The 57,671-nt window shown below is 72.1% G+C and carries 45 protein-coding genes and 1 pseudogene (1 of these 46 cut by a window edge); 26 read left to right on the top strand and 20 right to left on the bottom strand.

Annotated features, from left to right (window positions below; all coding sequences use genetic code 11):
* On the bottom strand, positions 1-1,282 hold the 5' portion of the coding sequence (locus ABD841_RS23685; RefSeq protein ID WP_344975803.1) for a peptide ligase PGM1-related protein. It extends 236 nt beyond the left edge of the window; 1,282 of the gene's 1,518 nt are visible here — the first part of the coding sequence; its start codon is at positions 1,280-1,282; the stop codon falls past the left edge of the window.
* A gap of 493 nt (positions 1,283-1,775) precedes the next feature.
* On the opposite strand from ABD841_RS23685, the gene ABD841_RS23680 reads away from it, so the two are divergent.
* From ABD841_RS23680 to ABD841_RS23650, 7 genes are all read left to right on the top strand, one after another.
* Positions 1,776-3,017, top strand: a complete 1,242-nt coding sequence (locus ABD841_RS23680) for a M20 family metallopeptidase (RefSeq protein ID WP_344975800.1) — start codon at positions 1,776-1,778, stop codon at positions 3,015-3,017.
* Positions 3,018-3,239: 222 nt separating this feature from the next.
* Positions 3,240-4,313 (top strand): BMP family lipoprotein, encoded by a 1,074-nt coding sequence (locus tag ABD841_RS23675; protein ID WP_344975798.1) that lies wholly within the window; start codon positions 3,240-3,242, stop codon positions 4,311-4,313.
* 114 nt (positions 4,314-4,427) lie between these two features.
* Complete coding sequence (locus ABD841_RS23670) at positions 4,428-5,951, top strand: ABC transporter ATP-binding protein (protein ID WP_344975878.1); 1,524 nt, start codon at positions 4,428-4,430, stop codon at positions 5,949-5,951.
* 109 nt (positions 5,952-6,060) lie between these two features.
* Positions 6,061-7,212, top strand: coding sequence for an ABC transporter permease (locus ABD841_RS23665; protein ID WP_344975795.1), 1,152 nt, complete (start codon positions 6,061-6,063; stop codon positions 7,210-7,212).
* A complete protein-coding gene (locus ABD841_RS23660; protein WP_344975793.1) occupies positions 7,209-8,492 on the top strand; it encodes an ABC transporter permease in 1,284 nt (427 codons plus the stop codon). Before ABD841_RS23665 ends, ABD841_RS23660 begins: the two co-directional genes overlap by 4 nt.
* On the top strand, positions 8,489-8,887 hold the full coding sequence (locus tag ABD841_RS23655) for a cytidine deaminase (RefSeq protein WP_344975789.1): 399 nt from the start codon (positions 8,489-8,491) through the stop codon (positions 8,885-8,887). The genes ABD841_RS23660 and ABD841_RS23655 overlap by 4 nt, the downstream gene beginning before the upstream one ends.
* Positions 8,888-8,889: 2 nt before the next feature.
* Positions 8,890-10,170 (top strand): thymidine phosphorylase, encoded by a 1,281-nt coding sequence (locus ABD841_RS23650; RefSeq protein WP_344975786.1) that lies wholly within the window; start codon positions 8,890-8,892, stop codon positions 10,168-10,170.
* Positions 10,171-10,247: 77 nt separating this feature from the next.
* On the opposite strand, the gene ABD841_RS23645 is transcribed toward ABD841_RS23650, so the two are convergent.
* The 3 genes from ABD841_RS23645 to ABD841_RS23635 all read right to left on the bottom strand — a co-directional run bounded on the left by ABD841_RS23645 (position 10,248) and on the right by ABD841_RS23635 (position 13,535).
* Entirely contained in the window at positions 10,248-12,179 is a 1,932-nt protein-coding gene (locus tag ABD841_RS23645; protein ID WP_344975783.1) for a multicopper oxidase family protein, read from the bottom strand.
* The gene (locus ABD841_RS23640; protein WP_344975780.1) at positions 12,176-12,613 is read right to left on the bottom strand and encodes a DUF6220 domain-containing protein; all 438 of its coding nucleotides are present in this window, start codon (positions 12,611-12,613) and stop codon (positions 12,176-12,178) included. Before ABD841_RS23640 ends, ABD841_RS23645 begins: the two co-directional genes overlap by 4 nt.
* Positions 12,614-13,166: 553 nt before the next feature.
* Positions 13,167-13,535 carry a MarR family winged helix-turn-helix transcriptional regulator gene (locus tag ABD841_RS23635; RefSeq protein ID WP_344975777.1) on the bottom strand — a complete coding sequence of 123 codons (369 nt, stop codon included), beginning with the start codon at positions 13,533-13,535 and terminating at the stop codon, positions 13,167-13,169.
* 87 nt (positions 13,536-13,622) lie between these two features.
* On the opposite strand from ABD841_RS23635, the gene ABD841_RS23630 reads away from it, so the two are divergent.
* From ABD841_RS23630 to ABD841_RS23610, 5 genes are all read left to right on the top strand, one after another.
* Entirely contained in the window at positions 13,623-15,053 is a 1,431-nt protein-coding gene (locus ABD841_RS23630; RefSeq protein WP_344975774.1) for an MFS transporter, read from the top strand.
* A gap of 271 nt (positions 15,054-15,324) precedes the next feature.
* On the top strand, positions 15,325-15,933 hold the full coding sequence (locus ABD841_RS23625; protein WP_344975771.1) for an AMIN-like domain-containing (lipo)protein: 609 nt from the start codon (positions 15,325-15,327) through the stop codon (positions 15,931-15,933).
* Between the two features lie 29 nt (positions 15,934-15,962).
* The gene (locus ABD841_RS23620; protein ID WP_344975768.1) at positions 15,963-16,316 is read left to right on the top strand and encodes a cupin domain-containing protein; all 354 of its coding nucleotides are present in this window, start codon (positions 15,963-15,965) and stop codon (positions 16,314-16,316) included.
* A gap of 154 nt (positions 16,317-16,470) precedes the next feature.
* The gene (locus ABD841_RS23615; protein ID WP_344975765.1) at positions 16,471-17,550 is read left to right on the top strand and encodes an adenosine deaminase; all 1,080 of its coding nucleotides are present in this window, start codon (positions 16,471-16,473) and stop codon (positions 17,548-17,550) included.
* A 28-nt stretch (positions 17,551-17,578) separates the two neighbouring features.
* Positions 17,579-18,268 carry a PH domain-containing protein gene (locus ABD841_RS23610; protein ID WP_344975763.1) on the top strand — a complete coding sequence of 230 codons (690 nt, stop codon included), beginning with the start codon at positions 17,579-17,581 and terminating at the stop codon, positions 18,266-18,268.
* Positions 18,269-18,340: 72 nt separating this feature from the next.
* Here ABD841_RS23610 and ABD841_RS23605 read toward each other — a convergent pair whose 3' ends face one another.
* The 4 genes from ABD841_RS23605 to ABD841_RS23590 all read right to left on the bottom strand — a co-directional run bounded on the left by ABD841_RS23605 (position 18,341) and on the right by ABD841_RS23590 (position 23,067).
* Complete coding sequence (locus ABD841_RS23605; RefSeq protein ID WP_344975760.1) at positions 18,341-19,984, bottom strand: phospho-sugar mutase; 1,644 nt, start codon at positions 19,982-19,984, stop codon at positions 18,341-18,343.
* A 180-nt stretch (positions 19,985-20,164) separates the two neighbouring features.
* Positions 20,165-20,968: a purine-nucleoside phosphorylase gene (locus ABD841_RS23600; RefSeq protein ID WP_344975757.1), complete on the bottom strand. Its 804-nt coding sequence runs from the start codon at positions 20,966-20,968 to the stop codon at positions 20,165-20,167.
* A gap of 215 nt (positions 20,969-21,183) precedes the next feature.
* Complete coding sequence (locus ABD841_RS23595) at positions 21,184-22,458, bottom strand: chromate transporter (RefSeq protein WP_344975754.1); 1,275 nt, start codon at positions 22,456-22,458, stop codon at positions 21,184-21,186.
* 156 nt (positions 22,459-22,614) lie between these two features.
* Positions 22,615-23,067: a gamma-glutamylcyclotransferase family protein gene (locus ABD841_RS23590; protein WP_344975751.1), complete on the bottom strand. Its 453-nt coding sequence runs from the start codon at positions 23,065-23,067 to the stop codon at positions 22,615-22,617.
* Between the two features lie 153 nt (positions 23,068-23,220).
* Here ABD841_RS23590 and ABD841_RS23585 point away from each other — a divergent pair, with 153 nt between their 5' ends.
* The gene (locus tag ABD841_RS23585) at positions 23,221-24,615 is read left to right on the top strand and encodes an NAD(P)H-quinone dehydrogenase (RefSeq protein WP_344975749.1); all 1,395 of its coding nucleotides are present in this window, start codon (positions 23,221-23,223) and stop codon (positions 24,613-24,615) included.
* A gap of 205 nt (positions 24,616-24,820) precedes the next feature.
* Positions 24,821-26,416: a DUF7507 domain-containing protein gene (locus ABD841_RS23580; RefSeq protein ID WP_344975746.1), complete on the top strand. Its 1,596-nt coding sequence runs from the start codon at positions 24,821-24,823 to the stop codon at positions 26,414-26,416.
* Positions 26,417-26,662: 246 nt separating this feature from the next.
* On the opposite strand, the gene ABD841_RS23575 is transcribed toward ABD841_RS23580, so the two are convergent.
* On the bottom strand, positions 26,663-27,865 hold the full coding sequence (locus ABD841_RS23575; protein ID WP_344975743.1) for a pentapeptide repeat-containing protein: 1,203 nt from the start codon (positions 27,863-27,865) through the stop codon (positions 26,663-26,665).
* Positions 27,866-28,260: 395 nt separating this feature from the next.
* Here ABD841_RS23575 and ABD841_RS23570 point away from each other — a divergent pair, with 395 nt between their 5' ends.
* The 5 genes from ABD841_RS23570 to ABD841_RS23550 all read left to right on the top strand — a co-directional run bounded on the left by ABD841_RS23570 (position 28,261) and on the right by ABD841_RS23550 (position 36,704).
* Entirely contained in the window at positions 28,261-30,528 is a 2,268-nt protein-coding gene (locus ABD841_RS23570) for a TIM-barrel domain-containing protein (protein ID WP_344975876.1), read from the top strand.
* Between the two features lie 10 nt (positions 30,529-30,538).
* The gene (locus ABD841_RS23565) at positions 30,539-31,843 is read left to right on the top strand and encodes an ABC transporter substrate-binding protein (RefSeq protein WP_344975740.1); all 1,305 of its coding nucleotides are present in this window, start codon (positions 30,539-30,541) and stop codon (positions 31,841-31,843) included.
* 67 nt (positions 31,844-31,910) lie between these two features.
* On the top strand, positions 31,911-32,792 hold the full coding sequence (locus tag ABD841_RS23560) for a carbohydrate ABC transporter permease (RefSeq protein ID WP_344975737.1): 882 nt from the start codon (positions 31,911-31,913) through the stop codon (positions 32,790-32,792).
* Positions 32,789-33,604, top strand: a complete 816-nt coding sequence (locus ABD841_RS23555) for a carbohydrate ABC transporter permease (protein ID WP_344975734.1) — start codon at positions 32,789-32,791, stop codon at positions 33,602-33,604. Before ABD841_RS23560 ends, ABD841_RS23555 begins: the two co-directional genes overlap by 4 nt.
* A 175-nt stretch (positions 33,605-33,779) precedes the next feature.
* Positions 33,780-36,704: a glycoside hydrolase family 3 protein gene (locus tag ABD841_RS23550; protein WP_344975731.1), complete on the top strand. Its 2,925-nt coding sequence runs from the start codon at positions 33,780-33,782 to the stop codon at positions 36,702-36,704.
* Between the two features lie 196 nt (positions 36,705-36,900).
* On the opposite strand, the gene ABD841_RS23545 is transcribed toward ABD841_RS23550, so the two are convergent.
* Complete coding sequence (locus tag ABD841_RS23545) at positions 36,901-37,392, bottom strand: winged helix-turn-helix transcriptional regulator (protein WP_344975729.1); 492 nt, start codon at positions 37,390-37,392, stop codon at positions 36,901-36,903.
* Positions 37,393-37,485: 93 nt separating this feature from the next.
* Between ABD841_RS23545 and ABD841_RS23540 the strand changes: the two genes are divergently transcribed.
* On the top strand, positions 37,486-37,983 hold the full coding sequence (locus ABD841_RS23540) for a hypothetical protein (RefSeq protein ID WP_344975727.1): 498 nt from the start codon (positions 37,486-37,488) through the stop codon (positions 37,981-37,983).
* A gap of 150 nt (positions 37,984-38,133) precedes the next feature.
* Here ABD841_RS23540 and ABD841_RS23535 read toward each other — a convergent pair whose 3' ends face one another.
* The 5 genes from ABD841_RS23535 to ABD841_RS23515 all read right to left on the bottom strand — a co-directional run bounded on the left by ABD841_RS23535 (position 38,134) and on the right by ABD841_RS23515 (position 41,670).
* Entirely contained in the window at positions 38,134-38,592 is a 459-nt protein-coding gene (locus ABD841_RS23535; RefSeq protein ID WP_344975724.1) for a MauE/DoxX family redox-associated membrane protein, read from the bottom strand.
* A 9-nt stretch (positions 38,593-38,601) separates the two neighbouring features.
* Positions 38,602-39,045 carry a S26 family signal peptidase gene (locus tag ABD841_RS23530; RefSeq protein ID WP_344975721.1) on the bottom strand — a complete coding sequence of 148 codons (444 nt, stop codon included), beginning with the start codon at positions 39,043-39,045 and terminating at the stop codon, positions 38,602-38,604.
* Positions 39,042-40,892 (bottom strand): ABC transporter ATP-binding protein, encoded by a 1,851-nt coding sequence (locus tag ABD841_RS23525; RefSeq protein WP_344975718.1) that lies wholly within the window; start codon positions 40,890-40,892, stop codon positions 39,042-39,044. The genes ABD841_RS23530 and ABD841_RS23525 overlap by 4 nt, the downstream gene beginning before the upstream one ends.
* Positions 40,889-41,425, bottom strand: a complete 537-nt coding sequence (locus ABD841_RS23520; protein ID WP_344975715.1) for a TlpA disulfide reductase family protein — start codon at positions 41,423-41,425, stop codon at positions 40,889-40,891. Before ABD841_RS23520 ends, ABD841_RS23525 begins: the two co-directional genes overlap by 4 nt.
* 68 nt (positions 41,426-41,493) lie before the next feature.
* Positions 41,494-41,670 carry a hypothetical protein gene (locus ABD841_RS23515; protein ID WP_344975712.1) on the bottom strand — a complete coding sequence of 59 codons (177 nt, stop codon included), beginning with the start codon at positions 41,668-41,670 and terminating at the stop codon, positions 41,494-41,496.
* A gap of 135 nt (positions 41,671-41,805) precedes the next feature.
* Between ABD841_RS23515 and ABD841_RS23510 the strand changes: the two genes are divergently transcribed.
* The 3 genes from ABD841_RS23510 to ABD841_RS23500 all read left to right on the top strand — a co-directional run bounded on the left by ABD841_RS23510 (position 41,806) and on the right by ABD841_RS23500 (position 45,858).
* Entirely contained in the window at positions 41,806-44,811 is a 3,006-nt protein-coding gene (locus tag ABD841_RS23510) for an AfsR/SARP family transcriptional regulator (protein WP_344975873.1), read from the top strand.
* A 189-nt stretch (positions 44,812-45,000) separates the two neighbouring features.
* The gene (locus ABD841_RS23505) at positions 45,001-45,456 is read left to right on the top strand and encodes an Hsp20/alpha crystallin family protein (RefSeq protein ID WP_344975710.1); all 456 of its coding nucleotides are present in this window, start codon (positions 45,001-45,003) and stop codon (positions 45,454-45,456) included.
* 87 nt (positions 45,457-45,543) lie between these two features.
* Entirely contained in the window at positions 45,544-45,858 is a 315-nt protein-coding gene (locus ABD841_RS23500) for a MerR family transcriptional regulator (RefSeq protein WP_344975707.1), read from the top strand.
* Between the two features lie 106 nt (positions 45,859-45,964).
* Here the strand turns inward: ABD841_RS23500 and ABD841_RS23495 are convergent, their stop codons facing one another.
* Genes ABD841_RS23495 through ABD841_RS23485 form a run of 3 tightly spaced genes read right to left on the bottom strand, consistent with a single transcriptional unit; the run spans position 45,965 to position 49,570 of the window.
* On the bottom strand, positions 45,965-46,864 hold the full coding sequence (locus tag ABD841_RS23495; RefSeq protein ID WP_344975704.1) for a carbohydrate ABC transporter permease: 900 nt from the start codon (positions 46,862-46,864) through the stop codon (positions 45,965-45,967).
* Positions 46,861-47,883: an ABC transporter permease gene (locus ABD841_RS23490; protein WP_344975701.1), complete on the bottom strand. Its 1,023-nt coding sequence runs from the start codon at positions 47,881-47,883 to the stop codon at positions 46,861-46,863. The genes ABD841_RS23495 and ABD841_RS23490 overlap by 4 nt, the downstream gene beginning before the upstream one ends.
* Positions 47,876-49,570 (bottom strand): extracellular solute-binding protein, encoded by a 1,695-nt coding sequence (locus ABD841_RS23485; RefSeq protein WP_344975698.1) that lies wholly within the window; start codon positions 49,568-49,570, stop codon positions 47,876-47,878. Before ABD841_RS23485 ends, ABD841_RS23490 begins: the two co-directional genes overlap by 8 nt.
* Positions 49,571-49,836: 266 nt before the next feature.
* Here ABD841_RS23485 and ABD841_RS23480 point away from each other — a divergent pair, with 266 nt between their 5' ends.
* From ABD841_RS23480 to ABD841_RS23470, 3 genes are all read left to right on the top strand, one after another.
* Complete coding sequence (locus ABD841_RS23480; RefSeq protein WP_344975695.1) at positions 49,837-51,042, top strand: ROK family protein; 1,206 nt, start codon at positions 49,837-49,839, stop codon at positions 51,040-51,042.
* Positions 51,043-51,225: 183 nt separating this feature from the next.
* The gene (locus tag ABD841_RS23475; RefSeq protein ID WP_344975692.1) at positions 51,226-54,000 is read left to right on the top strand and encodes a glycoside hydrolase family 3 C-terminal domain-containing protein; all 2,775 of its coding nucleotides are present in this window, start codon (positions 51,226-51,228) and stop codon (positions 53,998-54,000) included.
* 256 nt (positions 54,001-54,256) lie between these two features.
* Positions 54,257-55,261: a LacI family DNA-binding transcriptional regulator gene (locus ABD841_RS23470; protein WP_344975690.1), complete on the top strand. Its 1,005-nt coding sequence runs from the start codon at positions 54,257-54,259 to the stop codon at positions 55,259-55,261.
* 340 nt (positions 55,262-55,601) lie between these two features.
* Here the strand turns inward: ABD841_RS23470 and ABD841_RS23465 are convergent, their stop codons facing one another.
* Complete coding sequence (locus ABD841_RS23465; protein ID WP_344975687.1) at positions 55,602-56,954, bottom strand: hypothetical protein; 1,353 nt, start codon at positions 56,952-56,954, stop codon at positions 55,602-55,604.
* A gap of 374 nt (positions 56,955-57,328) precedes the next feature.
* Positions 57,329-57,671, bottom strand: a pseudogene (locus ABD841_RS23460) (acyl-CoA carboxylase biotin carboxyl carrier protein subunit); the annotation flags it as partial.

Below are 57,671 nucleotides of genomic sequence, written 5' to 3'. Positions count from 1 at the left end.
CCACGTAGTACTTGGGCTGGTCGCCGCACATCAGGGTGCCGCTCCCCGGGTCGTAGGAGCCGCCGGTGGTCAGCAGCGCGGCGCCGAAGGGGTGGGTGGTGCCGCCGATGCGCAGGTTGATCTCGCACAGCAGCGTCCGGTACCCGCCGTCGGTCTTGACGGCGAAGAAGTCCACCCCGAACAGCCCGACCACCCCGCGTGCCGCCAGGGCGCGGGCGATGCGCTCGGCGCACGCGCTCAGCTGGGCGCGGTACTCCGGCCGGGCGGGGAAGGCGCAGCCCTGGTAGACGTCGCCGTTGGGCCCGCCGAGGACCTGTTCGTGCGTGGCGACCACGTCGTAGACCCCGCCGGGGGTGATCCTGGCCAGGGCGCTGGGGGAGCGCAGGGGCCGGTCCTCGAGGAACTCCTCGATCACCGCCCCGCGTTCGGCGATCTTCTCGGCGAACGTCGTCCAGTTCTCGTCGGCCGCGGAGAAACTCGTGGGGGACGCGGCCAGCGGCCGTCCGTCCGCGGTCACGATGGCGTTGCCGAGGCCCGAGTAGCTGTTGTTGAGCTTGACCATCAGCCTGCCCGCCGGGCTCAGCGCGCGGGCGGCGTGCTCCACCTCGGTCAGCGACCGCAGATCGGCGAAGCCTCTGACCACGGGCACGCCGGCCTCCTCGCCGATCACGCGTCCGCCGCTCTTGGAGCCCAGATGGGCCAGGGAGGTGGCCGGGCCGTAGATCGGCAGGGAGAGGATCTCGGCGAGGCGTTCCTCGTACTCGCTCACCACGAACGGCACCATCCAGGCGTCCTTGCCGACGCGCTCCCCGACGCGCTCCCCGCCGACGCCGCCACCGACGTCCACGTTCCCGGTCCCGGCACCGCTCCCGCCACCGGCACCGCTCCGGTTTCCGGTACGGCCGCCGAGCGCGGCGCGGATGCGCGCGATCACGTCCGGGCGGCGGAGCAGGGCCTCGCTCAGCGGGTGCGTGTGCGGATCATCCAAACTGATCATTTGCAGTCGCGTGCGCGCCTCGTCGGGATCGTCGAGGAAGCCCAGGTAGTAGTCCACGATCGCGCCGTCCACCGGCGTCGAGGTCAGGTAGATGACGTCGACGCCTGGGCTCCTCAGGGTGAGCAGGAGGAACAGCAGCCGTTCCTCGTAGCAGAGGGCCCCGGTGATCCTGCGCAGCTCATCCTGGGGGAGGGACAGCGAGGGGATGACCAGCAGGGTTCCCTCGTCCGGTTCGAATATGCTCAGTCGCGACTGCCTCTCCCCGAATGGGATTTTCGTGATCATATGCGGAGTGAACCATGCCTTCATCCGGTTTACATCACTCCGACTGGTTCGATGAACGGCACCTGAGGCCACGTAAGTTGCCAGGTCGGCGATGTTTGGCGGCGGCCCCGGACTGCCATTCCCGCACGGCTCGCCACCCGGTGTGGCTACCTTCCCGTAGTCAATCCGAGCCATCGGTTCTGGTGTTCTTGGGTCAGCGGATGCAGAAGAGGTGCATGAGGCGACAAAACATTTGGCGGAGATGACGGCGAGGTGCTGCGCGGGAGAGATAAAGTCGAAGTCATCGCCGACGTGACGGCGGCCCCGCACAAACGGCCTGCCGCTCCCGCGCCGGCGCTCATCAGTCCGCGCGGACACGGCTTGTGAGACCCACTCCGGCCCGTCGGCGCGGCGATCGCCTTTTTCAGCGACTGCCTCATGGACGTCGGGATCCTGGGCAGTGGCACGGTGCGTCGAGGATCGAGGTCGCCGGCGCGGATGGGACGGTGAAGCAATGCGGGGGCGTAATTTGCGGGGAGAGCTCGACACGTTCCTCGCCGGTCGCGAGCGGGAACTGATCGACTTCCGCAAAGACCTGCACATGCATCCCGAGCTCGCGTTCGCCGAATACCGCACGACGCAGCGTGTCGTGGAGCGCCTGACCGCCGCCGGCCTGTCGCCCTCGGTGCTGCCGCGCGGCACCGGGGTGATCTGCGACCTCGGCAGCGGTGACGGGCCCACCGTGGCGCTGCGCGCCGATCTCGACGCGCTTCCCGTTCCGGACGAGAAGGACGTGCCCTACAGCTCGACGGTCCCCGGCGTGTGCCACGCCTGCGGCCACGACGTGCACACCACGGTCGTGCTCGGCACCGGGCTCTTCCTCGCCCAGCAGGCCGCGGCCGGCCTGCTGCCCGGCCGGGTCCGGCTGATCTTCCAGCCCGCCGAGGAGCTGCCCGGCGGCGCGCTGGAGGTCATGGCCTCCGGCGGCATCAGCGGCGTCGACCGCGTCTTCGGCCTGCACTGCGACCCCCGGCTCGACGTCGGCAAGGTCGGTCTCAAGCCCGGCGCCATCACCTCCGCCTGCGACAAGGTCACCATCCGGGTCAGCGGTCCCGGCGGGCACACCGCCCGGCCGCACCTCACCGCCGACCTGGTGTTCGCGCTCGCCAAGATCCTCACCGAGCTGCCCGCCGCCCTGTCGCGCCGGGTCGACCCCCGCTCGTCGCTGAGCCTGGTCTGGGGCCGGGTTGAGGCGGGCTCGGTGGCCAACGCGATCCCGGACGACGGCATCGCCGAGGGCACCGTGCGCTGCCTGGACGAGGCGGCCTGGCACGCGGCCCCCGACATGATCAAGACGCTGCTGGAGTCGGTCGCGAGCGCCTACGGCGTCGAGGCCGAGATGGAGTACGCGCGCGGCGTGCCGCCCGTGGTCAACGACGAGGTCAGCGTGCAGATGCTGCGCGAGGCCGCCGAGGGCGTGCTCGGCGAGGGCGCCCCGATGCCGACCGAGCAGAGCCTGGGCGGCGAGGACTTCGGCTGGTACCTGGAGTCCGTCCCCGGCGCGTACGCCAGGCTCGGCACCCGCACGCCGGGCGCGGCGCAGCTGGCCGACATCCACCAGGGCACCTTCGACGTCGACGAGAGCGCCATCGGCGTCGGGGTGCGCTTCCTGGCCGCGACCGCGCTGACCGCGCTCTGGGACGGCCGACGGCCCCTGGCCGGCGAGCCCCTGGTGTCGCTGAACGCCGACCAGTAGAACGCCGGTCGGCGACGCGGCACCCGCGGGGCGGCGCGAACCGGACCCTACTCGCAGGTAGCCCCATAGGGGCCCGTGGGTCACAAGGTGGCCTGAGCTGGATAACGGACCTGTTTCGGACTCGTGCTCGGGTTTGGTCAACTCTGACGGACCAACTATCTTCCGTGCAGGGTTGCCGTGCGTCTCTTCGCGCGTGCACTGAGAACGCGAAGGGAGTCCATCTTGCTTCAGAACCGATTCGGCAAGCTGGCCGCGACCGCGCTGGCGGGCAGCATGCTCATGGGAGCTGCCGCGTGTGGTGGAAGCGAGGAATCGACGTCGGCCCAGCCGAGCGGGGCCGCGAGCAGCGCGCCGGCCGCGTCGGGTGCGAAGGTCGGACTGGCCTACGACATCGGCGGGCGAGGCGACCAGTCGTTCAACGACTCCGCCGCCGCCGGCCTGGACAAGGCCAAGACCGAGCTCGGCCTGGCCGAGACCAAGGAGCTGGAAGCCGGCAACGGCGAGACCGAGGCGGCCAAGGAGGAGCGGCTCCGCCTGCTCGCCTCCGGCGGCTACAACCCGATCATCGCGGTCGGCTTCGCGTACTCCGGTCCGGTGAAGAAGGTCGCCGCCGAGTTCCCCGACATCAAGTTCGCGATCGTCGACGACGCCGCGGCCACCGGCCCCAACGTCTCCAACCTCCTCTTCGCCGAGCACGAGGGCTCCTTCCTCGTCGGCGCCGCCGCGGCGCTGAAGAGCAAGAAGAACCACGTGGGCTTCGTCGGCGGCGTCCGGACGCCGCTGATCAACAAGTTCGAGGCCGGCTTCGCCGCCGGTGCCAAGGCGGTCAAGTCCGACATCAAGATCGAGACCGCCTACCTGAGCGAGCCGCCGGAGTTCAGCGGCTTCAACGACCCGGCCAAGGGCAAGACCGCGGCCCAGGGCATGTTCGACGCGGGCGCCGACGTGGTCTACCACGCCGCGGGGGGCTCCGGCAGCGGCGTGTTCGAGGCCGCCAAGGCGGCCAAGGGCCTGGCCATCGGCGTCGACTCCGACCAGGCCAAGACCGCGGCCGCCGACCTGCAGGGCGTCATCATGACCTCGATGCTCAAGAAGGTCGACGTGGCCGTCTACGACTTCCTCAAGAGCTTCGCCGGCAACTCGGTCAAGTCCGGCAGCACGGTCTACGACCTCAAGTCCGGCGGCGTCGACTACTCCACCACCGGCGGCCAGGTCGACGACATCAAGACCAAGCTCGACGAGTACAAGCAGAAGATCATCTCCGGCGAGGTCACCGTGCCGGACAAGACCTCCTGACCTGCTCTTTTACCTGGTACTAATGAAGGGCCCGGTGGATACCTCCCCGGGCCCTTCGTCCGCAGTCTCAGCTCTACGTTCCGTATCAGGGCCACCCGTACGGAGGAGGCCGTCATCAGCATCCCGACACCGGCCGTCGAACTCGAGGGGATCACGAAACGGTTCCCCGGCGTCGTCGCCAACCGCGACATCTCCCTTTTCGTGCAGCAGGGCCATGTGCACGCCGTCGTCGGAGAGAACGGCGCGGGCAAGTCCACCCTCATGAAGATCCTGTACGGCATGCAGCGCCCCGACGAGGGGCGGATCTGGGTCAACGGGAACGCTGTCTACTTCCGCTCCCCGACGGACGCGATCGCGGCCGGCATCGGCATGGTCCACCAGCACTTCATGCTCGCCGACAACCTGACCGTGCTGGAGAACGTGATCCTGGGCAGCGAGCCCCGCAAAGGTGGAGGGGCCGTCGACTTCGGCGCCGCCCGGGAGAAGATCAGGAAGATCTCCGACGCGTACGGCCTCGGTGTCGACCCCGACGCCACCGTGGAGGACCTGGGCGTCGGAGCCCGGCAGCGAGTGGAGATCCTGAAGGTCCTCTACCGGGGGGCCCGGATCCTCATCCTCGACGAGCCGACCGCCGTGCTCGTCCCGCAGGAGGTCGACGAGCTCTTCGACAACCTGCGCGAGCTGGTCCGCGAGGGCCTGACCATCATCTTCATCTCCCACAAGCTCGACGAGGTCCTCTCGGTCGCCGACGCCATCACCGTCATCCGGCGCGGCACGACCGTGGCCAGCGTCGACCCGCGGAACGTGACGGCCAGGCAGCTGGCCGAGCTCATGGTCGGCAGCGAGCTGCCCAGCCCGGAGACCCGCGAGTCCACCGTCACCGACGTGGTGGCGCTGTCGGTGCGGGGCCTGACCGTGCTCTCCCAGGACGGCCGCCGCGTCGTCGACGGCGTCGACTTCGACATCCGCAAGGGCGAGGTGCTCGGCATCGCCGGTGTCGAGGGCAACGGCCAGGCCGAGCTGGTCGAGGCCATCATGGGCATGCGCCCGTCCCACGGCGAGATCCGGCTCGGCGAGCACGACATCTCCGCCTGGACGACGCTGCGCCGCCGCGAGGCCGGCATCGGGTACATCCCCGAAGACCGGCACCGGCACGGCCTGCTGCTGGAGGCCCCGCTCTGGGAGAACCGGATCCTCGGCCACCAGACCCGGCCGCCGAACGTCAAGGGCCCCTGGATCGACCGTCCGGGAGCGCGCCGCGACACCCAGCGCATCGTCGAGGAGTACGACGTCCGCACGCCGGGCATCGACGTGGACGCCGCGGCCCTGTCCGGCGGCAACCAGCAGAAGCTGATCGTCGGCCGGGAGATGAGCGGTGACCCGGTCTTCCTGATCGCCTCCCACCCGACGCGCGGCGTCGACGTGGGCGCCCAGGCCGCGATCTGGGACCACCTGCGCGCCGCGCGCGCCGCGGGCCTGGCCGTCCTGCTGATCTCGGCGGACCTGGACGAGCTCATCGGCCTGTCCGACACGCTCAAGGTGATCCTGCGCGGCCGGGTCGTCGCCGACGTGGACCCGGCGACCGTGACGCCCGAGCAGCTCGGTTCCGCCATGACGGGTGCCGGAGAGGCCGCATGAACGGGTGCCGGACGGTTCGCGCGAACGGGCGCGGGAGAAACCGTACGGACGGGTGCCGGAAGGAACGCATGAACATCCACCGCACGCACGCCGCACCCGGGGTGCCCGTATGAAGCAGAAAGCGCCGACCTTCACCGACCGCCTGCTCGGCCGGGTCTCGCCGGTGGGGTTGCTCTCGTTGGCCGCTCCCGTCCTCGCCGTCGCGTTCGCCGCGCTGATCACCATGGCCGTCCTGTGGTTCACGGGCGCCCCGCCGTTCAAGACGCTGGTCGCCATGGTCGAGTACGGCGTGCAGCCGCGCTCGCTCGTGCTGACCCTGAACGAGGCGACGACCTACTACCTGGCCGCGCTGGCGGTGGCGATCGGGTTCAGGATGAACCTGTTCAACATCGGCGTCGACGGCCAGTACCGCCTGGCGGCACTCATCGCCGCCGCCGTCGGTGGCGCGGTCACCCTGCCCGCCCCGCTGCACATCGCCCTGATCGTCTTCGTCGCCGTGCTGGTCGGCGCGGGATGGGCGTCGATCGCCGGGCTCCTCAAAGTGAAGCGCGGGGTCAGCGAGGTCATCTCGACGATCATGCTGAACGCCATCGCCACCGCGCTCGGCTCCTGGCTGCTCAACCGGGAGCGCCTGGCCGTCGAGGTCTCGGGCAGCAACAACATCGGCACCCGGCCGATCGCCGAGTCCGGCCAGGTGCCCGGCCTGGCGCTGATCCCCGGCACCCAGACCAAGGTGTTCGGTCTGATCATCCTGGCGGTCGTGATGGGCGTGCTGTACCACGTGCTGCTCAACCGGACCCGTTTCGGTTTCGACCTGCGCGCCACCGGCCGCTCGGAGTCGGCCGCGGTGGCCAGCGGCGTCAACGTCAAGCGGATGGTCGTCATCGCGATGATCCTGTCCGGGGCGATGGCGGGGCTGATCGGCATGCCGCAGCTGCTCGGCGCCTCCTACAGCTACAGCCTGGACTTCCCCACGGGGCTCGGCTTCACCGGCATCGCCATCGCGCTGCTGGGCCGCAACCACCCGGTCGGCATCGCGTTCGGCGCCCTGCTGTGGGCCTTCCTCAACACCTCGGCGAACATCCTGCAGCTGCGGAACGTCTCCCCGGACATCGTCGCCATCATGCAGGGCACGATCGTGCTCTCGGTGATCATCGCCTACGAGCTGGTCCACCGCTACCAGATCTCCGCCACGCAGCGCCGGGTCAGCCGTGAGCTCGCGAGCGGTACCCCGGCCCCGGCCGAAGGAGCGTCGGTATGAGCAAAGGCGGCCTCACCACGGCGGAGGCTCCGTTCCTGGAGCCGAAGGCCCCCGTCGCCCGCAAGTTCAGGCTCACCGGGCAGACCCTGCTGCTCGCCCTGGGCGCCCTCGTCCTGCTGCTCTCGTTCGCCCGCACCGTCACCGGCGCCGTCGACCTCACCTCCGCCGGCGCCATCAACGCGGCCGTCGCGCTGGCCGTGCCGATCGGCCTGGCCGGACTCGGCGGTCTGTGGTCGGAGCGGGCCGGCGTGGTCAACATCGGCCTCGAAGGCATGATGATCCTGGGAACCTGGTGCGGGGCCTGGGGCGCGCTGCAGTTCGACAACCCCTGGGCGGGCGTCGTGGCGGGCGCGATCGGCGGGGCCCTCGGCGGCCTGCTGCACGCGGTCGCCACCGTGACGTTCGGCGTGGACCACATCATCTCCGGTGTGGCGATCAACATCCTGGGCTTGGGGGTCACCCAGTTCCTGTCCAAGGTCACCTTCGCCGAGATGCCGGGCGGCGGCGACTCCCAGTCGCCCCCGGTGCCCAAGCCGGAGGTGGTGAGCCTGCCGTTGGTCGGCGACCCGCTGACGTGGTTGGAGAAGCAGGGGTGGTTCCTGCTCTCGGACGTGGCGGGCATCCTGCGCGGCCTGCTCACCAACGTCTCGCTCCTCACCATCCTGGCGATCCTGCTCGTCCCGCTGACGTACTACATCCTCTGGCGTACGGCCTTCGGCCTGCGTCTGCGCTCCTGCGGGGAGAGCCCGGTGGCCGCCGAGTCGCTCGGCGTCAGCGTCTACACCTACAAGTACGTCGCGGTGGTCGTCTCCGGCGCCCTGGCGGGCCTCGGCGGCGCGTTCCTCGCCCAGGTCGCGGCCAGCGCCTACCGCGAGGGGCAGACCAGCGGCCGTGGCTTCATCGGCCTCGCCGCCATGATCTTCGGCAACTGGCGGCCGGGCGGTCTGGCCGCGGGCGCGACGCTGTTCGGTTACACCGACGCGCTCCAGCTCCGCCGGGGCGGTCAGTCGGTGCACGCGCTGCTGCTGGTGGTGGTGGTCCTGCTCGTCGCGGTCGCCGTCTACCAGCTCGTCCGGCAGAACCGCATGCGGGCGGCGCTGATCACCGGGATCGCGGCGGTCGTCGTGTTCGCCGTGTTCGCGCTGACCGACAGCATCCCGGCCGAGTTCACCTCGGTCACCCCGCACATCACCACGCTGCTGGTGCTCTCGCTGGCCGCCCAGCGCCTGCGCCCGCCCGCCGCCGACGGTGTGCCGTACCGGAAGGGGCAGGGCAAGTGAGCACCATCGACTGGGCGGCGCTGAAGGCCGAGGCCGTACGCGCCATGGGCAACGCCTACGCGCCCTACTCGAAGTTCCCGGTCGGCGCCGCGGCGCTGGTCGACGACGGGCGGATCGTGTCCGGCTGCAACGTCGAGAACGCCTCCTACGGCGTCGGGCTGTGCGCCGAGTGCGGGCTGGTCTCGGCCCTGCAGGCGAGCGGGGGCGGCAGGCTGGTCGCGTTCACCTGTGTGGACGGGCACGAGGAGCTGCTCATGCCGTGCGGCAGGTGCCGCCAGTTGCTGTTCGAGTTCGGCGGCCCGGAGCTGCTGGTGGAGACCGTCGACGGCCCCAGGCCGATGGCGGAGATCCTCCCGTACGCGTTCGGGCCCGACGACCTGAGCCGGGGGGCCTGACCGTGGACGCGATCGACGTCATCGTCACCAAGCGAGACGGCCGGGAGCTCTCGGCCGAGCAGATCGACTGGGTCGTCGACGCCTACACCAGGGGCGTCGTGGCCGACGAGCAGATGTCCGCACTCGCGATGGCGATCCTGCTCAACGGCATGAACCGGCGTGAGATCGCCGGATGGACCCAGGCGATGATCCGCTCCGGGATCCGGATGGACTGGTCGTCGCTGCCCGGCCGCACCACGGACAAGCACTCCACGGGCGGCGTCGGCGACAAGATCACGCTGCCGCTGGCCCCGCTGGTCGCCGCGTGCGGCGGCTACGTGCCCCAGCTGTCGGGCCGGGGGCTCGGCCACACCGGCGGCACCCTGGACAAGCTGGAGTCCATTCCCGGTTGGCGGGCCTCCCTGTCCCCCGAGGGCATGCTCGACGTGCTCGGCGAGGCCGGGGCGGTCATCTGCGCGGCGGGCGAAGGGCTGGCCCCGGCGGACAAGAAGCTCTACGCGCTCCGCGACGTCACGGGCACCGTCGAGTCGATCCCGCTGATCGCCTCCTCGATCATGTCGAAGAAGATCGCGGAGGGCACCGGGGCGCTGGTGCTGGACGTCAAGGTCGGTTCCGGTGCCTTCATGAAGACCGTGGACCAGGCCCGCGAACTGGCCACCACCATGGTCGAGCTGGGCACCGACGCCGGGGTCTCCACCGTCGCGCTGCTCACCGCGATGGACCGGCCGCTGGGCCGGGCCGTGGGCAACGCGCTGGAGGTCGCCGAGTCCGTCGAGGTGCTCGCCGGCGGCGGGCCCGCCGACGTGGTCGAGCTGACCGTGCGGCTGGCGCGCGAGATGCTCCAGGCCGCCGGCCTGGCCGGGGGCAAGGACCCCGAGGAGGCGCTGAAGGACGGCTCGGCAATGGACGTCTGGCGCCGCATGATCGGTGCCCAGGGCGGCGACCCCGACGCCCCGCTGCCGAAGGCCGCCGAGACCATGGAGGTCACCGCCTCCTCCTCGGGCGTGCTGTCCAGGCTCGACGCGTACGGTGTGGGCCTGGCCGCCTGGCGGCTCGGCGCGGGCCGCGAGCGCAAGGAGGACCCGGTGTCGTTCGGCGCGGGCATCACCCTGCACGCCAAGCCGGGCGACCCGGTCCGCCGGGGCCAGCCGCTGATGACCCTGCACGCCGACGAGACCTCCCGCTTCGAGCGCGCCCTCGCCGCGTTGGAGGGCGCCTACTCGGTCGGCGAGACCGCCGACGCGGACCTGCTGCCGCTGGTGATCGACCGCATCACCGCCTGAGCGCCCGGAGTCCCCACCGGCCGTGGAGCCGGGCCGGTTCGCGCGGCGCGCGGGTCTCCTCGGGCCGGTGGGGCGGGTCAGCCCCCGTGGGCTCCCTCGAACGGGGTGGTCACACCCTCGTAGGCCAGGTGCAGCGCCATCCCCTGGGTGACGTGGGTCAGGTTGTGGCAGTGGTTCATCCACAGCCCGGGGTTGGTCGCTCGGAAGGCCACCTGCCACACCTCACCCGGACGGACGTCGAAGGTGTCGAGCCGGAGCGGGCTGCCCGTCACCGGGCGGCCGTTCCTCGACAGCACCGTCACCGTGTGGCCGTGCAGGTGCCAGGGGTGGACCTCCAGGCCGCGGTTGACGACGGTCACCCGCACCAGGTCGTTCTCACGCACCAGCTGGGCCGGGATGGCCGGGAAGGCGCGGCCGTTGACCGTCTGCGCGTACATGGGCACGCCGTCCACCAGGGCGAGACCGCGGTCGAGCACGAGGGTGAAGTCGCGGTCGAACGCCGTCCAGGGAGCCGCGTCGCCCCCGGCCGCGGGCGTGCCGTACCGGGTGAGGTCGAGCTCGGGCCAGTCGCCGGTGTCCTCTCCGGTGTCCTCGCCGCTGTTCCGGACCGGGGACGGGGGTGTGGAGCCGTCCGGTCGCAGCCGCACGCCGCCGGCCGGGTTGTCGCCGGCGAGCAGCGCGACCGGGCGTGCGGGCATGGGGAACGCCAGGTCGTAGCGTCCGCCCGCGGCCAGGGTCACCGCGGTCCGCTCCAGCTCGCCGGGGCCGCTGACGTCCCTGCCGTCCACGGCGACCACCCGGAACGCGGTGCCGGTCAGCGTGAACCTGCGGGGCGTGTTGTCGGTGTTGACCAGGCGTAGCCGCACCGGGGCGCCGGGCGCGGCCCGGTGCTCGGCGGGCCGGTCATGGCCGCCGAAGACGGTGGTGCCGTCGAAGGCGTGCACGGGCAGCGTCAGGTCCAGCCCTTCCGCGGCCGGCCCGCGCGGGTGGACGACGAGGGTGCCGTACAGGCCCATCCTGACGCCGATGTCGGAGACCTGGTGGGTGTGGTACCAGTACGTCCCCGTCTGCTCGGCCCGGAACCGGTAGGTGAACTCCCCGCCCGGCGTCACGGCCTCCTGGGTCATGCCCGGGACGCCGTCCTCGCCGGCCGGCACGTCGTAGCCGTGCCAGTGCAGGGTCACGCCTCTGGCGATGTCGGCGTTGCGCAGCCTGACCTCGACCAGGTCCCCTTCGGTCGCGGTGAGCGGGGGGCCGGGCACCGTTCCGTCGAAGGTCCACGCCTCGACGCGGCGTCCCGAGGACAGGGTGACGGTCGCCGTGCGGGCGGTCAGCGTGTAGCGGCGTACCGTGCCACCCGGCTCCGGTGTGGTGGGGCCGCGCAGCGAGGTCACCGGGACGCCGTGCCCGTGCGCGTGGTCGCTCGGCGGGCCGCCGCCGGCGTCGGCCGCGCCCGCCGGGCCGGCCCCGGCGACACCCGCTCCGGTGATGCCGGTCGCGAGCGCGGCCGCGCCCGCCCACAGGCGCAGCGCCGACGGGGCCGGTGCCACGAAGCGCCACGTCACCAGCGTGGCCGCCCCGGCCGCCGCCACGGTGACCAGGGCACCGCCCGCGGTCGCCGGGTACCCGGCCAGGACGGTGCAGGCCAGGCCCGCCAGCGCCGCGTACCCCGCCGCGAACAGCGTGACGACGGCCGCGGTGCCGGGCGCGGGCCCGCCGTGCCGTGCCGCCCGGATCAGTCGCGGGCCGGCCACCAGCGCGGCGGTGAGCCCGGTACCGCCCACCATGGGGAGGACCAGCGTGACCTTCTCCTGCACGAACCACCAGCCGGAGCCGGACAGGGCGGCCACCGAGCCCGCCCGGCCGAGGGTGGCCACCAGGGCGGTCGCGAGCAGCGCCGCGGCCGCTCGCGGGCGGCGGGCCGCGGCCGCCGCGGCGGCGCCCAGCCAGGCCGCGGCCGTCAGCGTCGCGACGGCCAGGTCGAGCACGATGAGCTGTGCGGGGGTCATGACGCCGGGGCGGAGGAGACGTCGGCCGCCCGGGGCGCGCCGGACAGGGTACGGGCCCGGCGGAACACCTCGCCGGAGACGCCCATGATGGCCAGCGCGTTGATCGCGTGCAGGCCGAAGACGACGAACCCGGCCGTCGAGGTCGCGCCGTCGACGCCGCCGAGCCCGTCGGCGATGACCTTGATCAGTATCTGGAGCACGCCCAGGCCCGCGGGCAGAGCCGAGAGCGCCACCAGCCTGCCGGGGGCGCGCGACAGCGCCGCGGCCGCGGTCACGAGGATCGAGACGAGCGGAACGGCCATGCCGAGCATCCGGTGGGCCGAGAACGACTCCTCCTTGGGCGCCGTGTCGAACCCGCCGGCGGCGGCCAGGTAGAACTGCGCCACGATCATCAGTAAGAGCAGCCCGGCCAGCGCGACGAAAACTCTGCGCACGATGTACTCCTGTCGGGGGAGGCGGCGGTGCCCCGCCGGCCGGCGGGGCATGGCTCCGCCGGTCCGGCGCGAGGTCACCACCCGGAACGGGATGTCGCGGCCGGGTCGGAGGAGGTCGTCCGCGCCGCGGAATCCCGCCCGTTCCCGTCCGAGGCTCCAATGTTCACCGGGGGACCGGTCCGCCGTCGTCGTGCGGGGGGAGGCTTGCGGGCTACTCCCCGGAGATATCCGCGGGGCGGTGGCCTACCACGTGGGCAGTACGTCTGGCTTCTCGCCGATCATCCCGGGGAGGACCTTCCACCGGGCGGGAGGACGGATCCCCACCCGCCACGTGAGCAGACGAGAAGGCGGCCGGAAGCGGGCGGGCCCGGGGACGGGGCCGCCGGGAAGGAGAGCGTGGCCCGGACCGCCGGGGGTTCGGGGCGCGCTTCCGCGGCCGCCCGGAAACCGGCCCTCTCCGCTACCGGGCCCCGCGGCGGGCCCGCGACGAGTTCGGCGGCGAGGCGACCGCCGGGAACCGGCTGCCGCCGAGAGGGCAGCGCGGGGATGCCTGTCAGTCGAAGATGTCGTTGATCACGGCGCGGTGGGTGGGCAGGGCCTCGGCGTGGCGCTCGCGGCCCTGGTCGGTGATGCCGACGAAGATGCCGCGTCGGTCGGCCTCGCAGATGCCGCGCGTCACCAGACCCGCCTTCTCCAGGCGGGAGATCAGCCGCGAGCAGGCGCTCTGGCTGAGGTGGACGGCGTCGGCGACCTCCTGGACCCGGTACTTCTCCTGGCCACCTTCGACCATCCGCTCCAGGACCTCGAACTCGCTCATGCCGAGCCGGTGCCGCTCGGAGAGTTCGCGCTCCAGCGCGCAGGCGGTCGTGGCGTGCTTGGCCAGCACCTCACGCCACGCGCGGACCGCAGGCTCCTCACTCATGCGGCGGATCGTACCATGCGTGAACATTAAATGCACAGGAATTAAATGTCTTTGCATTAGATGCGCCTGCATGTATTGTCGGTCCCCATGACCCCTTCCTCGCACGACGGGCGCTGGGACGCGCGACTCTGGGCCGCGCTCGCAGTGCTCTGCGCCGTCATCTTCCTCGACGCCCTCGACGTCTCGATGGTGGGAGTCGCCCTGCCCTCCATCCAGGACGACCTCGGGCTCTCCACGTCATCCCTGCAGTGGGTGGTCAGCGGTTACGTGCTCGGCTACGGCGGCCTCCTCCTGCTCGGCGGCCGGACCGCCGACCTGCTCGGGCGCCGCCGGGTCTTCCTGGCCGCCCTGGCGGTCTTCGCCGCGGCCTCGCTCCTGGGCGGGCTCGTCAACGACGGCACCCTGCTGATCGCGGCCCGCTTCGTCAAGGGCGTCAGCGCGGCGTTCACCGCGCCGGCCGCGCTGTCCATCATCACCACGACGTTCCCCGAGGGCCCGGCCCGCAACAGGGCGCTCAGCGTGTTCACCGCCTCCGGCGCCAGCGGCTTCTCGCTGGGCCTGGTCATCTCGGGATTCCTGACCGAGCTCGGCTGGCGCTGGACGTTCCTCATGCCCGTCCCCGTCGCGATCATCGCGCTGGTCGCCGCCCTGCGGGTCCTGCCCCGGCACGCCGGGGAGCAGCGCGCCGAAGGAGGGCACGACATCGTCGGCGCGGTCACCATCACCGGCTCCATGCTCCTGCTCGTCTTCGCGGTGGTCGAGGCGCCCGAGGCGGGCTGGGGCTCGTTCCGCACGATCGCCTCGCTGGTCGGCGCCGCCGTGCTGCTGGCCGCGTTCGTGCTCACCGAGCGGCGGGTGAAGCACCCCCTGGTGCGGCTCGGCATCCTGCGCTCCGGCCCGATCGTCCGCGCCAACCTCGGGCTGGTGATCCTGTTCGGCTCCTACGTCGGCTTCCAGTTCGTCGCCATGCAGTACTTCCAGAACTTCCTGCGCTGGTCGGCCCTGGAGACCGCGCTGGCCTTCCTGCCCGCCGGGCTGCTGGTGGCGGTCACCTCCACCAAGATGGGCGATCTGGCCGACCGGTTCGGCACCGCCCGGCTCATCGCGATCGGCTCGGCCGCGCTGGCCGCCGGATACGCCTTCTTCCTCCAGGTCAACGACGACCCCGGTCTGGCCACGCTGGTCATCCCGGGAATGGTCCTGCTGGGCATCGCCTTCGCGCTCTCCTTCCCCTCGCTCAACATCCAGGCCACCAACGGCGTGGCGGACGACGAGCAGGGGCTGGCCTCCGGCCTGCTGAACACCTCCGGCCAGGTCGGCGGAGCGGTCGTGCTGGCCGTGGTGACCGCGGTCCTCACCTCCAGCACGAGCGCCGACCCGATCGACGGCTTCCGCGCGGCCATCGCGGTCTCCGGGATCCTCGCCGCGGTCGGCCTGGTCATCGCCCTCACCGGCCTCCGGGGTCGCCGGACCGAGGCCGTCGAGGCCGAGGACGGCAAGGTCCTGGAGACCGTCTAGCGAGAAGACCCGCCGCCTCCGCGGTGGCCGGGGTCCGTCCGGCACCCCGGCCGCCGCGGGAAGGATCGCGTCCCGCGCGGAAGACGCGGCCCCCGCGCGGGACGCGGCGCGCCGCCGCCGGAACCGGGGCCCGGCGGCGCGTCGCGACCCCGGTGGGAACCGGTGCTTGACTCGTGCCTCGACAGGCTGTCACGATCCGCCCACGGCACATGCGACCGGCGGGGTGAACCTTCCGGGAGAGCCGGGCATCTAACGGGGCAGGAGGCTCACCATGACGAACCGCACCCTCGTGATCCTGGCGCTCCTCTCCCTCGTCCCGCTGGCAGGCTGCGGCTCGTCCCCCCGGACCGCACCCCCGTCCCCGTCCGCCCCGGCGGCCACGGCCGCGCCCTCGTCGGCGGCCCCGCCGATCTCCTCGCCCTCCGCCCCCTCGCCGAGGGGACTCAACGTCCCGACGAGCACCAAGGAGATCGAGGTCACGCGTGCCCCCGACACCCCGCCGACCGTCACCGGGGCGCGATTCGCCGAACACCGGGGGTTCGACCGCGTGGTGATCGACCTTGAGGGCGACATTCCCTCCTACACCGTGCGGTGGGTGTCGGAGCTGGTCCAGGACGGATCGGGCGAGCCGATCGACGTCAAGGGCGGGGCCTATCTCCAGCTGACGATGAACCCGGCCACCGCGCACACCGAGGCGGGCACGCCGACCTGGACGGGCGGGCCGATCTTCCAGGCCGGGCTCGGCAACGTGCAGAACGTGGTCAAGACCGGAGACTTCGAGGCCGTGGTGGGCGTGGGCGTCGTCCTCGACCACAGGGCCGCGTTCCGCGTGCTGGAGCAGAAGAACCCCAACCGGCTGGTCATCGACGTCGCGCACTGAGCGCGGTACCAGGGTGACAGACTGGTCTGATGGTACGCAAAATCGACAGCGCGACACGGATCCCCGTCCCGGGCGGCAAGACCATCGACGAGTACGTCGGCCTGGTGAACAGCGGCGACGGCCGTGTCTCCATCGCGCACATGACGGCCCCGGCGGGCTGGGAGGAGCCCGCCCAGACGCCGGAGTTCGCCGAGTACACCCTGGTGCTCAGGGGATCGGTGATCGTGGAGCACGACGGGGGCACGACCGAGGTCGGCGCCGGGCAGGCCTTCGTCTGCGAGCCGGGGGAGCGGATCCGCTACAGCTCCGGCCCCGAGGGCGCCGAGTACGTCGCCGTCTGCCTGCCCGCCTTCTCCCCCGAGACCGCGAACCGCGAGGAGTGACCGTCCGCCGCGCGGTCCTCCCCGTGGGACTCCCCCGAGCCTCCCTCCGGGACCGCCGGCCGCGACGCGCGGTCGGCGGGCATTCCGGGCCGGGGCCTCGCGACACCCCCGCGTGCGAGCCGGACGGTCGGATTCACGACGGTAAGGTTGTGAAATGAGTCAGCTACCCACTCTTGAGCAGATCCGCCGGGCTCCGAAGGTGTTGCTCCACGATCATCTCGACGGTGGTCTGCGGCCGGAGACCATCATCGACCTGGCCCGCCTGACGGGCTACGACAGGCTGCCCACGACCGATGTCGAGGGCCTGCGTACCTGGTTCAGGGAGGCCGCCGACTCCGGCTCGCTGGAGCGCTACCTGGAGACCTTCGATCACACGGTCGGCGTCATGCAGACGCGCGAGGCGCTGGTCAGGGTCGCCGCCGAGTGCGCCGAGGACCTGGCGGCCGACGGCGTCGTCTACGCGGAGGTGCGCTACGCGCCCGAGCAGCACACCTCCGGGGGCCTGAGCCTCGAAGAGGTGATCGAGGCGGTTCAGGAGGGTTTCAGGGCCGGCTCCGAGGGGCGCGGGATCCGGGTGGGCACGCTGCTCACCGCGATGCGGCACCAGGCCAGGTCCATGGAGATCGCCGAGCTCGCGGTCCGCTACCGGGACGCCGACGTGGTGGGCTTCGACATCGCCGGCGCCGAGGCGGGGTACCCGCCCACCCGTCACCTTGACGCCTTCGAGTACCTGCAGCGGGAGAACGCCCACTTCACCATCCACGCGGGCGAGGCGTTCGGCCTGCCGTCGATCTGGCAGGCGATCCAGTGGTGCGGCGCCGACCGTCTCGGCCACGGTGTCCGGATCATCGACGACATCGCCGTGGAGGGCGACGGCGAGCCCAAGCTCGGCCGCCTGGCGGCCTACGTCCGCGACAAGCGGATCCCGCTGGAGATGTGCCCGACGTCCAACCTGCAGACCGGTGCCGCGACCTCCATCGCCGAGCACCCGATCGGCCTGCTGCGCCGCCTGTACTTCCGGGTGACGGTCAACACCGACAACCGGCTGATGAGCGGGACCTCCCTCTCGGAGGAGTTCGCCAAGCTCACGGGGGCGTTCGGCTACGGCTGGGACGACATCCAGTGGTTCACGATCAACGCCATGAAGTCGGCGTTCCTCCCGTTCGACGAGCGCCTGGCGCTCATCAACGGCGTCATCAAGCCCGGTTTCGCGCGGCTGAAGTGGCAGGCGTGAACGGGCTCGCGTGGGCGGGGTGCGCCCGATGAGGCAGGTGTTCCGCTCCACGACCGCGATGGTCGTCGGCTGGATCTGGATGGCGTTCGCCGCGTTCAACGCGGTCGACCTGGCCGTCCGCTACAACGGCCAGGCATCCATGATCGCCGCGGCGGTGCTGGGCGTGCTGACCACGCTCGTCTTCGTCGCCTGCCTGCGGCCCGCCGTCATCCTGACCGAGGAGGGCGTGCTGGTCCGCAACCCCCTCAGGAACGCCTTCCTGCCCTGGCGGGAGGTGGAGGGGGCGACGGTCTCGCACTCGATCACGATCACCGCCGGTGGCAGGACCGTCCGGTGCTGGGCCCCGCAGACCTCGGCCCGCGAGCGGGCCGCCGCGGCGCGCAGGGGAGCGGCGGCCCCCCAACGGGGGCGCTTCCGGACCGAGCCGGTCAGATCCCGGGGTGAGCAGGCCGCCGCCGAGGCCCTGGCGGGCAAGACCCACGCCGACTGGGTGGCCGAGCAGATCACCGAACGCGCCGAGGCGGCCAGGCGCCTGACCCGCCACGCCGAGGCAGGCGCCCCGGCCGTGTCCGGGACCGATACCTCGGCCGTGTCCGGGACCGATACTCCGGCCGCGTCCGAGACCGGCGGCGGGACGGCGGGGATCTCCTGGTCGCCGAGCGCGCTGGCGGCCCTGGCCGCCGCGGCCGTCCTGGTCGTCGCCGCCTTCCTCGCCTGATCCCGGTCACCGGCCCGGCCGGCCCGCCCCGGTCGGCGGGCCCGGCCCGGCCGGTCGGCGGGTCCGCCGCGGTCACAGGCCGAGGGCCGCGGCCAGGTCCGCCTTGAGGGCGTCGAGGTCCTGTGCGGCCCGGTCGCGGGCGGCGGAGACCTCGCCGGTCACCGGGACCACGACCTCCAGGTAGCACTTGAGCTTGGGCTCGGTGCCCGAGGGGCGGACGACGACGCGGGCGCCGCCGGACAGGCGGTAGCGGAGGCCGTCGGTGGGCGGGAGCCCGCCCGCCCCCGCGCTCAGGTCGTCGGCCGCCTCGACCTCGCGGCCGCCGAGCCGGGCGGGCGGGGTGGCGCGGAGGCGGGCCATCGCGTCGGCGATCAGCGACAGGTCGGCCACCCGGAACGACAGTTGCGCGGTGGCGTGCAGCCCGTGGCGGCGGGCCTGGTCGTCCAGGAGATCGAGCAGGCCGCGACCGTCCAGCCTGGCCTGGGCGGCGAGGCCGGCCACGGTCAGCGCCGCGCCGATGCCGTCCTTGTCGTGCACGGGCAGCCCGCGGTCGGAGCCGACGCTGTAGCCCAGGGCCTCCTCATACCCGAAGACCAGCTCCCCGCCCGCCTTCATGATCCATTTGAAGCCGGTCAGGGTTTCGGCGTAGCGCACCCCGTGCTCGGCGGCGATCTTGCCGAGCAGGGAGGAGGAGACGATCGTGGTGGCCACCAGGCGGTCGTCGCCCGAGGTCTGCCGGATCACGTGCTCGCCCAGCAACGCCCCCACCTCGTCCCCGGTCAGCATCCGGTAGCCGCCGTCCGGCAGCGGGACGCCCACCGCGCAGCGGTCCGCGTCGGGGTCGTTGGCCAGCACCAGGTCGGCGCCGACGCGCTCGGCCAGCTCCAGCGCGAGGTCCATCGCGCCCGGCTCCTCCGGGTTGGGGAAGGAGACGGTGGGGAAGTCCGGGTCGGGTTCGGCCTGCTCGGCGACGACCGCGGGCGCCTCGAACCCGGCGGCGGCGAAGGCGGCGGCCAGCGTGGCGCCGCCCACCCCGTGCAGCGGGGTGTAGGCCACCCGCAGCGTCCGGGCCGAGCCCAGCGGGAGCGCGGTCACCGCCTCCAGGTAGGCGTCCAGGACGTCGTCGTCCAGCACCGTCCAGGCCGGGTCGTCCGGGGAGCCCAGGGGCAGTTCGGAGACCGGTCCGACGGCGTCGATGGCGGCGGAGATCTCCGCGTCCACCGGGGGCACGATCTGGGAGCCGTCGCCCCAGTAGACCTTGTAACCGTTGTCGCGGGGTGGGTTGTGGCTGGCGGTGACGGTCACGCCCGCGTCGGCACCCAGGTGACGGACGGCGAAGGCCAGCACGGGCGTGGGCAGCGGCCGGGGCAGGACCGAGGCGCGCAGCCCGGCGCCGGTGAGCACCGCGGCCGTGTCGTGGGCGAAGGCGTCCGACTTGTGCCGGGCGTCGTAGCCGATCACCACGTGTCCGCCGGGACCGAGCACCCGGGCCAGGCCTGCGGCGGCGCGCATGACCGTCACCCGGTTCATCCGGTTGGGGCCGGCGCCCAGCTCGCCGCGGAGGCCGGCGGTGCCGAACGCCAGCCTGGCCCCGAACCGCTCCCGCAGCGCCTCGCCGTCGCCGCTCTCCAGCAGTTCGGCGAGCTCCGCGCGGGTGTCGGGGTCGGGGTCCTGGGCCAGCCAGGAACGGGCGAGCCGTACGAGATCGCTGCTCATCGTCACCTTTCGGGGGACGGGCCTCGCCCGGTCCGCGGAGGCGGGCGGGGCCCGGCGGCTTGTCTCCCGGAGCCCTGCCGGCCCTCTGGAGGCCTGTCTCCGAACGTCGGTCGGGTATCGCCGCCGGGCGACCGCCCCACTTCGGGACCGGTTCTCCCGGCGAGGTCGCGTGACGGGCCGTCAGATCCTGTCGACGACCTTGGCCAGCAGGCCGCCCATGCGCGCGGCGGTGGCCCGGCCGACCTGGAGGACCTCCTCATGGTTGAGGGGCTCGCCCACCAGGCCGGCGCCGGGGTTGGTGACCAGGGAGACGCCGAGGACCTCGGCCCCGCCCTCGCGGGCGGCGACGGCCTCCAGCACCGTCGACATGCCCACCATGTCGCCGCCCAGGATCCGGCACATGCGGACCTCGGCCGGGGTCTCGTACGTCGGGCCGCGGAAGGCCACGTAGACGCCCTCGGTGAGCGACGGGTCGACCTCGCGGGCCAGTTCGCGCAGGCGCGGGCTGTAGACCTCGGTGAGGTCGACGAAGGTGGCGCCGGTGATCGGATTGGCCCCGGTGAGGTTGATGTGGTCGCTGATCAGCACGGCCTCACCGACCTCCTGGGTCTCCGGGCGGAGCCCCCCGGCGGCGTTGGTCAGCACGATCGTGCCGGCCCCCGCCCTGATCGCGGTCCGGACCCCGTGCACGACCGGTTCCACGCCGCGGCCCTCGTAGAGGTGGGTGCGGCCGAGGAAGATCAGCGCTGTCTTGCCCGAGCCGGTCCGCACGGCGCGGACCCGGCCCGCGTGGCCCTCCACCGCGGGCGGTGCGAAGCCCGGCAGGTCGGTCACCGGGATCTCCGCGATCGTCTCGCCGATCGCGTCCGCGGCCGGGACCCAGCCCGAGCCCATCACCAGCGCGACGTCGAAGGAACCCACTCCGACGGCGCTCTTCAGCGCGGCCGCGGCGTCCGTGGCGAGTGCATAAGGGTCATTGGTCACCCGACCGAGCGTACCGGTCATCCGGCCGTCCCTCATCAGCCGCGTGCCGTGTCCCGGCCTGCCCCGTCCCGGCTGCTCAGCGGGGTGCGCCCGCCCGGCGGGAGCGGGGCGGTTGGCGTACGGCGTCCGGCGGGACGTGCGGTGAGGGTGGCTGGTGTACGGCGTCCGGCGTGCTGCGGGGTGGCCGGTGGGGGAGGGGCGTCCCGGGGGTGGGTTCAGCCCGGCAGGGTGGCGGCCAGGCCCACGGCGGCGCCGGCCGCGATCAGCCAGGCCGAGTTCAGCTTCGTCCGCCACAGCACCAGCAGCGCTCCGGCGGCCAGAGCCCAGGTGAGCGGGTCGACCAGGGAGGTGCGGCCGAGCTGGAACGTGACCCCGGCCATCAGCGCCAGCGCGGTGGCGTTCACCCCGTCGAGCAGCGCGCTCGACCACGCCTTCGACCGGATCCGGTCGGTGATCCTGGTGAGCAGGCCCACGAACAGGAAGCTCGGCAGGAAGATCGCCACCGTGGCGAGGACCGCCCCCGGCGTCCCGGCGATCACGTAACCGACGAAGGTGGCCGTGGTGAACACCGGGCCGGGGGTGAGCTGGCCGATCGAGACGGCGTCGGCGAGCTGGGCCTGGGTGAGCCAGCCGAGCCGCTCGACGAAGTCACCCTCCAGGAAGGCCAGCAGGACGTATCCGCTGCCGTAGAGGACGGCTCCGATCTTCAGCATGGTCAGGAAGAGCCGGAGCAACTGGTCGGGATCCTGGCCCCCGGCCAGCGCCAGCGGCGCCGCCAGCAGCGCCTGAGCCCGGCCTGGCCCGCCCTCCGGGGACGTGCCGTCCCGCCCGTCCCGCGGCGGCTCGCGGTCGCGGTCACCGGGACCGCCGGGACCGCCGGGCTCACCGGGGGAGGGCACGCCGGAGCGGAGGCGGGCGCGGGCGGCCGGGGCGAGCCGTACGGCCACCGTCAGCAGGCCACCGCCGGCGAGCAGCAGCAGCTCGTTCACGCCGAGCAGGTACCCGGCCAGGGCGGCCCCGGCCAGCACCCACAGGTACGCGCTCTTCAGCGCGGTGCGCAGCAGCGGGAACAGCGCCCACAGGATGATCGCGACGACGACGGGCCGGATGCCGTAGAGGACGCCCTCCACCGCGGGGGTGGTGCCGTAGCGGACGTAGAGCGCGGCCAGCACGCCGACCATGAGCGCGGCGGGGAGGATGAAGCAGACCCCGGCCGCCACCAGGCCGCGCCGGCGGGCGCGCTCGTGGCCGATGTGGATGGCCAGCTCGGTGGAGGACGGGCCGGGGATGAGGTTGGTCGCGCCGACCAGGTCGAGGAAGCGCTGCTCGGTCAGCCAGCCGCGGCGCCGTACCACCTCGTCGTGCATCATCGCGATGTGCGCCGCCGGGCCGCCGAAGGCGATGGTGCCCAGCCGCAGGAACAGCCGGACCACCTCGCGAAGGGCCGACCCGGACCCTGCGGCACCGTCCTGGCGGGGCACTTCCGTCACCCGGGCATCATGACATCCCCCCGGGTGACGGCGGGGTGACGCCCCGGCGAACAACAGGCCCCGCATGCCCCGGACCGGCGGGTGTTCCACCGGTCCGGGCCGGTTCGCGGCGGAGGGCCCGGATCCGGGCCGCCGGGCGCGGGCCCGTACGGCGCCTCAGCCGCCCAGCGAGGTGCAGGGCCGGCCGCGCAGGGCTCTGACGTAGTCGTCGGGGGCGCCGGCGCGCTCGGCGGCCTCGGCGAGGATGCCGAGGTAGCGTGCCGAGGGCAGCCCGCCCTCGTAGCCGTCGAGCACGTAGAACCAGGCCACGACCTCGCCCTCCAGGGTGTGCACCCGGAGCTTGATCTTGTGGTGGAGGCCGCGGGCCGCGCCCTCCCACTGGTCGAGAGAGCTCTCGTCCCACTCGGGCACGTCGTACAGGACGACGAAGACCTGCTCGTCGGGATCTTCGACGATGGTGGCGAGGGCACCCTCCCAGCCGAGGTCGTTCCCGCCGAACGTCAGACGCCAGCCCTGGAGCCAGCCCGTTCCCCTGATCGGGGAGTGCGGCGCCCGGTGGGCCATCTGCTTCGGGTCCATGTTGCTGCCGTAGGCGGCGTAGACAGGCACGGCATCCAACAGTAATCCAAGATCCGGCAGGCGCTTACCCGGCTCGCGCCTCGCCCCGACACCTCGTGGATTTACGACGGTTTTGGCAGGCTTTCGTGGTTTTGGAGGGGTGCCAAGCGACGGCCGGTTCGGGCATGCGGGACAATGGGCTACGTGACAAGGATCGTGATCATCGGTGGCGGGCCCGGCGGCTACGAGGCGGCGCTGGTGGCCGCGCAACTCGGCGCACAGGTGACCGTGGTCGAACAGGACGGGCCCGGCGGGGCCTGCGTGCTCACCGACTGCGTGCCGTCCAAGACGATGATCGCGACTTCCGTCCGCAAACAGGCGCTCCTCGACGCCAGCATGCTCGGCGTGCACTACACCGGCGGGCCGGACGGCGACGTCGGCGGCGTCATCGCCGACATGCCCCTGGTCAACATGCGCGTCAAGGAGCTGGCCCGGGCGCAGTCCGCCGACATCGCCGCGCGGCTCGCCGCCGAGGGCGTCGAGGTGGTCAGGGCGCACGGACGGCTGGTCGACCCGCAGGTCGTCAGGGCCGGCGACCGGACGATCCGGGCCGACGTCGTCATCGTGGCGACCGGCGCCACCCCGCGCATCCTCCGCGGCGCCGAGCCCGACGGCGAGCGCATCCTCACCTGGCGGCAGCTCTACGACCTCCAGGAGCTGCCCGAACACCTCATCGTGGTCGGCTCGGGCGTCACCGGCGCCGAGTTCGCCGGCGCCTACCGGTCGCTGGGCTCGGAGGTCACCCTCGTCTCCTCCCGCGACCGCATGATGCCCAACGAGGACGCCGACGCCGCCGAGGTCCTCGAAGAGGTCTACCGCCGCCGCGGCATGAACGTCATGGGACGCTCCCGCGCCGAGTCCGTCAAGCGCACCGCCGACGGCGTGGTCGTCACGCTGGAGGACGGCCGCACCGCCGAGGGCAGCCACTGCCTCATGACGGTCGGCATGGTCCCGAACACCTCCGGAATCGGCCTGGAGGAGGCCGGGGTCACCCTCGACCGGGGTGGTTTCATCCAGGTCGACAAGGTCTCCCGCACCTCCGCGCCCGGCGTCTACGCGGCCGGTGACTGCACCGGCGTGCTGATGCTGGCCTCGGTCGCCGCCATGCAGGGCCGGATCGCCGTCTGGCACGCGCTGGGCGAGGCCGTGCAGCCGCTCCGCCTGGCCACCGTGGCCTCGACCATCTTCACCGACCCCGAGATCGCCGCGGTGGGCGTCGCCCAGAAGGCGATCGAGGCCGGCGAGATCGACGCCAACGTGGTCAAGCTGCCGCTGGCCACCAACGCCCGCGCCAAGATGCAGGGCTTCAACGACGGCTTCGTCAAGCTGTTCTGCCGTCCGCACACCGGCATCATCCTGGGCGGCGTCGTGGTGGCCCCCCGCGCCTCCGAGCTGATCCTGGCGGTCTCGGTGGCCGTCCAGCAGCGGCTCACGGTCGACCAGCTCGCCCACACCTTCGCGGTCTACCCCTCGCTGTCCGGCTCCGTCACCGAGGCCGCCCGCCGCCTGATGCAGCCGACGACCCCGACCGGCATCTGATTTCCGGGCCCCTCGGGGCCCGTTCGGTAGAGATCTTCTCTTCGGCGTGTTCGCGCAGGTCAACGTCCTGCCAAGGAATCGGCACGCCCGCACGTGTCGCGCGCTCTCGGTCCGGCCGTCCGGTGAGTCTTCCTCCGGCACCAGCGGCGGCTCCCCGCCGCCTGGTGATGGGGGCAGTTCGCTGCCGGACGAGAGGAAACCGATGATGAGGCACATCCGACGGATGTGTTACCCGGTCGCCGCACTGGCGGTGCTGACCGGACCGCTGACCGTGATCGGCGTGACCCAGGCCGAGGCCGCACAGGCCGATTCGGTGCGGGCGGTCCCGCGTACCGCACTTGACCCAGTACGGGCGGCTCTGTCCGCCGCACCCGACCCGGCCTCCTGCCCGGGGCAGGTGGCGCTGGTCAACGGTGGTTTCGAGCGCCCGGCCGGCGGCGGCCCGGTCAACTTCTTCCCCGACGCGTCGCAGGACGCGCCCAACGCGGTGCCGGGCTGGCGGACGACCGCCACCGACCACGTGATGGAGATCTGGACCGGCCCGTCCAACCCGACCAACACCCCGCCCGCCGAGGGAAGGCAGTTCGCCGAGCTGAACGCGAACCAGGTCTCGACCCTCTACCAGGACCACGCGACCACCCCGGGCGCGAAGCTGTACTGGCGGCTCTCCCACCGCGGGCGCCAGGGCGTCGACACGATGTCCCTGAACATCGGCGCGCCCGGCTCGCTGGTGCTGCAGCGGACCATGTCCGACGGCACGGGGGCCTGGGGCACCTACACCGGCACCTACACCGTGCCCCCCGGGCAGACGGTCACCCGGTTCGCCTTCCGCTCCGTCTCGGCGGCCGGCGGCAGCCGCAGCGTCGGCAACTTCCTGGACGACATCTTCTTCGGCACCGCGCCCTGCGTCGTCGTCACCAAGGCCGCGATCCCCGAAGGTCCCCTCGACGTCGGAGACGTGATCACCTACCGGCTGACCGCCAGGAACGAGGGCGGGGGGACGGCGGAGAACGTCCGGCTCACCGATGCCATCCCGACCGGGACCTCCTACGTGCCCGGCTCGCTCCGCGTGGTGGACGGCCCCAACGCGGGGGTCAAGACCGACGCGCCGGGCGACGACCAGGCCGCCTTCGACCGTACGACGGGCAAGGTCTCCTTCTCGCTGGGCGCCGGCGCGACCGGAACGGCACCCGGCCGGCTGCCCAACACCAACGACCTGCCGGGCGGCACCACGGTGGAGTTCCGGGTCAGGGTCGACCGGGCCGCCGCGGGCAAGCAGGTCGTCAACCAGGGCGTCGTCACCTACGAGAACCACCTCGGCCCGACCCCGGAGCCGCTGACCTCCACCTCCGGTGAGGCGGTCACCAGGATCAATCCCGCCGTCGACCTGAGCGTGGTCAAGTCCGCCGACCTGACCAGGACCACCGTCGGCCAGACCGTCACCTACCGTCTCGCCGTCCGCAACGCGGGACCCAACGACGCCACCGGCGTCACCGTCAAGGACGTCCTGCCGGAGGGCCTCGCCTTCGTCTCGGCGACGCCCTCGGCCGGCTCCTACGCCCCCGCCACGGGAATCTGGACGGTGGGCGCGCTCGCCAACGGCGGCACGGCCACCCTGACGATCCACGCCAAGGCCACGACGGCCGGGAAGAGGACCAACGTCGCCGTCGTCGGCGGCGACCAGAAGGAGCTCGACCGGGCTGACAACGTCGACGTGGTCAAGATCTGCGTCGACCGCGAGCCCTCCTGCTCGAACTGCTCCTCCGACCGGTGCGGGACCTGCCCGTCGCGGGCGGGGTGACGGACCGAGGACGATCCGCCGGCCGGTCACCGGGGCCCCGCGGCCCCGGTGACCGGCCGGTCGGCTTCGGGAGACCTTTCCCGGCTCCCGGTGGCGCGGCCGGGTGACCGGAGCCTGCCGTGTGCGTGACGGTGGCGCGGCGGGCTGTCAGCCGTGTGCGTGACGGTGGCGCGACGGGCCGCCCGTCGTGCGGCGCGATGGTGACGCGGTGGGCTGCCCGCCGTGTGCGCGACGGGCCGCCCGCCGTCAGTGCACCCGGGCCCGCAGGCGGCCCAGGGCGGCCCTGCCGTCCTGGACGGCACGGGCCACGAAGTGCAGCTCCTCCGCCCGCTCCGCGTTCGTCAGGGCGTTCTTGGCCGCCTCGTAGGCGTCGATCGCATGCCGCCAGTCGTGGTCGGCGGTCATACCGCCGCGCCCGCTGACCTGGAACTCGTAGTCGAGCTGGTCGATCTCCTCGCCCAGCCGGGTGATGTCCTCCTCCGCGCCGCGCCGCATCAGGGTGAACCGCGCGTTGCGCCGGGACCGCCGCTGGGCGCTGATCCCCCACGCCACCACGGTGAGCGCCAGGCCCACCGCGCTGAGCACGACCATCACGAGACCGACCGACGGGCCGTCGCCCGAGGGCTCGGACTGCCCTGTCTTCGGCTCGCCGGTCCCGAACACGTCGCCGAGGTCGAGGCCGGGGAACGAGGTCGGCACCGCGGAGCTGACGCCCACGGGCGTGCCCCGGGAGCCGGTCAGGTCCACGTCGTCGGCCTGGATGAAGGACGCGCCCTCGACCAGGGCGCCGGTGAAGTCGGCGCCGTCCAGGTCGGCCTGGGTGAACTGGACCTCGCGCGCGTCGGCGTCCTTGAACGTGGCGTGGTTCAGCTCGGCCTGGCCCATCTTGGCCTCGTGGAGGTTGGCCCGGGTGAAGTCGGCCTTGCGGGCCTTGATCTGTCCGGGGGTGCTCTCGGCGAGGTCGGCGTCGATCAGCTTGGCGTTGGTGAAGTCGACCTGGGTCAGCTCGGCCCGGGTGAGCTTCGCCCCGGTCAGGTTCGCGTGCGGGAACTCCGCCTGTCCCGCCTCGGCGTCGACGAGGATCGCGCCGCGCAGGTCGGCGTGGTCGGCGTGCATCTGGCCCAGGTCGGCCTCGGTGAGATCGGCTCCGCGCAGGTCGGCGTACTTGAGCGTGGCCTGGGTGAGGTCGGCCTGCTTGAGCGAGGCTCCGCGCAGGATCGCTCCGGTGAGGTCCTTCTGGAGCAGGTCCACGCTGTCCAGCTTGGCCTTGGTCAGGTCGGCGCAGCGCAGGTTCGCGGGGAGCTGGGCGCCCCGGGTGAAGTCCTTGCCACGCAGGTTGGCGCCCTGGCCGGGCCGGCAGGGCCCGGTCGCGGCCTGGGCGGGAGAGATCACTGTCCCTGACAGCGCGATGATCGCGACGGTGAGTGCCAGGGGAACGGAACGACGCACGGGAGCCTCCTTAAAAGCAGTCCCGATCGTGTCAGTGCATCATTGCATCCCGCTAGACGCCCGCTTACACCCTTCCGTGCGGTGTGGCCGTGGCCGTGGCCTCCGCCACCTCACGCGAGCGGCCCTTCCCGCCGTTCACCGCCCGCCGCGTCTGCCGCCCCGCCTGTCATCGCCCCGCCGCACCCGCCGCCTCACCGTCTTCACCCCGCCCCGGCCGAGCACCCCGCCGTACGCCGGACACCGCCCGCGCCCCGCCCCGGCCGATCACCTCACCGCACGCCGGGCGCCGTCCCCGGCCGGCCGATCCCATTGACGTTCGTTGGTTTAGACGTAAAACTAACTCAGCAACCGGAAGCCTGAGTGCTGGAGTTCCCATGCCTTACCGTCCCCCTTTGGTGGCGCACGAGTACTTCGTCGCCGACCCGCCGGAGCTGCCCGTCCGCTCGCACGGCGAGAAGGGCCTGTCGGCGCTGACCGCCGCGGAACTCGTGGCCTCCGACACGTCCGGAGTGACCCTCAAGGGCACGACCTCCGCCGAGGAGACGCTCCTGGTCCAGGTGGGTGTGGCGGGCGAGGGCGTGATCCGGGTCCGGCTCGGGCAGGACGCGGACGCGCGGACCCGGTCGGCCGCGGCGATCTCCATGGTCACCCCGGGCGAGTACGCCGGGGCCCGGGTGGACGTCCGCGACGGCTCCGTCACGGTCGACGCGGGCTCGCTCCGCGCCGAGATCACCCTGGCCCCGTGGCACCTGCGCTTCACCGACGCGGGCGGCCGGACGATCCTGGAGCAGGACCGGGGCCACACCGACATCAGCGGCCGGATGCGCACGCTGCCGTTCGGCCGCTCCAGCGCGGGCGGCGCGGTGGCCGGTTACCACGAGAGCTTCGTCGCCCCCGCCGACGAGGCGTTCTCCGGGTTCGGCGAGTCGTTCACCCCGCTCGACAAGCGCGGCCAGCGGCCGGTGATGTGGAACTTCGACGCCTTCGGCGCCGAGTCGCAGCGGGCGTACAAGAACGTCCCCTTCTACCTATCCAGCAGGGGCTACGGGGTGCTGGTCGACAGCGGGACGCCCGTCGAGTTCGACGTCTGCCAGTCGACGCACAGCTGCGTGCAGATCGTGGTCCCGGACGACCTGATCGACTACTACGTGATCGCCGGGCCCGGCCCCGCCGACGTGCTCGGCCGCTTCGACCTGCTGACCTGCGCGCCGCTGCTCCCGCCCAAGTGGGCGTTCGGCACCTGGATCTCCTCCGGCTTCTTCGTCGACACGCAGGAGCGGGTGATGGCCAGGGCGCGCACCATCCGCGAGCGCGGGATCCCGTGCGACGTGCTCCACCTGGACACCTACTGGCAGAAGGACGGCCACTGGTCCGACCTGCAGTGGGACGCCGACACCTTCCCCGACCCGGAGGGCATGCTGACCGAGCTGGACAGCATGGGCTTCAAGGTCTGCCTGTGGATGAACCCGTACATCTCCCACCTCAGCCCGGCCTTCCCGGAGGCGGCAGAGAAGGGATATTTCCTGAAAAAGCAGGACGGCGAGGTCTATGTGGCCGACTGCTGGCACGGCTCCTACCCGGAGTGCGGCATCGTCGACTTCACCAACCCGGCGGCCGTCGAGTGGTTCCAGGGGCTGCTCCGCCGGCTGCTGCGCCAGGGCGTCCAGGTCTTCAAGACCGACTTCGCCGAGGGCGTCCCGCACGACGCGGTCGCCTTCAACGGCATGGCGGGCACCGACCTGCACAACGTCTACACGCTGCTGTTCAACGACGCCGTCTCCGCGGTGACGAAGGAGATCACCGGGCACGGCATGGTCTGGGCGCGCTCGTCGTTCCTCGGCGGCCAGCGGCACTCCGCGCAGTGGGGCGGCGACACCTACACCAGCTACCCGGCGATGGGCAGCACGCTGCGCGGCGGGCTCGCGCACGGCCTGTCCGGCATCCCGTTCTGGAGCCACGACGCCGGCGGGTTCACCGGCCGTCCCACCGACGACCTGTACGTGCGCTGGACCCAGTTCGGCGCGCTCTCCCCGCTGCTGCGCCTGCACGGCACCACCAGCCGGGAGCCCTGGGAGTTCCCCGAGGTGGAGGCCGAGGCGGTCGAGGCGCTGAGGCTGCGCTACCGGCTGATGCCCTACATCTACTCGGCGGCGGTGGAGGCCGCCAGGACCGGGGCGCCGATGATGCGGGCGCTCTGCGTGGACTACCCGGACGACCCGGTCGCCTGGCAGGCCGACCTGGAGTACCTCCTCGGCCGCGACCTGCTGGTGGCGCCGATGACCTCGCCGGAGGGGGTGCGCAAGGTCTATCTGCCCGCGGGCGAGTGGGTGGACCACTGGACGGGTGAGGTGCTGACCGGCGGCCGCTACGTCACGGTCGCCACGCCGCTGGACCGCGTCCCGCTGTTCGCGCGGCGCGGCGCGCTCGTCCCCGTCCTCGCCGAGCCGGGCGAGACCGTCGGGGACGGGCCGTTCGGCGAGGTCACCCTGGTCGCGTACGGCGTGGGTGAGAGCCGTACCACCGTCTCCGACCTCGACGGGGACACCACGGTCACCGCGGTCCCGGACGGGGACGGCCTGCGGGTGACCGTCTCGGGGGGCATGCGGATCGCGGGCGTCGAGCTGGTGGGGGCCAGCGTCCCGGTCGTCGTCACCACCATCTAGGAGAAGAACCATGTTCAAGGTGAGAACGGGCGTCGCCCTGGTGGCCGCGCTCGTGGCGCTGGCCGCGTGCGGCGGCACCGACGAGGCGGCGGACAAGCCCGCCGCCGACGGCCCCCGAGTCCTGAAGCTCTGGCACTACGAGGGCGCCGACAGCGCGATGGGCAAGGCCTGGGCCGAGGCCGTCAAGCAGTTCGAGGCCTCGCACCCCGGCGTCACCGTCAAGTTCGAGGCGAAGGCGTTCGAGCAGATCCGCCAGTCGGCGAGCATGATCCTCAATTCGGACGAGGCCCCGGACGTCATGGAGTACAACAAGGGCAACGCCACCGCCGGGCTGCTGTCCAAGCAGGGGCTGCTCACCGACCTGACCCCGGAGGCGACCAAGCGCGGCTGGGACAAGCTGCTCGGCCCCTCCGTCCAGACGACCGCCCGCTACGACGAGCGCGGCGTCATGGGCTCCGGCAACTGGTACGGCGTGCCGAACTACGCCGAGTACGTGATGGTCTACTACAACAAGGACGCGTTCAAGAAGGCGGGCGTCGAGGTGCCCACGACCTTCGACGAGTTCACCGCCGTGCTCGACACGTTCGTCAAGGCCGGCACCACCCCCATCGCCGTCGGCGGCGCCGAGTACCCCGCGCAGCAGATCTTCTACCAGCTCGCGCTGAGCAAGGCCCAACGCCCCTGGGTGGACGCCTTCCAGCTCTACAAGGGCAAGGTCGACTTCAAGGGGCCGGAGTTCAAGTACGCCGCCGACACCTTCGCCGACTGGGTCAAGAAGGGGTACATCGCCAAGGACTCCGCCGGGCTCAAGGCCGAGGACATGGGCGTGTCCTTCACCGGCGGCAAGTTCCCGATCATGATCTCGGGGAGCTGGTGGTACGGCCGCCTCGCCAGCGAGATCAAGGACTTCGAGTGGGGCACGTTCCTCTGGCCGGGCAACACGATGAGCGCCGGATCCAGCGGCAACCTCTGGGTCGTCCCGGAGAACGCCGAGAACAAGGACCTCGCCTACGACTTCATCGACATCACGATGAAGAAGGACATCCAGAACCTGCTGGGCAACTCCGGGGGCGTCCCGGTGGCCGCCGACACGGCCGCCATCACCGATCCCAAGAGCAAGGAGCTGATCGAGAACTTCAACAAGCTCTCGACCTCCGACGGCCTGGCCTTCTACCCCGACTGGCCGGCGCCCGGCTACTACGACGTGCTCGTCGCGGGCGTGCAGAACCTCATCAACGGCACCAAGACCCCCGACCAGGTGCTGGACGAGATCGCCGGGCCGTACAACGAGAACCTCGCGGACATCGGCAACTGATCCACCCCGCGCCCCGCGCCCCGCACCCCCGGGGCGTGGGCCGCCGGCACAACAGAGAGGTCGTCCCATGACGACGAGGTCCCGCAGCCGCGGGTACTGGGTGTTCCTGCTGCCGAGCTTCGTGCTCTTCACCGGGGTCATCGTCGTGCCGTTCCTGATGAACGTCGGGATCGGCTTCACCCGCTGGCAGGGCATCGGCGACCCGAGATGGGTCGGGCTGGACAACTACACGCGTCTCTTCGCCGACGAGCGGTTCTGGGCCTCCTTCCGCAACAACGTCGCGCTCATCGTGGCCATGGCGATCGTCCCGACGGTCATCGGGCTGGTCCTGGCCGCGACCCTCTTCGACTACGTGGGCAAGAAGGTCGGCCCCCGCGCGGCCAGCGCGCTGCGGGCGGCGTACTACCTGCCCCAGGTGCTGCCGGTCGCGGTCGCCGGGATCGTCTGGGGGTGGATCATGCATCCCCAGTTCGGCGCGCTCAACGAACTGCTCAAGCTGCTGGGCATGGAACCGCGCAACTGGCTCGGCGACCCGGACTGGGCGCTGCCCAGCGTCATGGTGATCATGGTCTGGTTCCAGATCGGCTACCCGGTCGTGATCTTCATGGCCGGGCTCCAGCGGGTCGACCCCGCCCTGTACGAGGCGGCCGAGATCGACGGGGCCTCGTGGTGGCGGCGGTTCTGGCACATCACGATCCCGCAGATCCGGCCGGAGATCTACGTGGTCCTGCTGACCTGCACGATCGCCGCGCTGAAGGTCTTCGGGCCGATCTTCGTGCTGACCCGGGGCGGTCCCGGCGGCGCCACGCTCGTGCCGTCCTACTTCAGCTACCAGAACTTCTTCGAGAAGGCCAACGTCGGCTACGGCTCGGCGATCGCCACCGTGCTCACCCTCGTGATCATCGTGGTGACGGTCTTCTTCCTGCGGATTCAGGACAGGGAATCATGATCCGGAAATACTCGGTCCTGGTCTCGCTGGTCGTCCTGGCCGTCGTGATGCTGGTGCCGTTCGTCATCGTCACGCTCAACGCGGTCAAGTCCCCGGCCGACTACTCCTCGGCCGGCCCGCTGAGCCTGCCCGGAGAGCTCTACCTCGACGGGATCGTGAAGTTCTGGAACCGGGTCGACTTCGGCGGCAAGCTCTGGAACAGCCTGCTGATCAGCGGCTCGGTGGCCGTGCTCGCGACGGTGCTGTCGGTGCTCAACGCCTACGCGCTCGGCGTCGGCAGGGTACGCGGCCGGATGTGGATCCTCGTCGTCTTCCTGGTGGCCAACACGCTGCCGCAGGAGGCGCTGGTCTACCCGCTGTACTACCTGTCCAAGCAGGTCGGCCTCTACGACACCCGGCTCGGGGTGATCATCATCTTCACGGTGATCCAGAGTGCCTTCGGCACGTACCTGCTCGCCTCCGTGCTCGGCCGCTTCCCGCACGAGATCCTGGAGGCCGCGGCCATCGACGGGGCGGGGAAGTGGCGGGCGCTGTGGCGGATCGTCGTGCCGATCAGCAGGCCCACGCTGAGCGTCCTGCTCATCTTCTTCTTCATCTGGACCTGGAACGAGTTCTTCCTGCCCCTGGTCTTCCTGATCTCCAACGAGAACCAGACCGTCCCGGTCGCCCTGGGGGTCCTGCAGGGGGACAAGATGATGGACGCGACCATGTCCAGCGCCTCGGCGCTGCTCGGCATCCTGCCCGCCGTCGCCTTCTTCCTGATCTTCCAGCGGACCCTGACCCGCGGCGTGACCGTGGGCGCGATCAAGTGACCCGCGGACGCGTGCGCGAGGGCCGTGCGACCCGTGTGACCCGTGTGCGCGGTCGCGCGGGTTGCGCGATCTGCGTGCGCGGGGCCCGCGTGAGCCCGGGACGCCGTGCGCCGCTCGGGGGCGCACGGCGTCCCGGCAACAGCAGTGCTTCGACTCCCCCTGACCTGGAGGCGAGATGTCCCTGTCCAAGCCGTCGGCGGTGGCGGCCGCGTTAGCCCTCGCGGCGGCCCTGACCGCCGCCCCCGCCCAGGCGGCCGACGCGTACCCCTTCCGCGACCCCACGCTCCCGCTGCAGCAGCGGATCGACGACCTCCTCGGCCGGCTCACCCTGGCCGAGAAGATCTCCTGGCTCCACCAGTACCAGCCGGCGGTGGACCGGCTGGGCATCGGGCCGTTCAAGACCGGCACCGAGGCGCTGCACGGCGTCGCCTGGTCCACCGACATCGACAACGGCGGCAACGTCGTCACCGCGCAGGGCACGGTGTTCCCGCAGGCGGTCGGCCTGGCCGGCACCTGGAACCCGGAGCTGGTGAAGAAGGTCGGCGCCGCCGTCGGCACCGAGGCCCGGGGCTACCACGCCGAGAACCCCCGGGTGTGGGGCCTGCAGCTGTGGGCGCCGGTGGTCAACCTGCTCCGCGACCCCCGCTGGGGCCGCAACGAGGAAGGCTACTCCGAGGACCCGCTGCTCACCGGGGCCATCTCCACCGCCTACGGCTCGGGGATCCAGGGCGACGACCCGGACCACCTGAGGGCAGCCCCGGTGCTCAAGCACTTCCTGGCCAACAACAACGAGGTCCGTCGCGACACGACCTCCTCCAGCCTGCGCCCGCGCGTCCTGAACGAGTACGACATCCCGGCGTTCAAGACCGCGCTCTCGGCCGGTGCGGCCACCGGCGTCATGACGGCGTACAACCTGGTCAACGGTCGGCCCGCCACGGTCACCGATCTCAACTCCACCGTCCGGACCTGGACGGACCGGCCCCTGTTCAACGTCTCCGACGCCGGCGGGCCCAACAACCTCACCGGCTCGCAGGCCTACTTCGCCACCCAGGCCGAGGCGAGCGCCGCGATGATCAAGGCGGGGGTCGAGAGCTTCACCGTCGACAACACCGACGGCGCCCCCACGGTCGCCGCGGTCAACCAGGCGCTCTCGCGGGGGCTGCTGACCACGGCCGACATCGACGGGGCCGTCCGCAACATCCTGAGCCTCCGGTTCCGGCTGGGCGAGTTCGACCCGGACGGCGGGCCGTACGGGAAGATCACCAAGGACGTGGTCGACAGCCCCGAGCACCGGAAGCTGGCCCGGCGGACCGCCACCGAGGCGGCGGTGCTGCTGAAGAACGCGGGCGCGACCCTGCCGCTCAGCCCGGCGAAGAAGGTCGCCGTCGTGGGGCCGCTGGCCAGGACCCTCTACACCGACTGGTACTCCGGCAGGCTGCCCTACAAGGTCACCCCGCTCGACGGCATCAGGGAGCGGGCGGCCGCCACCGTCGACACCGAGGGCGTCGACCGGATCGCCCTGAAGTCCGGCGGCAGGTACCTCACCGCGGGCACCGGGGCGGGCGCCGACCTGAAACTCTCCGCGACCACCGCCGGCGCGACCGAGCAGTTCGACGTCTTCGACTGGGGCGAGGGGATCGTCACCCTGCGCAGCGTCGCCAACGGCAAGTACGTCAGCCGCGCCAACTGGTCCACGCTCGTCAACAACCAGGACCAGCCCACCGGCTGGTTCGTGCAGGAGCAGTTCAAACTGGAGGCGCAGGCCGACGGCACCACGCTGCTGCGCTACGCCGGCTACGAGACCGCCTACGACTGGTTCGGCCCCGGCAAGTACGTCAAAGCCGCGGCCGACGGCACGCTCGGCCTGACCACGGCCGGGGACGCCACCCGCTTCGAGAAGGAGGTCGTGCGCAGCGGGATCGACGAGGCCGTCGCGGCGGCGAAGAGCGCCGACGTGGCGGTGGTCGTCGTCGGCAGCATGCCGTTCATCAACGGGCGCGAGGACCACGACCGCACCTCCCTCAGCCTGGCCGAGGGCCAGCAGGCGCTGGTGGAGGCCGTCCACGCGGCCAACCCGAACACCGTGGTGGTGCTGGAGAACAGCTACCCGACCACCGTCGACCGGCTCCAGGAGAAGGTCCCGGCGATCCTGTGGACCACCCACGCCGGGGCCGAGACGGGCCACGCCCTCGCCGACATCCTGTACGGCGACGCCAACCCGGCCGGCCGCCTCACCCAGACCTGGCCCCGGGCCGGAACCACCCTGCCCGACATCCTCGACTACGACATCATCAAGACCGGCGCGACCTACCTGTACTCCAGGGAGAAGCCGCTCTACGCGTTCGGCCACGGCCTGAGCTACACCACCTTCGCCTACCGGAACCTCAGGGCGGTCGCCCGGGGCGACGGGTACGAGGTGAGCGTCAAGGTCACCAACACCGGCTCCCGGGCCGGCGACGAGGTCGTCCAGCTCTACACCCACCAGCACAGCTCCCGGGTGGCGCAGCCGGTCAGGCAGTTGCGCGGCTTCCAGCGGGTGCGCCTCATCCCCGGTGAGTCGAAGGTCGTCACCTTCCCGCTGAAGACCGCCGACCTGGCCCTGTGGGACGTGACCCGCAACCGCTTCACGGTGGAGCCGTCCACCCACGACATCCTGGTCGGCTCGGCCTCGGACCGGATCCGGCAGCGCGCGACCGTCCGGGTGGCCGGCGAGCGCATCCCCGACCGCGACCTCACCCGGGTCACCCGCGCCGCCGACTTCGACGACTACGCGGGCGTCGAGCTGGTGGACGAGACCAAGGCGAGCGGCGACGCGGTCGGCGCGACCGCGGGCGAGTGGATCGCCTTCGAGGACGTCGACTTCGGCGCCGGCGTCACCGGTGTGACGATCGGGGTCGCGGCCACCGCCGCCTCGTCCGTCGAGGTCCGTCTCGGCTCGCCGACGGGCAGGCTCGCCGGGACCGTCCCGGTGGCCGCCACCGGCGGGGTCTACCGGTGGGCCACGGCCACCGCGCCGGTCTCGGGCGTACGCGGCGAGCATGACGTCTACCTGGTTTTCAGGGGCGACCTGCGGGCGAAAGACGTGTCCTTCACCCGCTGACCCCCGGCCCACCCGGCCGCCGCCCGCCGGGCTCTTCCCGGCGGCCCTTCTCCGGCTCGTACGGCCCGTGCCCCGCCCCCGCGGGGCGTGGGCCGTGCGGCCACCCTTTGGTCACCCCGGCGGTCCGGCCGATGGCCGCCCTCTGGTCACCTCGGCGCCGTCCGGTTCCTCCATCGGTCCTACCGGGTTTTCGTCATCAGGCGCGGTCCAGGAAGCGGGCACCCGGGCCGGGCGCACGGTAGATCGCTTCCGGTGGCAGATGGGTGTGTCCCGCGGCGCATTCGAGGGTGACCCTGACCGGCTCCCCGCAGGCGGTCCGGTCATCGGCGGGTCGGTGCCGGACGATGACCGACGGCCCCTGCGGGTCGGCGAGGTATTTGTCGCCCCATTCCAGCAACGCGACCAGCGTGGGCCGCAGATCGAGCCCTTGGTCGGTGAGCCGGTACTCGAAGCGCTGCCGGTCACCGGGTTCTTGGTAGGGGACGCGTCGCATCACTCCTGCCGCCACGAGGGTGTCGAGCCGGGCGGCCAGGAGGTTGCTCGCGATACCGAGGCGGGCCCGGAACTCCCCGAAGCGGCGCGCGCCGTCCAGCGCCTCACGCACGATCAGCAGCGACCAGCGTTCACCCACCACCGCCAGGGCGCGCGCCACCGAACAGTTCACCGGGTCGATGCGCTGCGTCTGCACCGCTCGATCGTACCCGCCTGAGTTGACAATCTCCACTCAGCCTCCGTAGGTTCATCGCCCTGAGTTTAGGAAATAAAGTCAGGAGGACGGACCATGCCAATGCTCGACGTGTACATCCCCGACGGCGCGCTCCACCAAGAGGCTGAGGCGGCGCTGATGAACCGGATCACCGAGATCCTGATCCGCCACGAGGGATTCGACCCCGCCGATCCGGTGACCAGGTCCGTCTCCTGGGTGTTCCTCCACCGACCGGCCGCCGTCTACGTCGGAGGAGCGCCGGTGGACGCGCCGCGCTACAAGGTCGTCCCCTCCGTACCCGAGGGACAGCTCGACGGGCAGGCACGCGCGGGCGTCGTCGCCGACGTCACCGAGGCGATCCTGGACGCCGAGAACGGTGCCTGGCCACGCGATCCCGGCCGGATCTGGGTGTTCCCCACCGAGATTCCCGAGGGCCACTGGGGCGGGCACGGGCAGATCAGACCGCTCGCGTCGATCCTGTCCCGGCTCACCGGCCACGACGACGAGCAGGCCCGCGCGCTCGCGACCCAGCGCATCGCTGCCAGCCGAACCGAACACACCCGCCTGCCGTAACGATGTCGCCGGAGAGCACGGACGGTCACCATCGAGCTCGACGTCCCTCACTGCGCCGCACCAGTCGGATCAAGAGTGACGTGGTCCGGCCTTCCGCTTCGGCAAGACTTCCGACCGCCACTGTTCGCAGCGAGGTCAGGCTCTACATCTTCAGCGGTCCCAGGGCTCTTCCCGGAAGAGGCCGGCGATGTCGTCGGCGCCGATGACCAGCAGGGCCGCCGCGCTGGCGGCGGCGGCGACCCCCAGCAGCGCGTTGCGCACGAGATGACGGGGGCCGAGCGGGATCTCCGCCGCGCCGAAGCAGCGGCACGGCGCGCGTACGCCGCGGCGGAGCGCGACGAGGATCGCCGTGCTGAACGCCGCCAGGAGAGCCCCCGCCAGCACGAACCCCGGCACGGCCAGGCCGCGGACGACGAGCAGCACCGGGACCGCGCCCTCCAGCAGGACGACGCCCAGCGCGACGGGCCGCGCCCGGGCGCCCCGGAGCCCGGTCAGCCGCCGCACGGACGCCGCGAACTCGCCGGACGCGAGCGGGCGGATCTTGGTCGCGGCCGAGACCAGGAACACGATCCCGACCAGCGCCCTGCAGCCGATGACGACGTAGTCCACGGCACGCTCCTAAGCGTTCAGACGGCGGGAGACCACTCCGAGCAGCCGTCCCCCGGAGACGTAGCCGAACCTCCGGGAGTCGGCGCTGGCGGCGGGGTTGTCCCCCAGCAGCACCAGATGGCCCGCCGGGACCCGCGCGCCAGGAGCGGCCCGCACGGCCGCCGCCACCTCCTCGGGCACCGGGTCGCCGGGTACGGCGGCCGCGCGTTTGATGATCCACCGTCCGGGCGGCACCGGATCCGCCACCACGACGACCTGGCCCGGGCGGACCGCGGCCAGAGACGCCCGGCGGACCAGGACCCGTTCGCCCTCCCGGTAGGTGGGCTCCATGCTCACGCCGCGCACCGTCACGACGAGGAAGCACCGCCGCATCCGGAACCCGATCGCCAGGGTCGCGAGGCTCGCCAGGCCCGTCAGCGCGAGCGCGCCCGCCACGAGAACCGGACCGGTCACGGCTCCCTCCCGGCGACGGGGACCTCGTCCCGGTAGCCCTCGGCCTGGAGGCGGAACAGCTTCGCGTACGGGCCGCCCGCCCGGCACAGCTCGTCGTGGCCGCCCTGCTCGGCGACGCGCCCGTCCTCCAGCACCACGATCAGATCCGCGTCGCGGACCGCGCCGAGCCGGTGGGAGATGAGGAGGCTCGTCCTGCCCGCCCGGAGCAGCCGCAGCCGGCGGTGGATCTCGTGTTCGGCCCGGGCGTCCAGCCCGGCGCTCGGCTCGTCGAGGATCATCACCTCGCAGTCGTCCCGGAGAAGCGCCCGGGCGAGCGCCAGACGCTGCCACTGGCCGCCGGACAGGACCACCCCCGGGGCGGGACCGTCCCCGTCGCCCCCGTCCGCCTCCAGGAAGAAGGTCCGGCTCAGCATGGTGTCGTAGCCGCGAGGCAGCCGCCGCAAGACGTCGTCGACGCCCGCCCGCCGGGCGGCGGCCACGACGCGGTCCCGGTCCCCGAGCGCCGGCAGGTCCCCGAGCCCGATGTTCTCCGCGGCGGTGAAGTCGTAGGACATGTAGTCCTGGAAGACCGCCCCCATCCGCCGCCTGAGGTCCTCGACGGGCACGTCCCGCAGATCGACCCCGCCCCAGCGGATCGAGCCGGACGTCGGCTCGTAGAAGCGGCACAGGAGTTTCACCAGCGTGCTCTTCCCCGCCCCGTTCAGGCCGACCAGGGCCACGGACGTCCCGTGGGGGATGGTCAGGTCCACCCCGCGCAGGATCCACGGATGGTCCTCGCCGTAGCGGAACCAGACGTCCCGCAGCTCGATGTCGCCGCCCCGGGGAAGCCGCCGGGGGCGCGCGGGCGGCGGCAGGTCGGGCCCCATCCGGCCGACGTCCAGGTAGTGGCCGAACATCAGCAACTCCTGGTGGGTGCGGGCCGCCTGCTCCGCGAGCGAGCCCAGCGCCGCCTGCACGGCGGCCACCGCCACCACGAACATGGAGACGTCCCCCGCCGTGCCCGCGCCGTCCAGCGCCGCGCGGATCGCCAGGACCAGCCCGGCCCCCGCCGCGCCCGCGCTCACCAGGCTCAGCGCCGACTGCGTGGCCAGCTCCCGGCGGTCCAGGCGCCGGTGCTCCTCGTTCGCGCGCACGCGCTCGGCCCTCATCCGCCCGCGGAGGAAGTCGCCGAGCCCGAAGAGCCGGATCTCCTTGGCCGCCTGCACGTCGCCGAGGAGCCGGCCGTAGAAGATCTCCCTGCGTTCGATGGGGCTGACCTTCCACATCACCCGGGCGCGGCGGTGGCTGAGGGAGATCTCCGCGATCAGCGTGGGGACGGCGGCCCCCAGCACGGCCGCGGTGACGACCGGGCTGATCACCGCGAGCGAGACGACGAAGCCCAGCACCGTGACCGCGCTCTGGGCGACGCCGAGCGCGCCCTCCACGACCTGGCCCGGCGTGTGCCGGGCGGCCTGCTCCGCCAGGCGCAGCCGGTCCAGGAAGGCGGGGTCCTCGAACCTCCCCAGCCCGGCGAAGCCGTTCACCGCCGTGTACAGCCGGTCCTGCGCGTGGAGCGTGACCGCGCGGCCCAGCTCCGCCCGGAGGTACCGGCACGCGTGCGGCAGCGCGAGCGCCAGCGCCGCGAGGCAGGCCAGGGCGACCGACGCGGGCACGACCCGCGCGCTCTCGCCCGTCAGCCCGTCCAGCACGACCTTGGTCGACCAGGCGGTCGCGACGGGAAGGGCGGCCGCCGTCGCGGTGAGGGCCGTGTAGCCCAGCAGCGGCCGCGGCGCGGCCCGCCACGCCAGGCCCAGCGCCGCGCCCGTCTCCCCGAGGCGGGATCGCCCGCCTCCCTCCCGCGCCGTCATGCCACGATCGGGTCCGGCAGCGCCGAGAGCTCGAATCCCGCGGCCGCGACGGTGTGCCCGTCGTCCAGCAGGCAGAACGTGGGGAAGGCGCCGACTCCGAAGGCGGTGGTCACCGGGCCCCCGTGGCCCTCCGCGACCACCCGGGCGACCCGGGCCAGCGCGCCCGTCATGTCACCCGAGTCGTCGGTACCGGTGACCACCGCCAGCACCCGGTTCCTGCCGCCGGGCAGCGCTCGGGCGTACTCCGTGAATTCCGGCAGGCTTTTCCGGCACGGCTCGCAGCCGGGTGAGAAGAATCCGACGACGGTGCCCGGTTCGAGCGCGTGACGCGAGACCGCCTCGCCGTCGACCGTCAGCGCGTCGAAGTGCCCGACCGCCGATCCGACCGCGGGGAGGCGCCCGCCCCCGCCCCCGGATAATTCAGCCAATTTCCGGGTGTGTTCTTTCAGCCTTCGGATCACGGCGAGCGTCAACATGAGATTCAGCCCGCAGAGCACGCCCAGTACGATGACGGCCGCAGTCAGATAGGGCACGGTATTCGGTCCTCTCAGGTGGTGTCCCGCCGGCCGGGGCGCCCCGGCCGGCGGTACGGGAATCCGGGTTACGGCCGGTAGAGGCAACTGCCGCAGATGATCGCGCCGTCCTCGGGGTAGTAGCAGCAGTACATCGAGTGCCGGGCCCCGCACTGCTCGTACCAGCAGGACATGGCGTCCGCGTGCCCGGAGGGGACCAGCAGACTCAGGAGCCGGTCGGCCAGCGAACCGATTCTTCGCGCCATCGCTCTTCCTTTCTGTGAACGCCGATCCGTCTTTCGGTTGTCGTGAGAATCATTGGCCTCGGCCGTAGAAGTGCCGTAGAAATGGCGTAGAGATTCTGTTCAGGACTGCGTCCGGATGGAGATCGGTTGGCATCGATGAGGTTCCGCTGCCTCGGGCCTCTGGAGGTGTGGGACGGCGACCGCTGGGTGTCGCCCGGCGGGCGCAAGGTCCGCGGCGTGCTGGCCGCCCTGCTCGTACGGGCCGGGCAGAACGTGCCGGCGGACCATCTGGTTCACGAGCTGTGGGGGGAGGAGCCTCCCGCCTCGTGCCGGACCCTCGTCCGCGGCTACGTTCTGTCGTTGCGGCGGCTGCTGGGCGACCGCGACGCCGGCGTCGTCCAGTACCGCAACGGGGGCTACCGGCTGAACGTCGGGCGTGACGCCGTCGACGCGACCTGTTTCGAGGATCTCTGCGATGAGGGAGCCCGCCTGCGCGCACGCGGCGATGCGGCCGGGGCCTCCCTCCTGGTGAGGCGGGCGCTCTCGCTGTGGCGCGGGCCGGTGCTGGCGGACGTGCCCGTGACGCCGTCGGTGGCCACCTACGCGGACGTGCTCGACGAGCGCAGGCTGGCGGCGCTCGAATGGCGGATGGAGGGCGACCTCGCAGAGGGGCGGCCGGGAGATCTCGTCAAGGAGCTCGTGAGCCTCGTGGCGGAGCACCCGTTCCGCGAGGGCTTCGCCGTCCTGCTCGTGCGGGCGCTGCACCTGGCGGGGAGGCGTCCGGAGGCGCTCAGGTTCTTCGCCGACCACCGGCGGAGGCTGCGGGAGGACCTCGGTGTCGACCCCGGACCCGAGCTGCGCCGGGTGCACCAGGAGATCCTCCTGGAGGAGCGCCGTCCGGCGCCCCCGGTGCGCGCCCCGGCCCAGACACCGCCCTGCCTGCCCGACTTCACCGGCCGGGAGAAGGAGATCGGGCACTGGACGGCGGTGCTGGCCGCGGACGAGCGCCGGGCGCTCAGGACCGTCGCGATCTCCGGCCGCGCGGGGGTGGGGAAGACCACCCTGGCGGTCCACCTGGCGCACCGGCTCAGGGAGAGCTACCCCGACGGCCAGCTGTGCGCCGACTTCACCGGCCACACCACACCCGCCGCGGTGCTGGGGCAGTTCCTGCGCGCCCTCGGCGTGCCCGGCCCCGCGGTTCCCGAGCCCCTCACTGAGCGGGTCCAGCTCTACCGCAGCCTGCTCGCGGACCGGCGGGTGCTGGTGCTCGCCGACAACGCCGACGCCGAGGCGCAGGTCCGGGCGATCCAGCCGGGGTCGGCCGGCTGCGCGGTGCTGGTGACGAGCCGCAAGCGGCTGCTGGGCCTGGAATCCGCCCACTTCGTCGATCTCGACGTCCTGGAGCCCGGCGCGGCCCTCGACCTGTTCGCCGGGATCGTGACGGCCGAACGGGTCGAGGGGGAGCCCGGCGCGGCCCTGGAGATCGTCGAGCTGTGCGGCCGGTTGCCGCTGGCCGTGCGGATCGCCGGGGCACGCGCGGCGGCGCGGCCGGGGTGGCGGCTGTCCGCCGTCGCCGCGGATCTGCGTGACGAGGCGTCGAGGCTCGACCATCTCAGGGCCGGTGACCTCGATGTACGGGCCGCCATCGGCACCTCCTACGCGGGCCTGGAGCAGCCGCAGCGCCGGCTGTTCCGGCTGCTCGGTCTGCTCGACGCCCCCGACTTCCCCGCCTGGACCGCGGCGGCGCTGACCGGCGCGCCCGAGCGGGTCGCGGAGGCCTGGCTGCTCTCCCTGGTGGACGCGCGCCTCGTCGACGAGATCGGCCCCGGCCCCGCGGGACGGGCGCGTTTCCGCCTGCACGAGCTGATCCGGATCTTCGCCCGCGACCGCGCGGAGACGGAGGACGACGCGCACGCCCGGCGGGCGGCCCTGTCCCGCGCGTTCGGCGGGTGGCTCTCGCTCGCCGAGGAGGCCGACACGCGGCTTCCCGCGCGCACCGTGGCCGCGTTGCCCCCCGCCGTGGCCCGGTGGCGTCCCCACGCGGCCGAGAGCGCGGTGAGCGACCCGTTCGCCTGGTTCGAGGCGGAACGGCAGGCGATCGCCGCCTCGGTGCGGCAGTCGGCCGCCATGGGGGCGGCGGGATACGCGTGGGGGCTGGCGGCCGCCGCCCAGACGTTCTACGAGCTGCGCGACGCGCCCGAGGGCACGCGCACGCACCGGCTGGCGCTGGCCGCCTGCCGGGCGGCCGGGGACCGCCTGGGGGAGGCGACCATGTTGCGCAACCTCGCCGACCTCCACTCCGGCAAGTCCGATGCCGATCTCGACGACAAGATCGAGTCGGCCGGCACGTCCCTGCGGATCTTCCGTGAGCTCGGCGAGCGGCGCGGGGAGGCGGACGCGCTGTACCTCTGCGGTGACGCGCACCGGTTGCGCGGGGACTACGAGCGGGCTCTCTCCCGGCTCCGGGAGAGCCTCCGGATCGCCCGGTCGTGCGGCTACCCGCTCGGCGAGCTCCACGTGCTGCAGCAGTTCGGCATCATCGACAACGAACGGGGGCGTCACGACGAGGCGCTCGGTCACGCCCGTCAGGCCATGGTGATCGCCGAGAAACTGGCCAGCCCGCGCGACGAGTGCGTCGTGCGGACCCTGCTGGGCGTGATCTGCAAGCGGAGCGGCCGGTTCGCCGAGGGCGCCGAGCAGCTCCGCCGGGCCGTCGCGAAGGCCCGGTCCTCCGCCGACCCCCTGCTGGAGGCGCAGACGCTCGCCCATCTCGGGCAGCTCTACGCCGACCACGGTCACCCCGACGCCCGTCAGACGCTGGAGCGCGGCCTGGCCGCCAGTTCCGCCTGCCACTACGACTTCGGCCGGGCGGTCGCCCTCCACGGGCTCGGCCTGCTGGAGAGCGCGGAGGGGCGCCACGAGCAGGGCGTCGGCCGGCTGCGCGCCGCCGCGGAGCTGTGGGAGCGGCTGCAGAACGCCTACGGCAGGGCGCGCACCCTCGGGGCGCTCGGCGAGACCTACGCGAGGAGCGGTGACCTCACGGCCGCCCACCGGACCCTGGCGGAGGCGTGCCGGCAGTACCGGGAGCTGGGGAACGAGGCGGAGGCCGCGCGCCTCGCCGCTCTCGTGCCGCAGCCCGGGGCGCCGGCCGGCGGCTGTTGAGTCCGCCAGTCCGTCCGAGCCGTTTCCGGGGACGGCGCCGCACAGAACCTGGTGATCTTTTACAAGGAGATATGAAATTTTTTTCTGATGGAACTTGCAATGCTGTGTCCCGAGAACCTATAACTGAAGTAGGAACTTTTCGAGAAGGCAGGCTTGAGGAACCTGCCGGTTCAATGGAGGTGGTTACCGATGCTGCTGACGTCGATCGACCCGTTCGTGCAGGAGTTCGACCGTCAGTTCGACCGGCTCGCACGCCAGGCTCTCGGATGGGGCGAGGGCGACGCGCGCGGGGCCATGCCGCTGGACGGCGTCCGCCGCAAGGATGACGTTCTCCTGAAGTTCGACCTCCCCGGCATCGACCCCGACTCCATCGAGGTGACCGTCGACCGCGGCGTCCTCTCGGTGAGCGCGAGCCGTGAGGAGGAGTACGGGCAGGACGACCGCCTGTTCGTCCGGGAGCGCCCGATGGGCACCTTCACCCGCCGGGTCTACCTCTCCGAGCACCTCGACAGCGAGAAGATCGACGCGGCCTACTCCAACGGGGTCCTGGCCGTGCGCATCCCCGTGATCGAGAGGGCCAGGCCCCGCAAGGTGGAGATCCAGCGGGCCGAGCACGTGTCCGAGCAGAAGTCGATCAAGGCCTGATCCTCAGGGCCCGCACGTCGAACCACGACAGGGTGGAAACCGGGGACCCCGGTTTCCACCCTGTCGCGATTCGGGAAAGGAACGCTGATGGTCCGGCTGCCCTTCGACGACGAGCACGCGCCGCTCTACTCGGTCGGCCAGGTTGCCGACATGCTCAACGTTGAGCAGGCCTTCCTGCGCCGCCTCGACGAGTACGACGTGGTCCGCCCCGCCCGTTCCCCCGGTGGCCAGCGCCGCTACACCCGCCACGAGATCGGCCATCTCCAGAACGCCATCTCGCTCATCGGGGAGGGGATGAGCCTCACCGCGGTCCGCCGCATCTTCGAACTGCAGCAGGAGATCGCCGACCTGAGGGCCGAACTGGCCAGGGAGCGCGCCGCCCGGGAGGCGGACCGGGGGTGACGGCGGCGAGCCGGTGAGAGGAAGGCCGGGTGCCCCCGCTCGTCGCCGCCGTCGTACGCGCCGTCGCCGTCCGGCCGCGCCCGGGGCCTTCCCGGGCTCCGCGCGCTCACCCCTTGATGGCGCCGATGATCACTCCCTTGGTGAAGTGCCGCTGGACGAACGGGTAGACGAACAGCACCGGCAGCAGCGCGATGACGACGATGGCCATCTGGATCGCCAGGCTCGGCGGCGGGGCCTGGCCGGCGATCGTGCTGCTGCCGGTCTGACCCACGATCAGCGACTGGCCCTGGAGCACGTACTGCCGGAGCACGACCTGCAGCGGCCACTTGGCGTTGTCGTTCAGGTAGAGCACGGCGTTGAAGAACGAGTTCCAGTAGCCGACCGCGTAGAACAGGCCGATGACGGCCGTGACGCCCTTCGACATGGGCAGCACGATCCTGCGCAGGATGCGGAACTCGCTCGCGCCGTCGATCCGCGCGCTGTCGGTCACCTCGTCCGGGATGTTCATGAAGAACGCCCGCATGACGACGAGGTTGAACGCGGTGACCGCGCCCGGCAGGATCAGCGACCAGTAGGTGTCGATCAGTCCCAGCGAGCTGACCAGCAGGTAGTTCGGGATCAGGCCGGGCCCGAACAGGAACGTCAGCAGCACCAGGAACAGCAGCGGCCGGTGCAGCAGCGAGCCGGGCCGCGACAGTCCGTAGGCGGCCAGCACGGTGACGCCCAGGCTGATCGCCGTGCCCACGACGGTCACCCCGAGGCTGACCAGGACCGATCTGGTCACCACGCCGCCCGCGAACAGCTCCTCGTACGCGGCGAAGGACAGCTCGCCCGGCACCGTGACCAGGCCGCCCGCCTGCGACACCGTCTCCTGCGTGGACAGGCTGGTCAGCACGACCATGTAGATCGGGAACAGCACGGACGCCACGATGAGCGTGAGGACGAGGCCCTTGAGGAACGCGCCGGCGCGGCTCGGCCGCTCGGCCCAGGGAGGAAGAGTCGTCATGATCGTTTGTAGATTCCCTGCTCGCCGAATCGGTGGGCGACCTTGTTGGCTATCAGGATGAGGATCAACCCGACCAGGCCCTTGACCAGGCCCGCCGCGGCGCCGTAGCTCCACTCGCCGGTCAGCAGCGTGCGCCAGTACACGAAGGTGTCCAGCACCTCGGCGGCGTCCCGGCCGACCGCGTCACGCTGGAGGAAGAACTGCTCGAAGCCGACGTTCAGCGCCTCGCCGAGGCGCAGGATCAGCAGCAGGATGACGACCGGGCGCAGGCCGGGCAGGGTGATGTGCCACAGCCGCCGCCAGCGCGAGGCGCCGTCCACCGCCGCCGCCTCGTAGAGGTTCTGGTTGATGGCGGCCAGCGCCGCCAGGAAGATGATCGTGCCCCAGCCGGCGTCCTTCCAGATCGTCTCCGCCGTGACCAGCATGAGGAACGTGTCCGGGTTGGTCATGAGGTCGACGCCCTGGTAGCCGTGGTCCCGCAGCGTCTGCGAGAGCAGGCCGGCCCCGCCGAACATCTGCTGGAACAGCGTGACGACCAGCACCCACGAGAAGAAGTGGGGCATGTAGACGATGCCCTGGATGAACAGCCGCAGCCGGGGCCGCACCACGCTGTCCAGGAGGATGGCCAGCAGGATCGGCACGGGGAAGTAGAAGACGAGCTGGAAGGCCGTGATCGTCAGGGTGTTGAGCGTGGCGTCCCAGAAGCTCTCGTCGAACAGCAGCCAGTGGAAGTTGTCGAGGCCGACCCACGGGCTGTCCGCGATGCCCACGTAGGGGGAGTAGTCCTGGAAGGCGATGACGTTGCCGAGCAGCGGGACGTAGTGGAACACGACCAGCAGGCCGATCGCGGGCAGCGCCATGAGCAGCAGCTGCCAGTCGCGCCGGAGCCGGGCCCCGAACGGCCGGCGCCCCGACCGGCTTGTCCTCCGGGCCCCGTTGGCGACATCCTGGGAGATGCCGGTGCCGGCGGGTGAGGTCAGGTCACCCGCCGGTCCGGTCTTCACGTGGTCCCTAAGCACGGCCGTTTTCCTGCAGGACCTTCAGGTAGAACTCGCGGGCCTCGTCGCCGCCGTCCCGCCGCCACTCGCTGACGATCTGCTTGGCGTCGCTGACGGGGCGCCGGCCGCGCATGATGTCGGTGAACTTGTCCTCGGTGGGGATCTGCAGCCCGGAGTACTTGGCCGGCCGCTGGATCCTGATCCCGTCGAACGGGCCCTTCTCGATGTACGGGAAGGTGGCGTTCTGCCACTCCAAGTTGAGCTTGACCGCGTCGGGGTAGGGCCAGTCGACGTAGAGGGGGCGCCCGCTGAGGAAGCCGTAGGTGTAGGCGACCTCCTTGCGGCCGAGGTCGGTCAGCTCGGGGATGCCCTTGTCACCGCGGGTGAAGTGCTTGCCCTCCACGCCGAAGTTCGACAGCTCGTACTCCTTGGTCCCGAACGGCGCCGCGCACCAGTTGAGGATGGAGAGGATCTCCTCCACCTTCTCCTTCGGCAGCCCCTTCCTGACGAAGGTGAAGATGCCCGCCGCGGTGTTGTGGTACATCATCGGCGTGCCGCCGTCGTGGGCGAAGACCGGGAAGACGCCGAGGTTGAAGTCGGGGTTCTTGCCCCGGTGCTGCTGGAGCAGTTCCTTCCAGCCGCCGAGCCCGTCCCGGTAGACGAGGATCTGCCCGGCCCCGATCAGGTCCTTCTCGTTGGCGCCCTTGCTGCTGACGACGTTGGGGTGGACCAGCTCGTCCTTGAAGACCTTCTGCATGAACGCGAGCATCGACTCGAACTCGGGCGTCTCGTACTTGTGGACGAGCTTGCCGCCCTCGTACCGCCACTCCTGCGGGATGCGGAAGGTCGGCCACATCATCTCGTGGATGCTGCCGAACGCCCAGCGCTTGGCCTTGGCGTCGGTGATCTCCTTGCCGAGCCGGTAGAGCTCGTCGGCGGTCTTGGGGTTGGTGTTCCAGCCGTTCTTGTCGAAGAGGTCCTTGCGGTAGAGCAGCCCGTACGGGTACGGCTCGGTGGGGTACGGCACCGCCATCAGCTTGCCGTTCCAGACCGACCACTGCCAGGCGGCGGTCGGCAGGTTGGCCAGCAGGGCGTACGGCTTGACCTTGTCGCCCTGCAGGTAGGGGGTGAGGTCCTCGAAGGCCTTGTCGACGGCGGTGTTGAAGTCCGCCATCTTGTCGATCTCCCAGCTCGGGATGACCATGATGTCCGGCACGTCCCCGGCGGCGAGCCGGGCGATCGCCTTGTCGCCGTAGACGTTGCCGTCGGTGATCTGGAACTCCACGGTCGCCCCGATGCCGGCGTTGACGGCCTGGAAGTAGGAGTTCTCCGCCAGGCCGGGCGGCGGCGGGCCCCACAGCGGGGTCATCGCCTTGTAGGTGCCGCCCTTGCCCGCCTTCTGGGTGAGCGCGGGGGCGGGGCTGGCCGGGTAGGAGGTGAAGCCGCCGCTGATGTCGGGGACTCCCGGAAGGGTGGAGACCGTGCCCGGCAGGTCGGGCTTGACCCCCGCGAAGGGGGTGTAGGTCGGGGTGAGGGACGTCAGCTTGTCCGCGGCGGCGGCCGTGGCCCCTCCGCTGCCGGGCCGGGGGCCGCTCGGCGCGGAACACGCGCTGAGCAGTCCGCCGCCGGCGGCGACGACCGCACTGAGTCCTACCAGGCCGAGGAAGCCACGGCGGCTGGTCGTCGCGCCTGGGGGGAGATCGTTCACGGCGCGCTCCCTTCGTTCGTTCGAGATCTGTCGGGGGTGTCGGTTGTCCGGGGACGGACCAGGATGTCGGTTTTCGGAGTGGATCGGGGGTGTCGGTGGAGGACCCCTCCGAGGTAGAATTAGTTCGTCTTTCGACCAAACAAATTAGTCGAGGGTGACCGTCGCCACAAGGCGCCGTCGATCGCGGAACGCCGGTAGGCGGTCACAGATTGGTGAACGATGGGGCATGATGGGGCCAGCCCGGCCGAGGGAGAGCGGGACTCACCTTGATCACATCCACGACCGACCCGCAGCCCGCGGACTTCGCCGACGTGCGGGCCACCAACCTCGCCGTCGTGCTGAGGTTCGTGCGCGAGCACGCTCCGTGCTCGCGGGCCGACATCGCGGCGTCCACCGGTCTCAACAAGGCGACCGTCTCCAGCCTGGTCGCCGATCTCATCGACCGTCGCCTGGTCAGGGAGACGGGGCTGACCGAGAACCGCGTCGGCCGTCCCGCCACGATGCTCGTGCTCGACGGTTCGCCGTACGCGGCGATCGGCGTCGAGATCAACGTCGACTACGTCACCGCCGTCGCGGTGGACCTGTCGGGGCGGCGGCTGCTCTCCTGGCGCAGGTCCTTCCCCGGTGCGACCAGCGCTCCCGGTCAGGCCGTGGCCGCGGTGGCCGCGCTCGTCCGCCGGGTGACCAACCGCATGGCCAAGGAGGAACGGCAGGTCCTCGGGGTGACCGTGGGCGTGCCGGGCCTGGTCGGCATCGACGGCACCGTGCGCATCGCCCCCAACCTGGGCTGGCGTGACGCCGACCTGTGCGGTGACCTCGCCAAGGCGCTGCGGGACCCGGGCTTCCCCGTCCAGGTCGACAACGACGCCAACCTCGCCGCCCTGGCCGAGCACCGCTTCGGCCCGCAGGCCGGCACGGCTAACCTGGTCTACCTCACCGGGGAGATCGGGGTGGGAGCCGGGGTCATCCTCGACGGGCGGCTGCGCCGGGGCGGGCAGGGGTTCGGCGGCGAGATCGGCCACATCCAGCTCGACCCGCTCGGTGCCGAGTGCCGCTGCGGGCGCCGGGGCTGCCTGGAGGCCGTCGCCGGGATCGGCGCGGTGCTGGAACACGCCGAGCTCTCTCCCGCCGAGGTCGAGTCCGAACTGGACGAGGTGGCGCGCCTGGCCCGCGCCGGCGACCCCCGCACGCTCGCCGTCCTGGAGAGCGTGGGCCGCGGCCTGGGCAAGGGCGTGGCGCTGGCGGCCAACCTGCTCAACCCCGAGGTCGTCATCCTGGGCGGCTACTACGTGCCGCTGGCGCCGTGGCTGCTGCCCGCGGTGGAGGCCGAGGTGCGGGGGCGCACGATCGCGCCGGACGCGGGGGGCTGCCGGGTCGTGGCCTCCACACTCGGCTACGACGCGGCGGCGCTGGGTGGCGCGGCCAGGGTGCTCGACTCGGTCGATTCGGGCCGTTTGCCGCGGATCTCTTGACCTGAGCCTCACATGGGTGCACCCTTCAGGGAAGCTCCGTTCGAAACACGCGCGTAACGAACGCCGGAACGCGCGGTGACGTTCGGAGTCTTCCCGGACCGATTATCGAAGCGCTTCGACAGAAGCGCGTTTCCATGGCCGCATGTCGAAGCGCTTCGACGCTCTCAAAGGGATGGTCCCCCCATGAACGAACCGTTCCGCGACCCCGAACTCCCCCTCGACCGGCGGATCGCCGACCTGCAGGGCAGGATGACGCTCCGGGAGAAGGTCGGGCTGCTGCACCAGTACCAGGCGCCGGTCGAGCGGCTCGGGCTCGACCCGTTCCGCACCGGCACCGAGGCGCTGCACGGCCTGGCCTGGCTCGGTCCCGCGACGGTGTTCCCGCAGGCGATCGGGCTGGCCAGCACCTGGGATCCGGAACTCGTCAGGCGGGTGGGGGAGGCCACGAGCGACGAGGTCCTCGCCTTCCACCACAAGGACCCCGCCGGGGCCGGGCGCAACGTCTGGGCTCCGGTGGTCAACCCCCTGCGCGACCCCCGCTGGGGGCGGAACGAGGAGGGCTACTCCGAGGACCCGTGGCTGACCGGTGTCATGGCGGCGGCGTACGCCTCCGGCCTTCGTGGGAGCGCTCCCAATGTGCTGAAGACGGCACCCACGCTCAAGCACTTCCTCGGCTACAACAACGAGACCGACCGCTGCGTCACCTCCAGCAACCTGCCGCCCCGGGTGCTGCACGAGTACGAGCTCCCCGCCTACCGCCCCGCCCTGGAGCAGGGCGCCGCGGTGGCCGTGATGCCCTCGTACAACCTGGTCAACGGCCGCCCGGCGCACCTGAGCCCGTTGATCGGCGAGGTGCTGCGGCGGTGGGCGCCCGACGACGTGCTGGTGGTCAGCGACGCCTACGCCCCCGGCAACCTCACCGGCCTGCAGGCCTACCACGACGACCTCCCCGAGGCGTACGCCCACGCGATCCGGGCCGGGCTCGACAGCTTCACCCAGGACGACGACCGGTCCGAGGCCACCCTCGGCCACATCCACGAGGCGCTGGAACGCGGCCTGCTCACCGAGGCGGACATCGACGCCGCCGTCCGGCACGCGCTGTCCATCCGCTTCCGGCTGGGCGAGTTCGACCCCGCGACCCCCTACGACGACATCACCGAGGCGGTCGTCAACTGCCCCGAGCACCAGGAGCTGGCCCGCGAGGCCGCCCGTCGCTCGATCGTGCTGCTGCGCAACGACGGCATCCTCCCGCTGGCCCCCTCGGTGCGGCGGATCGCGGTCATCGGCCAGCTCGGCGACACGCTGATGGAGGACTGGTACTCGGGCACCCTCCCGTACGCCGTCACCGCCCGCGCCGGGCTCGCCGAGCGGTGCGAGACCGTGTTCTGCGAGGCCGTGGACCGGATCACGCTGTCGGTGGACGGCGGGTACGTCATCGCCGACCTCGGCGGCGGACCGCTCGGCGTCGGCACCGAGCCCGACCTGTTCGACCTGTTCGACTGGGGTGGCGGCGCCTACGCCCTGCGCGCCGTGGCGACCGGCCGTCACCTCTCGGTCGACGACGAGGGGGTGCTGGTCAACGACCAGCCCGGCCCCAACGGCTGGGAGGTGCGCCAGACCTTCCGGATGGAGGACCGGCCCCGCGGGACGCTGGCGCTGCGGCACATCTCCACCGGCCGCTACCTCGCGCTGGACGGCGGCGCGTTCCGCCTGGTCGACGACGCCGACGCCGCGACCTGGCTCACCATGGAGCGGGTCGCCGACGGCGCCGAGTCCGCCGCCGCGCTCGCCGCGACCGCCGACGTGGCCGTGGTGGTCGTCGGCGACCACCCGCTGGTCAACGGCAGGGAGACCGAGGACCGCCTCGACCTGGCGCTGCCCGCCGCGCAGGAGGCCGTGGTGCGGGCCGTGCGCGCGGCCAACCCCAGGACCGTCATGGTGATCAGCAGTGGCTACCCGGTGACCTGGGCCGACGAGGACCTCCCCGCGGTGCTGTGGTCCTCGCACGGGGGCCAGGAGTACGGTCACGCGCTGGCCGAGGTGCTGTTCGGCGACGCGGACCCGGAGGGACGGCTCACCCAGACCTGGTACCGCTCGGCGTGCGAGCTGCCCGACCTGCTCGACTACGACATCATCGCCACCGACGCGACCTACCAGTACTACCGGGGGACCCCGCTCTACCCCTTCGGTCACGGCCTGAGCTACACCACCTTCGACTACGCCGACCTGGCCGTGTCGGTGGCGGACGGCCGCCTGACCGCCTCGGCCACCGTCACCAACACCGGGCCCCGGGCCGGGGTGGAGGTCGTGCAGATCTACACCCGCCAGCGCCGCTCCCGGGTCAAGCAGGCGCTGCGCCGCCTGCGGGGCTTCGTCAAGGTGCGGCTCGCCCCGGGCGAGAGCACCCGGATCACCTGGAGCCTCGACATCCGCGAGCTGGCCTTCTGGGACGTCACCAGGAACCGGTTCGTCGTCGAGGACGCGCCCCACAAGATCATGATCGGCCGTTCCTCCCGCGACATCCGGCTGTGCGCGCCCTTCCACGTCGACGGCGAGGAGATCCCGCCGCGGGCGGCCTTCGCCGGTCCGATCGCCGCGGCCGACCACGACGAGTACGACTCGGTGGCGTTCGCGGACGCCTCCAGGGTCGCGGGCGACGCCGTCCGCTCCACCGCGGAGGGGGCGTGGATCCTGTTCCGCTCGCTCGACCTGGGGTCCGGGGCCGCCTCCTGCGCCGTCACCGCGACCAGCGCCGAGGGCGGCGTGATCACGCTGCGCCTGGACGACCCCCTCTACGGGCCGGTCGTCGGCGACCTGCCGGTGCCCCGGGGCGGCCGCTACGACCTCACCGAGATCCGCGCCGGACTTGCGGACCTCCGGGGAGTACACGATCTTTATGTGGTGTTCGAGAACGCGGGGATCACCGTGGCCGCCATCAGCTTCGACGAGACCGCGTGAACGAGCGCGCTGACCGCGCCCGCCGACGCGCGGCGCGTTCCGGGTGCGCGGCCCACCTTGGGTTTGTTGCGCGTCTCGGGTGCGTGGCCCGCTCCGGGCGTGCGGTGCGTTCCGGGCATACGGTGTATTCCGGGTGTACGGTGCGCCTCGGACGCGCGGCGCGCTCCGGACCGGCGGGCGAGGAGGAGCGGATGGACGGCGCGGGCGGGCGCCGCGGGCGCGCGGCACGCCGGGGGCCGCGGGGCGAGGTGATCGCGTGAGCGGCCGGGCGGTGACGATCAGCGAGGTCGCCAGGCACGCGGGGGTCGCGGTGAGCACGGTGTCGTACGTGCTCAGCGGGAAGCGCACGATCTCGGCCGACACCCGGCGCCGGGTGCTCGACAGCGTGCGGATCCTGGGCTACCACCCCAACGCCGGGGCCAGGGCGCTGGCCAGCAGGCGGGCCAACGTCATCGCGCTGGTGCTCCCGCTGCGGGCGGGCATGCACGTCCCGGTGCTGATGCAGTTCGCCACCTCGGTGGTCACCGCGGCGCGGCAGTACGACCACGACGTGCTGCTGCTGACCGCCGACGAGGGGGCCGACGGGCTCCGCAGGGCGGCGGCGAGCGCCCTGGTGGACGGGCTGGTGCTGATGGACGTCGAGCTCCACGACAGCCGGGTCCCGCTGCTGCGCGAGCTCGCCGAGCCGAGCGTGCTGATCGGCTTCCCCGCCGACCCGGCCGGGCTGACCTGCGTCGACCTCGACTTCGCGCGGGCCGGCGCGCTCTGCGTGGAGCACCTGGCCGGACGTGGGCACCGGGAGGTCGCGCTGCTCGGCGCCCCCTCGGTGGTCTACGAGCGCGGCACCGGCTTCGCCCGCCGGACCCGGGAGGGCTTCACCGAGGCCGTGGCCGAGCACGGCCTGACCGGCGTGGCGCTGCCCTGCGAGGAGAGCTTCGACCAGGTGTTCGCCGCGGTCGCCGGGCTCCTCGACGCCAGGCCCGGCCTGTCCGGGCTGGTCGTGCACAACGAGGCCGCGGTCAACCACGTGCTGGGGGCGCTGCGCCAGCTCGGCAGGAGGGTGCCGGACGACGTCGCGGTGGTGGCGATCTGCCCCGACGACATCGCGGAACGCTCCAGTCCGGCGCTGACCTCGGTGCTGATCCCGGCCGAGGAGGTCGGCCGCCAGGCGGTGCGGCTGCTCATGGAGAAGCTGGAGGGCCGCACCGTCCCCGGCGGAACCCTCCTGGAACCCCGTCTCACGGCGCGTGACAGCACCTGACCGGGCCCGTCCGCGGGAGGGAGCCCGCGCCGGGCGGTCAGCCCGCGACGCGGTTGCGGTAGGCCCAGGCGGCGATCTCCACCCGGTCGCGCGCGAGGTCATGGTGCTGCTCCGTCTTCCCTGACCCGCGGACGGCGCAGGCCCGCTGCCCGCGCGGCTCTCATACGGCCGGCCCGCCGGCCCGGCTAGCCCGCTTCCGTACGGCCGGCCCGCTGCGCGCACGGACAGGCCCGCCACACGTATGGCAGGCCCGGCCGCGGCCTGCCCGGTGTCTCCCGCGAGAAGAAGGGCGCGCCTCCCGAGAAGGGAGACGCGCCCTCGTGCGGTTCCTCAGGAGCGGCTACCAGTCGCCGCCGCCGAAGTCACCCCCGCCGAAGTCGCCTCCGCCGCCGAAGTCGCCCCAGCCTCCGCCGCCGAAGTCGCCGCCGCCCCCGCCGAAGTCGGTGCCGCCCCCACCGTCGGCGAAGCCCTGCTCGTAGCCGTAGCCGCCCATGCCCCAGCCGCCGCTCATCATGCCGCCGAGCATGGTGCCGACGAGCATGCCGGTCATCACGTCGCCGAAGCCGCCGTAGTAGCCGTAGGCGTAGGGCTGGTAGGCCGGGCCCGCGTCGTAGTACGGCCGGCGGTGGCCGTCGACCATGACCTCGCGGGTCTGCGGCTCGAAGCCGCGCTCGACCGCCTCCGCGTCGGCCGCGCAGGCGGGCACGTCGCGGGGCACGCCGCCGGGCGGGGCCCAGCGCACGTCACGGACCGACGGGCCGTGCTGCGGGTTGAAGAAGCACGGGGAGCGCCGCTCGGGGAGCGGCTGGTGGTTGACCCGGGCCTTCACGCAGGCGAGCGCGTAGCGGCCCTCCTCCAGCGCGGTGGTCACGCCGCGGAGGTCGTCGGGGCGCTTGACCGCCACCAGCTCCGTCTTGGCCCGGTCGTAGGAGTCGAGGGCGCGCTGCCAGTCCTGGTTGTGGTCGCCGCTGTCGCCGAGCAGCTTGACGTCGGTGTCGAGGTCGGTGATCTCCTCGCCGAACTTGGTGACGTCCTCGTCCACGGTCTGCTTGACCGCGGCCAGCTCGGCGGCCTCGCGGGCCGCGCGCTCCTTGTTCTTCTTGCGCGAGTAGAGGAAGAGGCCGCCGCCGCCGACCAGGGCCAGCACCAGGATGCCGACCAGCACGCCCAGCCCGGAGCCGCCGGAGGACGAACCGGAGCGGCCGGTGCCCGCGCCGACCGCGGCGTCGTCGGCCAGCCTGATGAAGTTGACCACGTTGTCGGTCGGGCTGTCGCTGGTCCTCGCGCGGTTGAGCAGCTCGTCGACGTCGACGCCCCTGATGTTGGAGGCGCCGTACGGGGTCTTGCCGTCCATGATCAGGACGGTGGCCTTGCCGCCCACCCCCCTGAGGGCGGACCTCAGCAGGGTCCCGGCCTGCGACTGGCTGGTGATGGAGCCGTCGGGCAGCAGCGCCACGTAGACGGAGGAGGTCTGCTCAGCCGCGCCGCGCATGGCGTCGGCGGCGTTGGCAGGAACATCCGCCGCGGGATCGGCGTAGAAGTGGTCGCCGTCCTTCAGCTCCGCGACGAGCGTGTCGGGGTCGGGCGCCGCGGCGTGGGCCGCCGGGACGATCATGAAGATGGCCAGCAGCCCCGCGAGCACTGCGAATATCGCGGCGCCGAGGCGACCTGGCGCGGTTTTTGTGGTGATCACGGCAGAAAGCCTCCTTCGTCCTGAGGACGAATGAGTGGACGGCAGAGTTCCCTCTCTTCGGACCTATCCACTCAGGCACCGGTCAATCCTCGGCCCGCGCCTCGTGCGAGATCACCGGCCCCCACCCCGCGAACGGATCCCTCGCTCCCCGGCACGGGGCGGGCCGCGCGGGGAACGCGCCCGGCCGAGGTGCCGCCCGGCGCGCAGGAGAACTTCGCGCAGGTGACGGTGGTCAGGACCTTCACCGGGAACGTCGCGGGGCCGAAGGCGCACGTGCTCCGGTGGCCGTCCGAGTCGAGATCGGCCTGAGATCTGTCGCGACGGCCTTGGAACTCCCGGCGGGAGAAGACCGCCGTGCCGGTCTCCGCCTCCGCTCAGGCGTCCTTGATCTCGCAGATCGCGGCCCCGGGGGTGACGGTCTGACCGACCTGGGCGGCCAGCCCGGTGACGGTGCCCGCCTTGTGCGCGGCCAGCGGCTGCTCCATCTTCATCGCCTCCAGCACGACGATCGTGTCACCCGCCGCGACGGTGTCGCCGTCGGCGGCGACGACCTTGACGATCGTCCCCTGCATCGGGCTGACCAGCGCGTCACCGCTCGCGACCTTCTTCGCCGCCCCGCCGCCGGCGCGGCGCGGGGCCTTCGACGCGGTACGGCCCGTGCCCCCGGCCGGGCTGCCGAACCCGGCGGGCAGCGCGACCTCCAGGCGTTTGCCGCCC

It is taken from the genome of Streptosporangium fragile (genome assembly GCF_039534445.1).
Lineage (GTDB): Bacteria > Actinomycetota > Actinomycetes > Streptosporangiales > Streptosporangiaceae > Streptosporangium > Streptosporangium fragile.
This window is presented reverse-complemented; position numbering and strand designations above follow the sequence as displayed.

Bases quoted from the DNA above. Each gene is read 5' to 3' on its own strand.
- ABD841_RS23680 (WP_344975800.1), top strand. From the start codon at position 1,776: ATGCGGGGGCGTAATTTGCGGGGAGAGCTCGACACGTTCCTCGCCGGT.
- ABD841_RS23665 (WP_344975795.1), top strand. From the start codon at position 6,061: ATGAAGCAGAAAGCGCCGACCTTCACCGACCGCCTGCTCGGCCGGGTC.
- ABD841_RS23660 (WP_344975793.1), top strand. From the start codon at position 7,209: ATGAGCAAAGGCGGCCTCACCACGGCGGAGGCTCCGTTCCTGGAGCCG.
- ABD841_RS23645 (WP_344975783.1), bottom strand. From the start codon at position 12,179: ATGACCCCCGCACAGCTCATCGTGCTCGACCTGGCCGTCGCGACGCTG.
- ABD841_RS23635 (WP_344975777.1), bottom strand. From the start codon at position 13,535: ATGAGTGAGGAGCCTGCGGTCCGCGCGTGGCGTGAGGTGCTGGCCAAG.
- ABD841_RS23630 (WP_344975774.1), top strand. From the start codon at position 13,623: ATGACCCCTTCCTCGCACGACGGGCGCTGGGACGCGCGACTCTGGGCC.
- ABD841_RS23625 (WP_344975771.1), top strand. From the start codon at position 15,325: ATGACGAACCGCACCCTCGTGATCCTGGCGCTCCTCTCCCTCGTCCCG.
- ABD841_RS23620 (WP_344975768.1), top strand. From the start codon at position 15,963: ATGGTACGCAAAATCGACAGCGCGACACGGATCCCCGTCCCGGGCGGC.
- ABD841_RS23615 (WP_344975765.1), top strand. From the start codon at position 16,471: ATGAGTCAGCTACCCACTCTTGAGCAGATCCGCCGGGCTCCGAAGGTG.
- ABD841_RS23610 (WP_344975763.1), top strand. From the start codon at position 17,579: ATGAGGCAGGTGTTCCGCTCCACGACCGCGATGGTCGTCGGCTGGATC.
- ABD841_RS23605 (WP_344975760.1), bottom strand. From the start codon at position 19,984: ATGAGCAGCGATCTCGTACGGCTCGCCCGTTCCTGGCTGGCCCAGGAC.
- ABD841_RS23580 (WP_344975746.1), top strand. From the start codon at position 24,821: ATGAGGCACATCCGACGGATGTGTTACCCGGTCGCCGCACTGGCGGTG.
- ABD841_RS23565 (WP_344975740.1), top strand. From the start codon at position 30,539: ATGTTCAAGGTGAGAACGGGCGTCGCCCTGGTGGCCGCGCTCGTGGCG.
- ABD841_RS23560 (WP_344975737.1), top strand. From the start codon at position 31,911: ATGACGACGAGGTCCCGCAGCCGCGGGTACTGGGTGTTCCTGCTGCCG.
- ABD841_RS23555 (WP_344975734.1), top strand. From the start codon at position 32,789: ATGATCCGGAAATACTCGGTCCTGGTCTCGCTGGTCGTCCTGGCCGTC.
- ABD841_RS23550 (WP_344975731.1), top strand. From the start codon at position 33,780: ATGTCCCTGTCCAAGCCGTCGGCGGTGGCGGCCGCGTTAGCCCTCGCG.
- ABD841_RS23540 (WP_344975727.1), top strand. From the start codon at position 37,486: ATGCCAATGCTCGACGTGTACATCCCCGACGGCGCGCTCCACCAAGAG.
- ABD841_RS23525 (WP_344975718.1), bottom strand. From the start codon at position 40,892: ATGACGGCGCGGGAGGGAGGCGGGCGATCCCGCCTCGGGGAGACGGGC.
- ABD841_RS23515 (WP_344975712.1), bottom strand. From the start codon at position 41,670: ATGGCGCGAAGAATCGGTTCGCTGGCCGACCGGCTCCTGAGTCTGCTG.
- ABD841_RS23510 (WP_344975873.1), top strand. From the start codon at position 41,806: ATGAGGTTCCGCTGCCTCGGGCCTCTGGAGGTGTGGGACGGCGACCGC.
- ABD841_RS23505 (WP_344975710.1), top strand. From the start codon at position 45,001: ATGCTGCTGACGTCGATCGACCCGTTCGTGCAGGAGTTCGACCGTCAG.
- ABD841_RS23500 (WP_344975707.1), top strand. From the start codon at position 45,544: ATGGTCCGGCTGCCCTTCGACGACGAGCACGCGCCGCTCTACTCGGTC.
- ABD841_RS23495 (WP_344975704.1), bottom strand. From the start codon at position 46,864: ATGACGACTCTTCCTCCCTGGGCCGAGCGGCCGAGCCGCGCCGGCGCG.
- ABD841_RS23475 (WP_344975692.1), top strand. From the start codon at position 51,226: ATGAACGAACCGTTCCGCGACCCCGAACTCCCCCTCGACCGGCGGATC.